This is a genomic window from Streptomyces sp. NPDC127595, from assembly GCF_042671685.1.
Taxonomy (GTDB): Bacteria; Actinomycetota; Actinomycetes; order Streptomycetales; family Streptomycetaceae; genus Streptomyces.
In genome coordinates this window covers 56,671-108,690 of sequence record NZ_JBHXWK010000010.1, presented here as the reverse complement: position 1 = coordinate 108,690, position 52,020 = coordinate 56,671, and the positions used below count along the sequence as shown (strand labels likewise).

Here is a 52,020-nt window from a genome sequence, read left to right as displayed (position 1 = left end):
CGCGACCTTCGCGACCTTCGCGACCTTCGCGACCTTCGCGACCTTCGCGACCTTCGCGACCTTCGCGACCTTCGCGACCTTCGCGACCTTCGCGACCTTCGCGAGCGTCCCGGGGTCTTACAAGTCGATCAGCTCCTGTCGCGGTCCCGGCTCCCGCTCCGCCCGCCGTCGGGCCGGTGACAGTCGGTGCCGCACCTCCGGGACAAGCGGTCGCAGTACCAGCGCGAGCGCTGCTCCGGCCGCGGCTCCCGGTATCGCCCACCACCAGTCGGTACCGTCGCCCTGCGTCGCGGTGGCCGTCGCAACGGACTGCCCGGTGGACCCGGAGGCGGGGGCTGCGGCGTCCTCTTCCTGCCAGGGCGCCGGGTAGATCGCCCCGGAGCCCGCACCTGACGACTCGCCCAGCACGCCGAGCGACTTGAACAGCGCCCGCACCTCGTCCGGTTGCGCGGCCTTGTGCCAGTAGCCGTTCGTGGATTGCGGCACCTCGTTGGCCGTGTGTATCCAGACCTCTCCGCCCCCTGCTGTGTCCGGATACACGCGGTCGACCCGCCACGGCGACACGTCGTGGGCCAGCCACGTGACGTTGATCTGACGGCCGTCGCCCACGCCCAGCCCGGGCGGCTCCTCGCGTGAACCGCTGGCGGGGTCGCCGAGCAGGCGCTGCAACTCGCCGTATTCCTCGTCCGAGTAGTACAGCGCGGCCGTCTCCTCGCTCTCCGGCGAGACCACCAGCACACTCGTCGGGCCGCCTGCCGCCGCAAGCGGTGCGCTCAGCAACACCACGGCGACCGCCATAGCCAACGCCCCCAACGCCCGCAGCGCTCCCAACGTCCCCAGCGCCCCGACCAGTTCACGAATCCTGCGCATCCGAACCCCCAAGCAGCCAGTCGATCCCGGTGCGGCGCCCGCCCGCACTCTGCGTGTCACTTCTGGTACACCGCTCGACGCGTCGGGGTTCCCATTCCGCTCGGACCGGTTTTGGCCCGGCTCCGGGACCGGGTTTCTGACTGGGAGGCGGACTGGCCGGTGGGCTGGGGAGGACGCGGGGGAGGGGCGGCCGGTGGGCTGGGGAAGGCTCGGGGAGGGGCGGCCGGTGGGCTGGGGAAGGCTCGTCGGAGGGCGGCCCGTGGGCTGGGAAGCTAATCGGCCGGCCTATTGACGGACTTGGCGATCTCCACCGCTCGTGACTTCGACGCCACGCCCTCCAGCCGGAGGGTCATGTCACCTCCGTGCGTCCAGAGCAGAGTCGGTCCCGCGGTCCGCTGGGAGCGGGTGAACCGGTCGCCGTGCTCGTCCACCAGCCAGAGCTCCAGGAGATGGGGCTCGGGGAACCACAGCGCCTGGTTCGCGTAGTCCGTGCTCGCGCCCAGCGGCACCCACTCCGGTTGCTCCGGCACCATCTTGGTGAACGTCGGGTCGAGTTGTGCCGCGAACTCGTCCAGCCGGATCGTGCGCCCCTGCTCGCGCCAGCACAGGGTGACCAGGAACCGGCCCTTCGGCTCGCGCGTCACCATCACCACTCCCGGCGTCCCCAGAGCAGGGGGCACGAGTGGTGTGAAGCCCGCCTGCCGTCCGGCCTCGGCGAGTGTCAGCGAGGTGCCCTCGCAGCCGGGCACCTTCGCTCCGGGAGAGGGCGCCGGCGACGGGTCGTACCGCACCTCCACACCGCCGAAACCGAAGCCGAACCAGTCCACCACCGCTGCGCGCACCGGCGGCGTGAGCACGAGGACCGTGAGCAGGCCGCACAGGCCCGCCGTCAGCGCACGCCAGCGCGTCCGGGCCCAGCGGCGCACCCAGCGGAGCCGCACCCCCCGGAGCCGTTCGTCGCGCAGCCGTTCGTCGCGCCCGGGGGGCTCGGCGTCCGGGACGGGCATGTGGACCGGGACCGTCAGCCGCTCGGCGAGTATCTGCTCCAGCACCCTCTCGACCATCGATTCGCTACCGGCCTCCCCCGGCCGGTCCAGCGAGCGCCCGAGTGCCCGCAGCTCCTCGGGCAACCGCGAGACGCCTGCGCGCCCACGGTCACGGTCGGGGTCGGGGCCGCGCCTGCGCCCACTTCCATGCCCGCGCTCAGCCGCGTGACCACGCTCGCGCCGATCCCGGTCGCCGGAGGACGATTCCGCGCCTCCGGGCTCGTACGGCTCACTCATGTTCATCACCTCCCTCCTCGGACTCCGGGTGTTTACCGGGCTCGAAATCCGGCAGCAGTCGCTCCAGCTTCCGCAGGGCGCGGTTGAGCCGTGACTTCACCGTGCCGCGGGGCCAGCCCAGGGCCTGGGCCGTCTCCGATTCGTCCATCTCCAGGAGGTAGCGGTAGGTCACGACGAGCCGGTGGTCCTCGCTCAACCGGTCCAGGGCGGCCGACAGTGCCGCGCGGCGCTCTATCTCCAGCGCCGCGACCGCCGGGTCCGCCGATTCCGGTATCAGCGGCTCCGCCTCCACGAGCGCGGCCTCGCGGCCGGCCAGCGTCCGCTGGCGCACCGCCGTCCGCACTGTGTTCCTCGTCTCATTGGCGACGATCGACAGCAGCCACGGCTTGAACGCCGCGCCGTCCCGGAACCGCCCCAGCGAGCAGTACGCCTTGATGAAGGCCTGTTGCACCACGTCCTCCGCGTCCGCACCCGCCCCCAGCGCCTTGGCCGCTCTGATCGCGATGCCCGTATGGGCGCGCACCAGCTCCGCGTACGCCTCCGGCTCCCCGGCGCGTACCCGTGCGATCACCACGGCCTCGTCGACGACGATGCGGCCCCCCTCCCGCGTCCTCACACTCTTGCTACACCGCTCGAGCCGAATCGGTTCCCACCTGTTCCCGAGCAATGAGAGTCACCTGAGAGAATGGGCCCCATGGCCTCTGATCGTCCCCGCGTGCTCTCCGGAATCCAGCCCACCGCAGGCTCGTTCCACCTCGGCAACTACCTCGGCGCCGTCCGCCAGTGGGTGGCTCTGCAGGAGTCCCATGACGCGTTCTACATGGTCGTCGACCTGCACGCGATCACTCTTCCGCAGGACCCCGCGGACCTGCGCGCCAACACCAGGCTGGCCGCCGCGCAGCTCCTCGCCGCGGGGCTCGACGCGGACCGCTGCACGCTCTTCGTCCAGAGCCATGTTCCCGAGCACACCCAGCTCGCCTGGATCATGAACTGCCTCACCGGTTTCGGCGAGGCGAGCCGCATGACCCAGTTCAAGGACAAGTCCGCGAAGCAGGGCGCCGACCGTGCTTCCGTCGGGCTCTTCACGTACCCGATCCTCCAGGTCGCGGACATCCTGCTGTACCAGGCCAACGAGGTCCCGGTCGGTGAGGACCAGCGTCAGCACATCGAGCTCACCCGGGACCTCGCCGAGCGCTTCAACGGCCGCTTCGGGGAGACGTTCACGGTGCCGAAGCCGTACATCCTCAAGGAGACTGCGAAGATCTTCGATCTCCAGGACCCGTCGATCAAGATGAGCAAGTCGGCGTCCACTCCGAAGGGCCTCATCAACCTTCTCGACGACCCGAAGACGACGGCCAAGAAGGTTAAGAGCGCGGTCACCGACACGGACACCGTCGTCAGGTATGACACGGCGCAGAAGCCGGGTATCAGCAACCTGTTGACCATCTACTCGACCCTCACAGGAACCGGTATCGCCGAACTGGAGGAGAAGTACGACGGCAAGGGCTACGGTGCGCTGAAGACTGACCTCGCCGAGGTCATGGTCGACTTCGTGACGCCCTTCCGGGAGCGGACCCAGCAGTATCTGGACGACCCGGAGACGCTCGACTCGATCCTGGCCAAGGGCGCCGAGAAGGCGCGTGCCGTCGCCGCGGAGACGCTCTCCCAGGCGTACGACAGGGTCGGCTTCCTGCCTGCCAAGCACTGACAGCCGGTACGGGGGCCAGGTACCCCGGCTGGGCGGTCACCGTCGGCCGGTCCGTCAGGGGCGTCTGGGCGGCGGGGCGACAGGGCGACAGGGCGACAGCAAGTCCGTAAGCCAGTACGAGACGAGTACAACACCCGCGCGACAGCCGGGATCGGGCCGCACCGCCGTACAGTCGATAGCCGTACCAGCCAAGCGGTCACGCCTGCCCGCGAGGCACCGAGAAGAACCGATACGACGACAGGAGACGACGTGGGGACCGTAACGATCGGTGTGTCGATCGCGGTCCCGGAGCCTCACGGCAGCCTGCTCCAGGAGCAGCGCGCGGGCTTCGGCGACCTCGCGGCTTCCGGCATCCCCACGCACGTCACCCTGCTGCCGCCGACCGAGGTCGACGACTCGGCGCTGCCCGCGATCGAGGCGCACCTCGTCGAGGTCGCCGCCGCCGGGCGCCCCTTCCCGATGCGGCTCTCCGGGACGGGCACCTTCCGCCCGCTGTCGCCCGTCGTGTTCGTGCGCGTCGTCGACGGCGCCGAGTCCTGCACCTGGCTGCAGAAGCAGGTCAGGGACGCCTCCGGGCCCGTGGCGCGCGAACTGCAGTTCCCCTACCACCCGCACGTCACCGTGGCACACGGAATCGACGACGAGGCGATGGACCGCGCGTACGAGGAGCTCGCCGGGTACTCGGCCGCGTGGCCGTGCACCGGATTCGCGCTCTACGAGCAGGGCGCGGACGGGGTCTGGCGCCAGCTGCGGGAGTTCGTCTTCGGCGGCGCGGTGGTGCCTCCGCAGGCCTGTGCGCCCGCGGAGCGCGACACCACACTGCCCGCTCACTGACGGAGTCCGTCGCGGGGTCGGCCGCCACTGCCTTGTCCTGCCTGCGTGTCGTGTCCCGTACCGCCGACACGGGATCCTGCTCGGGCCCTTTTGGGGTACCCGCACATTGGTTTTCCGAGGTGAGGGCAGAGTCAGATCATGGACTGGCTGAAGAAGCTTCCCGGCGTGGGGCCATTGGTCGTTCGCTTGATGGCCACGCACGCGTGGCGGTCGTACGAGCGGCTCGACCGGGTGAAATGGTCGCGGCTCGCCGCGGCGATGACCTTCATCAGCTTCGTCGCGCTCTTCCCGCTGCTCACCGTCGCCGCCGCGATCGCCGCCGCCACATTGAGCAGCGAGCAGCAACAAGAACTCCAGGACAACATCGCCGAGCAGGTGCCCGGCATCTCCGACCAGCTCGACATCAGCTCGCTGGTCCAGAACGCCGGCACGGTCGGTGTCATCGCCGGCGCCCTTCTGCTGTTCACCGGCATCGGCTGGGTCGGTCAGATGCGGGACTGCCTGCGGGCGGTGTGGGAGCTGCCGGATTCGGAGGAGAACCCCTTCAAGGCCAAGCTCAAGGACGCGGGCGTACTCATCGGGCTCGGCGGCGCCATGCTCGTCACCGTCGCAGCCTCCACCGTCGCGTCCACGGCGGTCGGCTGGACGGCCCGCCATATCGGGATCGACGAGGACGGCTGGGGAGGCGTCCTGCTCCACGTCGCCGCGTTCGCCGTCGCCGTACTCGCCGACTTTCTGCTCCTGCTGTATCTCCTGACACTGCTGCCCGGCGTCCAGCCGCCGCGCCGTCGGCTCATCGTCGGCGCGCTGATCGGCGCCGGCGGGTTCGAGCTGCTCAAGCTGCTGCTCAGCGGCTACATCAGCGAAGTGGCGTCGAAGAGCATGTACGGCGCGTTCGGGGTGCCGATCGCGTTGCTGCTGTGGATCAACTTCACCGCGAAGCTGCTGCTGTTCTGCGCCGCCTGGACGGCGACGCAGAGCGAGGAGGACGCGGACGAAGAGGCAGAGGACGAGGCGGAGGACGGGGCGGAGGGTGAGGTCAGCGGCGGCGGCGCATCAGGTCCGGCAGGGGCCAGCGGCGGTTGACCAGGAAGCCGCCTGCCGCGATCAGTACCAGGAGGCCGCCCGCGACGGCCAGGGCGATCCCCACGCCGCTCGAACCGTCGCTTGCCTGCGCTGACGCGGCCACCGGCTTCGAGGACGCGGGGCCGGCGGCCGGCGTGGTCGCGTTCGCGCCCGGCTGCGCGCTTGTGTCGACGCCCTGGGGCGGTACGAGTTCGCCCACCGGCTCGACCTTGCCCGTCGCCTGGAAACCCCAGTCGAGGAGGGCGGCCGCCTCCTTGTAGACCTCGTTGTGCTCGGACTTCTCCGGGTTCATGACCGTGACGAGCAGCACCTTGCCGTCGCGCTCGGCTACGCCGGTGAAGGTGGCTCCCGCGTTCGTGGTGTTGCCGTTCTTCACACCTGCGATGCCCTGGTACTGCGAGATGTCACTGTCACCCGTGAGCAGGCGGTTGGTGTTCTGGATCTCGAAGGACCCGCGCGTTGTCTTGCCCTTCTTGTCCTTCGTCGTCTCGCCCGGGAACTTCGCCGACACCGTCGAGGCGTACTCGCGGAAGTCCGCCTTCTGCAGCCCGGAGCGGGCGAACAGCGTCAGGTCGTACGCCGACGACACCTGGCCCTTCGCGTCGTAGCCGTCCGGACTGACCACCTCGGTGTCGAGGGCCTGGAGTTCCTCCGCGTGCGCCTGCATGTCCTCGACCGTCTTGTCGACGCCGCCGTTCATGGCGGACAGGACGTGTACGGCGTCGTTGCCGGAGCGAAGGAAGACGCCGAGCCACAGATCGTGGACCGTGTATGTCTCGTCCTCCTTTATCCCCACCATGCTCGAGCCCGCGCCGATGCCCGCCAGGTCGGAGGGCACGACCTTGTGCTCCGTGGTCTTCGGGAACAGCGGCAGCAGCGTGTCGGCGAACAGCATCTTCAGGGTGCTCGCCGGGGGCAGCCGCCAGTGCGCGTTGTGGGCGGCCAGGACCTCGCCGGACTCGGCGTCGGAGACGATCCAGGAGCGGGCGCTGATGTCCTTCGGCAGCACGGGGGCGCCGGTGCCGAGGTTCACCTGGGTACCGGCCCTGCCGAGCTGTTCGCCGCCGACTGTCGACATTTTCGCCGGGGGTGTGGCCGAGGGGGTTGGAGATGGGCTCGCGTCGGCGAGCGCGAACGCGGGCGCGGTGAGGGAGAGGGACAGCAGGGTGGCGGAAGCGACCAGCAAGGGCCGCAGGGCGGTCCTATTGCTGGCGGACGGGGTCGAGTTGATGGCGGGCACGGTCGAGAAATTACATGGCTCCGGGCGGGAAGTCCTACTCCCCTCCCCACCCCGCCACCGGAGCCCGGCCGGCGACGGCGATACTGAACCCATGAAGCTCACCCGCCCCGTCTCCTGGTTCCTGGTCGCCTTCGGGGTGTGGAGCTGGGTCATCTGGATCACTTTCATCAAGAATCTGTTCAAGGACGGCAGCGGGCTCGCGTTCGACGACGCGGGCGATCCGACGGCGTACTTCTGGGTGCACCTGACGCTCGCCGTCGTCTCCTTTGTCCTGGGGACGGTTGTGGGGGGCATCGGGTTGCGCGGGGTTCGCGCCTTGCGCCGGATGTCGTCGGACCCGGCGTCCTCACAGCAGACGTCATAGCGGGGGTACGCGACCGTGGTCGTTGTCTTTGTGCTCATTCTGGTGGCCGTGGTGGCCGCGCTCGGAGCACTGCACTGGTACGAGTGGCGTCGCCTGGTGCGCGACACGACCCGCGCGGCGGGGCTCGCCCGGCGCCTGGGCACCGTCTTGTTCGTCGCCGGGCCCGTGTCGATGGTCACGGCCCGCGTCGCCGAGCGCAGCGGGGCGCCCTTCTGGCTCCAGCAGACGCTGGCTTGGCCTGGGTTCCTGTGGCTGGCGCTGTTCATGTATCTCGCCCTGGCTCTGCTGGTGGGGGAGGTCGTACGGCCTTTGCTGCGGCGGTTCCTGGAGCGGCGTGGGGCCGGTGAGCCTGGTGTGGCCGCTGAGGTTTCCCCGCCCGCGGTTGTCGTGGGGTCGGGGCCGCACCGGAGCATCCGTCCTCGGTCAGGCGCGGAATCGGCTGCTCCGGAAGCTGACGGTGTTGACGCGCCAGCCGCTGCGGGCGGACGTTCCGGTACGTCCCCTTCGGCCGGTTCTGCGGGTGCGGGTGGTGGGGCTGGGCCGTCTCGGCGGCTTTTCGTCTCCCGCGTGGTCGGGGGAGCCGCGGCTGCTGCCGCCGTCGGAACTGTCGGGTACGGGACGTACGGCGTCCTGCGTGGGCCCTCCGTCAAGCGGGTGACCGTGCCGCTGGCCAAGCTGCCGCGCTCCGCGCACGGGTTCCGGATCGCGGTGGTGAGCGATATCCACCTGGGGCCCGTTCTGGGCCGGGGCTTCGCGCAGAAGGTCGTCGACACCATCAACGCGACCCAGCCCGACCTCATCGCCGTCGTCGGCGACCTGGTCGACGGCAGTGTGAAGGACCTCGGGCCGGCGGCGGCACCTCTCGCTCAGCTCAAGGCCCGGCACGGGGCGTTCTTCGTCACGGGCAATCACGAGTACTCCTCCGGTGCCGAGCAGTGGGTCGAGGAGGTACGGCGGCTCGGGCTGCACCCGTTGGAGAACGCGCGCGTGGAGCTGGCCGCCTTCGATCTCGCCGGGGTCAATGATGTGGCGGGCGAGAGTGAGGGACAGGGTCCCGACTTCGCCAAGGCGCTCGGCGACCGCGACACCTCGCGGGCCAGCGTCCTGCTGGCCCACCAGCCGGTCCAGATCCACGACGCTGTCGAACATGGCGTCGACCTCCAGCTCTCCGGCCATACCCACGGCGGGCAGTTGTGGCCCGGCAACTTCGTGGCGGACCTGGCCAATCCGACCCTGGCGGGGCTGGAGCGGTACGGAGACACGCAGTTGTACGTCAGCCGGGGTGCGGGCGCGTGGGGGCCGCCTACTCGGGTGGGGGCCCCGTCGGACATCACCGTGGTGGAGCTGGCCTCACGGCAGGCCTGATGGTTCAGGGCAGATTCCTCTGGTTGCTCCGGTAGGGCGCGCGGGACGTTCGCCGGTGGCGTGGTACCCCTTGTCCGCCCTGCGTGCCGTTCTCCGGAGTGCCGGTGGCCTGTTCACCGTGAGTGACGGGGTTCCTGGACCGAAATAAGCAAGGGGTGTGCCCCGGCTTTGAATGGTCTGGCGTCGGCGGACGTATTGGTCAGGGTGCGGCGCCGAGACCGGGCCGTCCTGACGGGTGGGTTTTAGGAGGAACGGTGACGGATCTCGCACAGCGGGAAGTGGCTCTGCGGATCTACCCGCCGACTCTGGGCGTCGTGGCCCAGGCGGCTGTTCTTGTTCTGCTGGGGGTGACAGTGAGCCTCGGCGTTGCCGGTTGGTTTGTGGGGCTGGGGTATTCCGTTGTTACGTGGGTCCTGCTCTCTCGCGCTCTGCAACAGCCCGATGTTCACCAATGGGGACCTGCTGACACGGTCACCTTCGGCAGGCTGATTCTGACCGGTGGTGTGGCGGCGCTCGTCGCCGACTCCGTTGGCGGAGGCGTGTATCGGCCGGCGTTGATCGGATTGGCCGCACTTTCCCTGATTCTCGATGCCGTAGACGGCCAGGTCGCCCGCCGCACAGGAACCGCTTCGAGGTTCGGTGCACGGTTCGACATGGAAGCGGACTCCGTCCTGGCGATTGTCCTGAGCGTCTTTATCGCGACGTCTCTCGGGTGGTGGGCCGCTGCGATCGGGCTTTTCCGCTACACCTTCGTGTTGGCATCATGGGCGATGCCGTGGCTGTGTGCCCCGCTGCTGCCTCGAGTGTCACGAAAGGTTGTGGCCGCTTCGCAAGGTGTTGTGCTGGTTGTGGTGAGTGCGGGTCTGCTGCCCGTGCAAATGGCGCAGGTTTGCGTTGCGCTCTCCATCGGCTCGCTGGTCTGGTCGTTCGGCATCGATGTGGCTTATTTGTGGAGGCAGTCGGCTGCTCGGAAGCGGCTGACGCGATTCAGTACCGCTGAGCTTGAGTTCGTGCTGCGGTAGTTGAGCGGCTTGGGAGAGCTTGATCGTTTCCCTCGCGGAGAGATCGCGAGGAGGCGTGGTCCGAACGGACAAGTCGTGGGAAAGCAGCGGTGTCCTGGCTGGTGGTGACGGGGCCTCAGCCGGCTACGACAGGCAGTAGATGTCGCCCGAGTTGGCCTCATGCGGAAGCGCCAGGATGTGAGCGGCCATCGTCTTTGACGAGACCCACTCATCGAACTCCAGGCTCATGCTCTCGCCCATGGACACGTTGAAGAGCCCGAACCCCAGTTCCGTCACGCGGTCGAGGCAGCGCTGCGCGACTGCCCGTTCGATCGTCGTGAACTCGAACGACAGCGCAGGCAATGGATGACTGAGTCCGGCCAGTACTGAGGCTTCGAAGCCCTCGACGTCTATCTTGGCGAATGCGGGCGTACCGTACGTTTTGATGAGGCTGTCGAATGTGACGACCGGCACGTCCATCTCTGCGTCCCATACCTGGTCTTGCCAGCCGCCTGCTCCGTCAGCCGCCTTGATGAATTCCGCCGATGCCGTGGATACGGTGGGATTCAGTGAGTTGACATAGAACTTCGCTGCGCCCTCGTGTGCGCCGCACACGGCTTCGATGGATATGACGTCTTCGTCGCCCGCGTAGATTTCTCGAATGGCGCGGATGCAGAGGGGTTGCGGTTCGACTGCAGTTACGCGTGCCCCCAGTCGGCGAAAACTGCCAATGCGATCGCCGACGTGGGAGCCAATGTCGAAAACCAGGTCTCCGGGCCGTACGAACTGTGCGTAGAAAGCGTCCATCGCCGCGTCCTGGCCGGCATTCCCGTAGTAGAAATTGAGCGACCGGTGGATCGGAGAAGTCGTCGGATCGGCCTTGAGGGATTCGAGCGCTGCGGTGTTGAAGTCCATGTGGGATTGTACCCCGGGGTGGGCCGTGAGGAATAAGGTCGGTGTGGGCTTCATGTAATGCCGAATGGGGGGGGAGGGGGGAGGGGGAAGGGGGGAGGGGGGTGGGGAGTGGGGGTGCCGGACGTAGTTCGGAATTGTTGTCGGGCGGCGTCGTTTAATTACTCGTTGGGGTGGGGGTGGGGAGCTCTGCTCGCCGGCACTGAGAGCTGGGGGAGGGCGGTCCGCTCCGCTGATTCCCCTGCGGCAGCGCAAGGAGTATGTACTCAGCAGGGAGGACGTCGGCCGCGGCCGGTATTCGGTGGGCGGACCGGGGCCCTCCGCCTCTGGCGGCTGAGCTGGATATGACAGCCGACGCGATCACTGGAGTATGACAAGTGTCGTGATCCCATGGGTCGGCACTCACCCCAGTGACATCGCGCCCCTGCCCAACGCAGCACCATGTGTCGGAGGCGTGTGCGGGGTGAGGAGCAGATGTGCTGAGACGCAACTCATTTCGGCTGCCCCGGCATCCGGCGTCCGTCGGTCTCGCCCGGCGCCGTGTACGCGACCATCTGGCCGACTGGGGACACGGCACCGACGACCCCGCCCTCGCGGACGCCGTCCTGCTCGTCTCGGAGCTGGTGACCAACGCCGTACGCCACGGCCCCCTCCTTGAGCGGGAGTTCGAGGTCGCGGTGACCGCCCTCGCCGACGGCTCCTGCTTCATCGAGGTCTCCGACGAGGGCTTCGCCGAGCCCCGGCTGCGGACGGTCGCGGAGTGGGAGGAGACCGGACGCGGCCTTCACCTCGTGGAGAGCCTGGCCGAGGCGTGGGGCGTATGGAACCGGGGGCGCTACGGGAAGACGGTGTGGGTGCTGGTGCCGGCCTCCCGCTGACGGCCTGTCATCAAGGCGTCGGCGTGGAGCCGTACGCCGTCAGGAAACGGTCGCGGAAGTCGCTCATCTTCCAGACCGGCGTGGTCTTGTTGGGCTGGAGCCCGTCCGTCCAGCCCCAGTCGGCGATCTTTTCGAGGACCTTGGGATCCTTGGCGACGATCGAGACCGGCACGTCATGGCTGGGGTGGGGGCCGGTGACCCGGGTCCTGGGCTGATGGTCGCCGAGGAAGATGAGCACGGTGTTGTCGTTGCCGTACTGCACCAGGTAGTCGATGAGGCTGGTCACCGAGTACTGGATGGACTTGCCGTACTCCTCCTTCGACCTGGTGGAGTTGGTGAGCAGCTCCGCCGGGTCCGTGCCCTCCTTCTCGATGGCGTCGAAGATCGAGCCGTCGCCGAGCTGGTCCTGCGGGACCATCTTGGGGATGGGGCCCCAGGGCTGGTGGCTGGAGGTCAGGATGATCTCCGACATCAGGGGCTTGTCCTGCTTCTTGCCGTGCTCCAGGCGTTCGAACGCGGCCAGCGCGAACTGGTCGGGCATGGGCGACCAGCTGAACTTGGGCCCCTCGTAACCGAGGTGGTGCGAGTCGTAGACGTTGTCGAGGCCGAAGAACTCCGCTTCCGGCCAGGTCTTCTGGACGCCCGGCATGATGCCGACCGTGCGCCAGGCGCCCGTCTTCTGGAACGCGCTGGTGAGGGTCATGTGGTCGCCCGTGGTGACGGTCCGGTAGCGCTGCTGGTTGTTGATCCACAGGCCCGACAGGAAGGTGGAGTGGCCCAGCCAGCTGCTTCCGCCGAACGTCGCCGAGGTGAGCCAGCCGCTCTCCGCCGCGAACCCGGCCTCCTGCAGCTTCTCGTTCTCGGCCGTGAGGGTCGCGTTCACCCCCGGCGCGATGAGCGGGTCCTCGATCGCGCTGCGGCCGTAGCTCTCGATGAAGGTGATCATCATGTCCTTGCCGCGCAGGTCCGTCAGCAACTGGTCCGGCGGGGTGTCGGCGAAGACGTCCTTCTTGGCCACCTTGGCGAACTCCGCCTCGTCCCGCAGGGTGTCCTGCACCGACTCCGCGCGGAGACGGACGAGAGCGGCCGCACGGTCGGCGGCGAGCGGCAGGTCGGGCGTGAACTGCAGGCCGAGCGCCGCGCAGGTGATCCAGACGGTGCCGAAGGCCAGGGTCGTGCGCGTCGCGGCGGCGGTGTGCCGGCCCATGACGTTGCCCAGCCGGACGACCGCGAGTGTCATGACGACGAGCACGACGACGACGAGGGCCAGAGCCGCGACGACGGTGGCGAGCGTGCCGGCCTTGCCGATCGTGTCCTGGAGGTACGTGTGCGCGTCGGCGAACAACGTCCAGTCGAGGACCATGTTGAAGTCCCGCCCCAGGTACTCCCGGAAGCCCATGTCGAGGAGGTTCAGGACCATTTGCACGCCGAGGGCGAGCCCCGCGAGCACCGCCACGATCACCCGCGGCTTGCGCGGAAGGGCGATCAGGACCGCAGCCCCGAAGATCGCCTCGACCGGGATGCGCACAAAGGCGAGCGGGACCAGGCCGATGGAGTTGTTCGACATGAGCAGCGTGAACAGTACGAGCACGGTGGCGAGGACGGTGGTGGTCAACGACACCACCGACGCGGCGCCGGGGTGCCTGTCACGCCAGCCACGCCAGACGCGCCGGCCCCACCAACCGCGCCGGTCTCGCCGATCGTGACCCGAGGCCGCTTCGGGGGCAGCTTCGGCTGTGGGTTCTGCCTCGGGGGCGGGGGCGGGGGCGGCTTCGGCTGTGGGTTCTGCTGCGGGTTCGGCGGTGGTGGCTTCCGCAGGCGGTTCGGGGGCCGCTTCCGCTGTGGGTTCCGGTGTCGGTTCGGTGGCCGCTTCCGCTACGGGTTCCGGCGTGGCCTCGGAAGTCGCCTCCGGCGTGCCCTCCGGCGTGCCCTCCGGCGTCGACTCGGGCACGGGCACGGGTGCGGGGTCGGCGTCTGGCGCGGGGTCGGGCGCGGAAGTGGCCTCCGGCGTCAGGCCCTCCTCCTGCTCCTGAGGTGCCTGCGTCTCATCCGTCGTCTCGCTCGTTTTCGGCAGCTGGCGAGAGCTCGTGTTGAACGACAACCCGGCGGTCCTTCCGTGCGGTGCGGTGCGGTGCGCTGTGCTGGTGCGGCGGATGGCAGATGGCGGATCAGCGTGAACAGGTCAGGCCGGTACCACCTGCATTTGTGTACGGCACGGTGGTGGCCCCCGTTCAATCATCCAGGTCCGCTTCCGGTCAAGCGGGTCACCGTATCTGGTCAAGCAGACTCACGAGCACCAAGCAGACTCACGCGGGGCATCACACCCACGCAGGACGAGCAAAGGCCCGGTACAGCCTCAAGCCCGTCCCCGCGCCGGCAGCACCACCGTCACCGCCAGCCCCTCGCCCGGCGAGGTCCGCACCGCGACCTCGCCCCCGTGCGCCGTCACCACCCCCTGCACGATCGCCATGCCGAGCCCGCTGCCCGCCCCGCCGCCCGCCCGGAAGAACCGGTCGAAGATACGCGCCGCGTCGTCCTCCGCGAGCCCGGGACCCTCGTCCGCTACACACAGTCGTACGACACCGTCCGCGCGCTCCAGACCGAGCCGCACCGGCACCTCCGCGGGCGTATGCGTGCGTACGTTGCCCACGAGATTGCCCAGTACCTGTCGTAGCCCTGATTCGTCGGCGTGCACGAGGAGGGTTCCCTCGGCGCCGACGGTCACCGGGCGGCTCGGCTGCTGGGCCCGTAGGTCCTCGGCGGCGTCCCGTACAAGACGGCTCAGGTCGACGTTCTTGAAGCGGAGTTCGGGGCGTTGGTCGAGGCGGGCGAGGGTGAGCAGTTCGTCCACGAGGCGGCCCATGCGGTCGGCCTCCGCGTGCATCCGGTCCCAGGCCCGTCTGCGCTCGACCGGATCGGGCAGCATCCCCTTCTCTATGAGCTGGAGGTAGCCGCGGATCGCCGACAGCGGTGTGCGCAGCTCGTGAGAGGCGTCCGCGACGAACCGGCGGAGCTGGGCCGCGCTCTGTTCACGCGTCCGGTGTGCCGACTCGACCTGGTGGAGCATGGAGTTGAGGGCGATCCGCAGCTGCTCGACCTCCTGGGTCGGATGGCGGTTGGAGGGCACCCGCCGGGTGAGGTCCCCCTCGGCGATCGCCGACGAGGTCTCCACCATGTCCTCCAGCGGCCGCATCCGGCGCCGCACACTGAACATGGTCATGCACCCGAGCAGTGCCAACAGCAGTGCCCCCATGGCCACATCGAGTTTGAGGGCCTTCGCGATGCCGTTGTGCAGGCCGTCGGTGGAGGTGGCGAGCAGGACGTAGGTGCCGTCGGCGAGCCGCGCCCCGGTGGCACGGTAGTCGGCGCCGTTCACGGTGACGTCGTGCGGTTCGGGGTCGTCGGTGAGTACGCGCGGGTCGTCCACGGCGGCGGCCAGAGCGAGTTGGGAACCGGTCAGTTTGAGGCCGCCGATATTGACGGCGGTGCCGTCCCCGTCGACCGCCGTGTAGATCGAGTCCGGCGTCGGCGACCTGTCCGATTCCGGTACGAGCCGGTCGCGTATGAAGGCCAGTGCGCTCAGTGAGTCGATCTGCCGCATGGTGAGCTGTGAATTGCTCAGTGAGTCGCGCGTCTTGGCCAGATCCGTGTCCATCTGGTCGAGCAGATAGTGCCGCATGCCCATCAGGCTCACCGCGGTCGCCACGATGATGCCGAGGGCCAGCAGCGCCACGTTCGCGAGGGTCAGCCCGCCGCGCAGCGAGTGGATCCCATGGTGATGGCAGCGGGATCCACCGGTCTTCACGGACGGGATCACCGCGCGCCAGACGCTCATGCGAGCCCGTATCCGACGCCTCGGCGGGTCTGGATCATCTGCGGACCCAGTGGTTCGAGCTTGCGCCGCAGATAGCTGATGTACGTCTCCACGACGGTCGACTCGGCCGAGTGCTCGTACTGCCATACGTGGCGCAGGAGTTGCTCCTTGGGGACGATCCGCCCGCCGTTGCGGACGAGGAAGCGCAGCAGGGCGTACTCGGTGGGGGTGAGCTCCACCGTGTGGTCACCGCGGTGCACGCGGTAGGTCGTCTCGTCCAGCTCCAGGTCGCCGTACCGCAGGGGCGGGCGCTCTGGCAGGACGTCCGCCGGGCGTGTGCGGCGCAGTACGGCGGTGATCCGGGCGACGACCTCGTCGATGTTGAACGGCTTGGTGATGTAGTCGTCGCCGAAGCCGAGGGCGCCCACGATCTCGGCGGGCGCGTCCCGTGCGGTGAGGAACACGATCGCCAGGTCCGGCTGGCGTACGCGGAGTTCGCGGCCCAGCGCCCGGCCGTCGCCGTCCGGCAGCATCACGTCGAGCAGCGCCGCGTCGGGTCGGGTGCGCTCGGCGAGCGTGAGTGCCTGGCGGACGGTGCCCGCCACCATCACCTCGAAGCGGTGGTAGCGCAGGGCGATGGTGAGGACGTCCGCGATGCTCGGCTCGTCCTCTACGACGAGGACGGTGGCTCCCTCGTGAGCGTTCATGCCCCCAGTATCCGCGGAGCCACTGACAGCGGGCCCGTTCCGCCCCTTGGAGTTCCTTGAGAGTCATTGGAGTTCCTTGTGAGTCATGGGCGGGCGCTGCCGTGCGCCGGGAGGTCTCGACATCCTGAGGGCTCAGGACCCGGGGGACCCGACGAAGGAGCGTTGAGCGTGGCGACATTGGCGCGGTGGTGCTATCGGCACCGGCTGGTGGTCCTGTTGCTGTGGGTGGGGGCGCTGTTCGGACTGGGCTTCGCGGGTTCGGCCGCGGGCACGAACTACGCGGACACTTTCTCTCTTCCCAACACGGACTCCAAGCGTGCGTACGACCTGATGGAGAAGGCCTTCCCGGAGCGGGCGGGCGACACCGACACGGTGGTGTGGAGGGTCGACAGCGGATCGGTGCGGGACGATTCCATACGATCCCGGATCGAGCCCGCGCTTGCCGAGATCGGCAAGATGAAGGGCGTCGGTGACGTCACCGACCCGTACGCGGCCGGGGGCGCCGCGCAGATCAGCAAGGACGGGCGGATCGCGTACGCCCAGGTCACCTTCGCCGAGCAGGCGAACGCGGTGCCCAAGGAACTGGTCCAGGACGTCGTCGACACCGCGCAGGGCGCCGAACAGGCGGGCCTCGACGTGGAGTTGGGCGGCCAGGCGATCCAGCGCGTGCAGGAACCGCCGACCGGTCTCGCCGAGCTGGTGGGTGTCGGGGCGGCCGCGATCGTGCTGTATCTGGCCTTCGGCTCGTTCCTCGCGATGCTGCTGCCGATCGGCATCGCCATCTTCGGCGTGGGCACCGGCATGTTCTCGACCCAGCTCCTCAGCCATGTCACGAACGTGCCCGAACTGGCCTCGTTGCTCGCCACGTTGATCGGCCTCGGCGTCGGCATCGACTACGCGCTGTTCATCGTCACCCGGCACCGGCGCGGTCTGATGCGCGGCGAGAAGCCGGAGGACGCGGCGGTCACGGCCCTCAACACCTCGGGCCGGGCGGTGCTGTTCGCGGGTGGCACGGTCGTCATCGCGCTCGCCGGAATGCTGGTGATGAACCTGCGCTTCCTGGACGGTGTGGTCATCGGCACGGCGATCACCGTCGTGCTGAGCGTCCTCGCGGCCGTCACCCTGCTGCCCGCGCTGCTCGGCCTGCTCGGCACCCGGGTGCTCAGCCGCCGCCAGCGGCGCAAGCTCGCCGCCGAGGGACCGCAGCCCGAACGCACCAGCGGCCTGGCGGTGCGCTGGTCCGCGACGGTCGAGCGGAACCCGCGCAAGATCGCCGCGCTGGCCGTCGTCGTCATGGCGGTCCTCGCCCTGCCCTTGCTGTCGCTCCGGCTCGGTACGACCGACCAGGGCAACGACGACGCTTCAACGACGACCCGGCAGGCGTACGACCTGCTCGCCGAGGGCTTCGGCCCCGGCTTCAACGGCCCCCTCCAGGTGGTCACGGAGAGCACCGACACCGCCGCCCTGGTCACAGGCATCCGCGCGACCGAGGGCGTCGCCCAGGTGGTCGCCCTGCCGCCCGGCCAGGGCGTCACGGTGATCCAGGTGGTGCCCACCACGTCACCGCAGTCCGTCGAGACGGACGAGCTCATCGACACCCTGCGCGACCAGGTGATCCCGGACGCGGGCGTCAGCGCCCATGTCGGCGGCGTGACAGCCGTGTCCAAGGACTTCTCGTCCGTGACCGCGGACCGGCTGCCGTACTTCATCCTGGCCATCATCGGCCTGGGCTTCCTGCTCCTGATGATCGCCTTCCGCTCGATCGTCGTACCGCTGACGGCCGCGGTGATGAACCTGATCGCGGCCGCCGCGTCCTTCGGCGTACTCGTCGCGGTCTTCCAGTACGGCTGGGGCCTTGACCTGCTGGGTCTCGGCAAGGAAGGCCCGATCAACTCCTTCCTGCCCGTCATCATGCTCTCGCTCCTCTTCGGCCTCTCGATGGACTACCAGGTGTTCCTGGTGAGCCGGATGCACGAGGAATGGGTGCACACGAGGGACAACGCACGGGCGGTCCGCGTCGGCCTGGCGGAGACCAGCCGCGTCATCAACTCCGCCGCCCTGATCATGGTCTGCGTCTTCCTGGCCTTCGTCCTGAGCGGCGACACCGGCGCCGCGATGGCGGGCGTCGGCCTGGCGGCAGCCGTCGCGTTGGACGCCTTCATTCTCCGTACGGCCCTGGTGCCGGCCGCGATGCATCTGCTCGGCAACTCCAACTGGTGGCTGCCCGCCGGACTGGAGAAGCGGCTGCCGCACCTCGCGGTGGAGCCGAAGGAGGACGCGGAGCACGCAGTTCCTACGGCCGCCGGTACGACGGTGGTCCACGGCTTCGTCCGTGACGGGGAGGGCGCGCCGGTCGACGGCGCGGTCATCCTGCTGCTCTCGAAGGGCGGCCGCCAACTGGACCGCGTGAGCTCACTGGCCGACGGCTCCTACATCGTCTCGGCCCCGGCACCGGGCACGTATCTGCTGGCGACGACGGCACCCTCGTACGCGCCCCATGCCCGGCACGTCGTCGTGACCGATGAACCGCTGGTGCACGACGTGGAGTTGGCGGACGGGGAGGTCGACGCGGTCACCTGAGGTGCAGGAGGGGCGTGCTCCGGGAGCACGCCCCTCAGTGCTTCTTCGCGGGGTCGGGCAGTGCCTTCGTCATCCCCGGCAGGAAGTCCGTGAAGAGTTCGTGCACCTCGTGGACGAGGGGCCGCAGGATACGGAAGCGGGCCAGCGAGACACCACGCGCGGTCAGGCGGGCGCCGCGCTCGGCGAGCCGGTAGCTGCGTTCACGCCCCTCGGTCCGGTCGAAGACCCAGTACAGGACGAGCCCCATCTGGGAGAGCCACATCAACTCCGGGAGCGCGTCGCGGAGTTCCGCCGGCACCTTGGTCTTCGCCCCGGACAGCACCTCACGGTGGACGCTGATGGCCTCCTCGCGCGCGTGCTCCGACTCGGGGGAGAAGGGGCTGAGCGGGCTGTCCGGGTCGGCGGCGTTCTTGAAGAACTGCACCGCGAACTCGTGGTAGGGCGTGGCGATTTCCAGCCACGCCCGCAGCACCCCGCCGAGCCGGGCCTCCAGATCGGTCTCCCGGTCCAGTACCTCCCGGGCCGCCGCCTGGTGTTCGGCGGCGATCCGGTCGTAGAAGCCCTGGATCAGGTGCTCCTTGCCGGCGAAGTAGTAGTACGCGTTGCCGACGGAGACCCCGGCCTCCTGGGCGATGGCCCGCATGGTCGTCTTGTCGTAACCCCGCTCCTGGAACAGCCGCATCGCCGTCTCCAGGATCAGGGCGCGGGTCTGCTCGCTCTTGGCAGGGCCCTTTGCGGACCCTGGTGTCTTGTCGGAGCCGGGGCTGTCTGTCGGTGCTGGCACGGTAGGAGCCTAACGAGTGGAGCAGGTGCCGCCGGCACAGCCGGGAGGGTTGTAGGTCCAGCCCGTCCGGGGGTGGTACGCCCATCCGTCTCCTCCGTAGTAAAGGCTCCCCTCGTAGGGGAGGCTTCCTCCGTGGGAAAGGCTCCCGCCCGTCTTGTGGCCGGCACGCCACTTGGCGGCGGCGAGCATCGCACCCTTCGCGAGACGCGCACCCGCAGGGGTGCTCAGCCGGTGTGCGAGCGGCCGCTGCTCACGCAGTGCCCAGAGGCAGACGACCCAGGCGGCGGATCCCCGGTAGACCTGCCCGCCGTCCCCCACGACGGTGATCTCCTCCATGGTTGCCCGGTCGTCGAGCGCCGGGAATGCGCCACGCGCCTCCTCGGACCCGGCCGGCACGAACCGGAGCGGCACCAGTTGCGACTGCTTCGTCAGCCAGTCGCGCACGAAGGAGCAGAGCGAGCACTGGGCGTCGTACAGGACGGTGAGCCCGAGGACCGGGACGCGCGCGGCGTCCCGGTCCCGGGTGGCTGGGATGCCGGCCATGGGGGTCACGCCCCGGCCGACGGAGCGATCCAGTCCGTCGGCGTGACGGGCGGGAGCTGCTCCCGCTCCATGACTCCCCGGCGCCGGATCTTGTTGAGCACGTACACGTTGCCGAGGTGCATGACGCCGAGCACGAGCAGCACCACGCCGAGCTTGGTCGACAGGGCCTCGAAGATCCCGCGGGCGTCCGCGATCTCGTCGTCGCCGTTCAGATAGAGCGCGACGAATCCGAGGTTGACGAGGTAGAAGCCCACCACCAGCAGGTGGTTGACGGCGTCGGCGAGCTTCTCGTTCCCGTGCAGTACGTCGGCCAGGAAGATCCGCCCGTTCTTGCTCAGCGTGCGCGCCACCCAGATGGTCAGCGCGATGCTGACCAGCAGATAGATGACGTACGAGATGACCGTGAGGTCCATGTCCCCACCCCTCCATGCTTTCTTGAACGCGTTCAAAACGCTGTCGAGAAAGAATGTAGACCTGCTTTTGAACATGTTCAAGTCGGGGTGGGGTGGGTCGAGGGGAGTCAGGCCTGCCGGCTGAGCTCGGGTCGCTTGCTGTAGTCCGTGAGGCCGACGACGTTGCCCCAGGGGTCGGCGATCTCGACGGTCCATCCGGTGGCGCCGGGGAAAGGTGCATCGAGGACCGGGACACCCGCCGCGGCCAGCATCCCGGCCGCGGCCCGCGCGTCCCGCACCTCCAGCCACACCCGCACAGAGGCCCAGACGGGCGCCCGCCGGCTCAGCTCCTCGTCCAGCCGAAGGAGTACTCCAGGGGTCTCCTTGCCCACCTTCAGCATGGCGATCCCGGCCTCGTCGAGCCGGAACGCGACCGGAAACCCGGCCCGCTCGTAGAAACTCACGGCCTCGTCGAGATTCCCGACGGGCAGCAGCACATTGTCGAACCCGAGCAGCTCGTACGACTCATCATCTGACATGTCGTCAGATTAGGTGGATGCGCTTCGGGGGCCCGGGGGGCTGACCGTGGGGGTCACCCGATGGGGGGAGGCGGGTGACATTCCCCCTGGGTACGCTGAACCGACAGGCGAGACTCCGTCGCATGGGAGCATTCATGGCCGCCGCATCCGAGAACGGGCTCGACGACGAGCCGGCGTACCGCTGGCCGATCCCGCCCGTCGAGGGCTGGACGGCGGACGACCTCGACCGGATTCCTGGCCTCCCGCCGCACACGGAGTTGATCGACGGGAGCCTCGTTTTTGTGAGTCCGCAGACCGCCTTCCACTCGCGCTGCAAGCTGCTGCTGTGGGACGCCCTTCGGAAGCAGGCGCCGGAGCATCTGGACGTCCTGCTGGAGATGACGATCAAGCTGGACGTCAAGAACCGGCCTGAACCTGACGTCGTGGTCTTCCCGGTGGAAGCAAACACCGGCCCTCGCCAGACCTCGTTCCGGCCTGAGGACATTGTCCTTGCTGTCGAAGTCGTCTCCACCGAGTCCCGGGTGCGCGACCGCGAAGTCAAGCCGCGCAAGTACGCCGCCGCAGGGTTTCCCCACTTCTGGCGAGTGGAGGAAGACGACGACAAGGGTCTCCCCGTCGTCTACGTCTACGAACTCGACCCGGCCACCAAGTCCTACGCCCTCACCGGAATCTTCCACGACCGCCTCAAGCTCACCGTCCCGTTCGAGGTCGAGATCGACCTGACGGCGATCAACCGGCGCCGTAGCGGTTCGGCGGAGCCTCGGGACTGACCGGGCGGCGGGGGAGTCCGCGGGTGCCGCGAACTCCCCCGCGCGCTTTCACCCGATGGCGATACGGGCCAGCCACAGGGCGGACGGAGCGATGACCTGCGTTCCGGACGCCGGGACCACGCTGGTCCTGCTCCCCGGATAGGACGCCACGGATCCGTCGGCTCGTATGGCCCACATATCGGGGATCAGGTCGCCGTTGGTGTCGGGCGTGCCCATCAGAAACGGCATGTCGCTCCTGGACCAGCCCGTCGCGCTGTACTCGGCATCCAGCCCGCCCGAAGAGTTGGCCGCGGATGCCAGCGAGTTCACATCGACACCGCCACCGCTCGCGGCGATGCCCTTGCGGAGCAGCAGCCGGCCCGAGCTGTCGATGCGGTAGACGAGATCGGTGACGCCGTCGCCGCTGATGTCCTGGACGGTGACGAGGTCACGGTCCAGCCAGGCGGTGGAGGTGATCAGGCGGGTCGCCTGGTCGATGGTCGCGCCGTGATAGCCGGTGAGGGCCCACAGCTCCTCGGTGGTGCCGGAGGAGACGGTGGCGAAGAAGTCGGTTCGCCCGTCGCCGGTGGCGTCCCCGGCACTGACGATCTGCGTCATGGCCGCCGGGCTGGGCGCTCCCTCCGGCAGAAGGATTTCCAGACGCTTGTCGATGTTGACGGCGCCGTAGCCGTCCCCGGGATACACCCACAGCTTGCCTCCGACCCGGACGACGAGGTCCTGAAGGCCGTCGCCGCCGGTGATGTCGCCGTTGTGGGTGATCAGCGAACCCCTGAAGTGGCCGATGGAAGCGGCTACGTACGGAGGCAGGTCATCGCCGTTGGGGTCCTTTGCCGGGTTGGCCCGGTACGCGCCCGGCATCCCGTAGTCCAGGTCGCCGGTGCCCTTGGTGAGGTCGACGGTGGCCTGCGAAGGGTAGAGGGCCAGGTTGCCGTCCTTGGTGACGACCATCATGTCGGGCATCTTGTCGCCGGTGAAGTCGCCTGGCGCGTCAGCCTGGTCGCGGGGGGTGACGTAGAAAAAGTACTTGGTCGGCTCCGAGACGTTGCCCGCGCTGTCCACGGTCCTGACGTACAGCACGTTCGGGCCGGCCGTCGGAGGCTTGGCGTTGGAAATGGTGGCGCTGATGGTGGTGGCCGATCCATTCACACGGTTCACACTGCCGGTGTACGAAGGGGCGTTGAAGCCGTACTCGTAGCGCACGACGTCGGTGTTGAGCGCGCGGAACGTGAACGACCCGGCTGTGCCGAACTTCTTGACGCTCCACTTGGCGTCCTCGGCCCCACTGCCGAAGCCGTTCTCGCGGGCGTCGGCGTTCGGGAAGTCGGTGGAGCTGACCTTGGGCGGCCGGGGGGCGGCGGTGTCCAGGACGAACTGGCACGCTGATTTGACCGGGTAGTAGGCCGAACTGGAATTGGCGTCGTCGAAGGCACGTACGCGCCAGGAGTAGGTGGTCCCGTTGGTGAGGCTGTCGGTGGAGAAGCCGCTCGTGGTGCGCAGCGCGGTGTCCTTGTCAGCACCGGCAGAAACCTTGCCCTTGCTGCCCAGCAGATCGCCCGTCGTGGTCCACTTCTTGGTGGGCCAGAGGTCGAAGTCGAAATAGTCGAGGTTCTTGTCCTTGTCGGACGCCCGGGCGGTGAACGTCAGGTTGGACGATGCCATGCGGACGTACGGCTTGCTGGTGGTGCACTTGCCTTCGGGACCGAGGTCGAGCGACGTGGAGTCGATGACCGGCTTCCGGTTGTAAACGAGCTCCAGGACGGGCGCGTTGTCCCCGTTGGCCTGGAACTTCTTCCACGCGTACTGGGAGTGCTCGTCACGGGCGCGCATGCCGAACGTGATCGTGTCCTCGCCCGCGTCGGCCCGCTTCTGTGCGGCCTTCTTCACGTCGAAGGTCTCGTACGCGTCCCGGCACCCGGACTTGTAGCCGTGGGCGAAGCTCTTGGTCGCGAACTTGTTGCCGTCGTGCAGCTCTGGTGCGTTCTTCCAGTTGGTGTGGGAGTTGATCTCCCGCGTGAGGTGCACGCTCATCGAGCGGGCGCTGCACGACCAGGCGTACGTCTCCAGCACGCGCAGCTTCGCACTGGTGATCTTCGTGCCCTTGAGATCCTTGTCGAAGGCGATGTTGAAGTACGAGCGGGAGGTGCCCCAGGTGTCGGACTCGAAGCCGACGCGGGCCTCGTGGGTGCCGCCCTTGTTGAAGCCCTTGCCGTTGTAGAAGGTGGCGTTGGGGTGGCGGCTGTAGGCGGTGGTCCAGTTCTGGGTGTGCTTCTTGACCGAGGGGTCGATGAAGACGGGGTACGTGGTGGCGGGATCGGCGAGGAAGTCCTGGTCGGGCGTGAGCAGCCAGTTCCCACCGGACAGGTCGGCCTCGACGACGTTGCCGAGGGAGTCGGGGGAGGGCCCGTCGAGGGAGGGCAGGCTGAGCGTGGACCCCGAACCGGTCTGTGAGGGGGAGGGAGTCGGCTCGGGCGGCGCGGACGGCAGCGGGGACTCCGACACCGTGGGCTCGGGTCCGTCGGAAGCCGAGGGCAGCTCTTCGGGGCTCGGATCGGCCTGCTCGTCCGACTCGACTTCCTCTTCCTCGGCGGCGCTCGGACTTTCGCTCTCACTCGGCGTGGAACTGGGTGAATCCGTCGGGTCGGGGGCCTCGGAAGCGGTCGGCTGGGCGGTGGCACCCACACCGCCGTCGGTGACCGCCGGGGAGCCGCTGCTGTCCCACATCAGCGGGGTCGGCGACATCGCGACCTCGTCCGTGTAGGCGTCCTCGGCGGTGACGATGCCGGAGACCGGGTTGAGGCGGAAGGTGAGGTCAGCGGAGCTGATCCCGTAAGCGAGTTGCTGGACATGCGGGTCGGCCGCTGCCTGACGGTTCTTCAGGACGACCAACTGGGCAAACCCGTCGTCGTCCGCGGTGAGGACCAGGTCGCCGCCCGGAAAGATCTCCGGATACAGGGCCCGCGAGCCGTCGATGATCGGCGTGGGTACCGGGCCGGGCCAGGTGAGCTGGATGGCGTGATCCGCAACGTACAGGGTCACCAGGGGAGTTGCGGTGGCGTCTGCGGCAGCTGCGGGACCCTTGACCAGGGAGGCGCGCTGGACCGTGGAGCGCGAAGCCCGCTGGTCACCGTGTCCCTCGGAGTCGTTTCCCTCGGCACCTGCCGAGAACACCATTCGGGTATTGGTCGCCGCGGGTTCCCAACCGTCTTTGGTCCGCTGCAGGTTGTAGTCGATGGGCTTCCACTCGCCGCCCACCTTGGCGCGGATCGAGGAGGAGTACAGCTGCTTCGCCATTTGACCGTCGGGCCGTGCCCAGGTGGTGGAGCGTGCCGTGCGCAGCGCGGTGACCTCAACGGACTTCCCCGTCTTGGCGGCTTGGCTGATGGCCACGCTCTCGGTGACCGAATTGGTGTTGCGCTCTCGGTTCACTTCGTTGCGCGGGGCGGAGCCGCCCAATTGCAGGCCGGCGTATGTGATGCCGGTCGCGGCGACCGTTGCGGCGAGTATCGCCGTGCTGGTACGGCGGCCAGGCATCCGGCGCCAGTTGCGCGTGTTGCGCGTCATCGGGCGAGTCCCCTTCTCCCCTTGGAACCGGCGCGTGGCAGGGCGCGACCGGGCTCGCCGATGATGACCTATGAGCAAGCTGTCGTCACCCTTTGCGAGCGGGGAGGGCGCTGAGTGGATCAGCCGGCCCGACTGTAATGATGGTGGGACGTGTGGGGCGTCAAGGCCCTTGCCGGGCAACGGCCTTGGGTGCGAAACGCCATAAAGGCTCCCTCAAGACCTGCATTTCGAGGGTGATTCGTATAGGGAATTGACGAATCACTCAATAGGTCGGGGAGGCGTGGAAGCGCACCTTGATCCCTGTGGGTGCAGGCCCGACCGCTACCGACCGCTACGAGATGTTACGTACCGTGTCGATCATCACATCCGCACAGGTGATCTAGCGGAACATCACAAGTCCCACACAGAATCGGCATCATCTGAAACGCCATCACGCGTGGCCCGAACCTGGTCCCGCTTCCAGTGGTCCGGGGGGACTTCGCCGTGTTCGGACGCTTCTCGCATGCCCGCCCTCGCCGTGTGCGTCGCCTGCGCACGGTGGTCGTGCCCACCATCGGGGCGGCTCTCCTGGTGGCGCTCCTGCCGGCCCAGTCGCTGGCGCTGCCGCCCGACCCCGCGGCAGCCGAGACGGGTCGCGAGACGCTCGACCTGGAAACGCTCGACCAGGAAGCGCCGGTCTCGGGCGAGGTCTTCGAGCCGGCTTTGGAGACCCTGAAGGCCGACGTCCCCAAGGACCTGCAACAGGCCCCGGCAGGCACAGCGACGGCATTGCCCGCCGACATCGGGACGGTCAGTTTCGACGCGACCTCGGGTGTGACAGCGACCGTGGCACGCACGGGGACGAGCGCTCAGCAGGTCGCCCTGACGCCCGTTGATGACCTGCCTGTCAGTCTCGGGCAGGCCCCCGACCAGTCCGCGCCGACGGGGACCTGGCAGGTCAGGGTCTTCGACCGGGCCGCGCCCGTCTCCCAGGGCGTCGACGGCGCCGTTTTGACCGTCCTGGCCCCGGCCACCGGATCCGTTCCGATCTCGGTCAAGCTCGACTACGCCAAGTTCAAGAACCTGTACGGCGCAGACTGGGCCTCCCGTCTGCGCTTCGTGCAGTTTCCGGAGTGTTACCTCGATACCCCGAACGTCGAGGCGTGCCAGGAGTACGAGGAACTGGACACGACCAACGACACGAAGACCCATTCCATCACCGCCACGGTCGACACGGCAGCCGACGGAACCGTTACCCCGGCAGCGGCGAGGACGACCGGCTCCGACGGACCCTCGATCGCCCAGGCGTCCTACGGGAGTTCGGTGACCCCGGTCGCGGCCGGCGGCGACACCGCGGTCCTCGGCGCTGTCGACTCCGGTGGTGGCGGCGGAGGTTCGTTCAAGGCGACCCCGCTCGCCTCCAGCGGCAAGTGGGAGGCGGGTGGTTCGTCCGGCGCGTTCACCTGGTCCTATCCGCTGACGGTTCCGGCAGCGCCCGCGGGCCCGGCCCCCGGCATCTCCCTCAACTACAACTCCCAGACGGTGGACGGCCGTACGGCGGTCTCCTCGCCGCAGGCATCCTGGATCGGCGAGGGCTGGGACTACGACCCCGGCCACATCGAGCGCCGTTACCGCTCCTGCCAGGACGACCGCAAGACACTGAACTCCGGCACCCCCAACAACACGGCCAAGAAGGACAAGACGTCCGACCTGTGCTGGGTGTCGTACAACGCGGTGATGTCCCTGGGCGGCAAGACAACGGAGCTGGTGCGGGACGCGCCGGCCGGCAGCAACCCGGAAACCGACACCGAGGTCTACCGCCCCCAGCAGGACGACGGCACCCGCGTCGAGCGCCGGACCGGCGGCAGCAACGGCGACAACAACGGCGAGTACTGGATCGTCACCACCACGGACGGCACCAAGTACTACTACGGTCTCAACCAGGTCGGAGGCGGCCACGCGGACACCGACTCCGTCTCCACGGTCCCCGTCTTCGGCAACCACCCCAACGAGCCCTGCCACGCCACAGCCTTCGCCGACTCCCGGTGCGGCGCGGGCAAACAGCAGGCCTGGCGCTGGGGCCTGGACAAGGTCGTCGACGTCCACGGCAATGCGCTGGTCGTCACCTGGAAGCAGGAAACGAACTACTACGCCGTAAAGAAGAAGTTCACGACCCCCGAGCAGTACGAGCGTTTCGCCTACCCGGCGACGATCGAGTACGGCATGCGTGCGGACCTGACGAAGCCGTCCGCGACGGTCGAGTTCGGAGCCAAGCAGCGCTGCCTCAAGTCGGAGGCGGCCTGCGTGGCCGACAACTTCGCCAAGACCGACGACCCGGGCGCGTACCGCCCCTGGTGGGACACCCCCGGCAACCTCAACTGCAAGTCCACGTCAAAGCTCTGCCCGCCGTTCCCGTCGTTCTGGACGCAGATGCGTCTGGACACGGTGACGACGAAGGCGGCCCGTGCCGGCCAGACGGGCCTGGGCAAGGTGGACACCTACACCCTCCATCAGTCCTTCCCGGAGGACTGGTACGACACGTCTCCCGGCCTCTGGCTGAACTCGATCACGCGCCGCGGGTTCGCCCCGGGCGATTCCACCGGCATCCTCCAGTCGGAGAGCGGCATCAGCTTCGGCGAGTACACCGTCGGTGGCAGCGCGGCATCGCCTCTGCATGGTCGTCTTAAGGACCGTCAGCTTCCGAACCTGGTCTCCAGTGGCTCGAACGACCAGCGACCTGGCTTCACCCGCCCCCGCATCGGCACCGTCTCCACCGAGTACGGCGGTGACATCGAGGTCGAGTACACCGGTGGCTGCGCGAGTGAGCCCTCCGAGGACAAGGGCAAGAACAACGGCACCTGCTACCCGGTCCGCTGGTCCCCGGACGGCGACGAGAAGACGCCCGCGAAGGCATGGTTCAACAAGTACGTGGTCCACTCCGTGACGGAGACGGACAAGGTCACGTCGCACGGAGAGCCGGTCCACACCAGGTACACCTACACGGGCCCGGCCTGGTCCAAGTCGGACGACGAGTTCACGCGCCCGGCCCTGCGAACGTTCAGCGACTGGCGCGGGTACCGGCAGGTGGCGGTCAGCAAGGGGAGCACATCGACCTCCACGATGGGCGATGAGAAGTCCCAGTCGTACGGGGTGACCAGGTACTTCCAGGGCATCGGAGGTGAGGTCAAGGACTCCAAGAGCATGTACACGCTCCTCGCGGACGACGCGCCACAGTACGCGGGCACGCCGGCCGAGAGCATCACATACCTCGACTCCGACAAGCGGGTGCAGAGGCGGACGCTGAACTTCCCCTGGTCGAAGCAGACCGCGTCCCGCACGCGGGAGGCCGAGACCGGCGTGGACCTGGACCCGCTGCTCGCCCACCGCAGCGGCATCAGACGTACGGACGAGATACAGACTGTCGGGAGTAAGGAGCAGCCGGCCGCCACGGACTGGCAGACCGTCCGGACGGTCACCTCGGTCGAGGACACGTACGGCCTGCCGATCCAGGTCGAGACGGCCGTGGTCAAGCCGAACGGCACCGCCGAGACCCTCTCCGATCAGACCTGCACCAAGACGCTCTACGTTCATAACACGTCGGCGTGGCTGATCGGGCGGGTCAAGGAGCAGCGGAGCACGGGCACTTCGTGCGCGGGGTACGACACGGCGGACCCGGCGACCAAACTCATCAGCGCGACGCAGTACAGCTACGACGGCCAGGGCTACGGAGCGACCCCGACGAGGGGCCTGGTCACCTCCGAAGCCGGGGTGGACGGAGCCGGAACCTCGTACTCGGCCGTCACGACGACCACGTACGACCCGCTGGGCCGCGTCCGCGTCGTCACGAAGCCGGGCGCTCAGAAGACCGAGACGAGGTACACCCCCGCGGACGAGGGCGGACCGGTCACTCAGGTAGTGACCCTCAACGCCAAGGAACACGCGGTCACCACGACCTTCGAACCGGGCCGGGGCCTGCCGCTGACGGTCACCGACGCCAACAACCGCGTCACGCGCAACGAGTACGACGCTCTCGGGCGCCTGGTGAAGGGCTGGTCGCCGTCACACTCCTCGGGCAGCCAGTCGCCGGACATGAAGATCGAGTACCAGCCGGCGATCGCCACGTCCGATAAGACCCGTCCCGCCGCGGTCACGACGAGCACCCTGAAGGACGACGGTTCCTACAGCCGCCAAGTGACGATCTACGACGGGCTGATGCGTCAGGTCCAGGCCCAGTCCGAGGCCCACGGCCCCGGCCGGATCATCACCGACATCACCTACAACGACCATGGGCTGCCCTTCGAGCAGACGAGTGGCTACCTCGCGAAGGGCGAGCCCGCCACCGAACTCTTCGCCCCCAAGTCCAAGACTCTGATCCCCAGTTCGGTCAAGCTGCGGTATGACGGACTGGAGCGCTCGGTACGCCAATCGACCTATCACGATGGCGACTACGTCCACGCGACCTACACGTACTACAACGACACCAGCACGTACGTGGACCCGGCAGGTTCGACAGTCCCGCGGACCCGGACCTTCACCGACGCCCTGGGCCGCGTCACCTCGGTCCGTCACTACAAGGACGCGGGAAGTACTGCCGACGGGCGGGTGACCGCCTACGAGTACGACGCCCGGGGCAACCGTTCCAAGGTCACGGACCCGGCGGGCAATGCCTGGACATACGCGTACGACGCCCGCGGCCGGGTGACGTCCACGACCGACCCGGACGTCGGCAGGACAGACACCTGGTACGACGCCGCCGACCGGCCGAACAAAACTACGGACGCGAAGTCGCGGACGACGTACACGGAGTACGACGTACTCAGCCGAGTCACGTACGTCCGCGAGGGCTCCGCCACCGCGGCCCCCGTCAAGTCGTTCACGTACGACAGCCTGCCCGGCGCGCTCGGGCAGCCGGTCGCCTCGACCCGCCACACCTCGGCGGGCGACTACATCAACCGAGTCACCGGCTACAACACCGACTACCAGCCCACCGGAACCGAGACGGTGATCCCGGCCAACGCATCGACGGCTGGGGTCTCCGGCACGTACAGCTACGCGTACACCTACACCCCGACCGGAAACCCACTGTCGGTCACGCTGCCCGCGGTCGGCGGGCTGGCGAAGGAGAAGGTCGTCACCCGCTACAACAGCGACGGCCTCCCCGAGTCGACCTCGGGCCAGTCCTGGTACACGTCCGACGTGACCTACTCGCCGTACGGCGAGGCCTTGCGTACGGTCTCCGGTGCGCAGCCCAACCGGGTGTGGACGACGAACTTCGTCGACCCGCACACCGGCCGCCTCCAGCGCACGGTCACCGACCGTGAAACCGCCGACCCGCACCGCATCACGGACAGCTACTACTCGTATGACGCGTCCGGCATGATCACCTCCAACGCGCGTCAGCTGGGGGAGCCTTCGAGCGGGACGTGGGACAACCAGTGCTTCACGTACGACGTGATGGGCGAGCTGGTGAACGCCTGGACGTCGCAGGTCACGCCTGCCGGGAACGGCACCGGCTGTAAGTCTTCAGACGGAGCCACCTGGGGTCGCCGTACCGACTACGCGGCCTCGTCCGGCCCGGTGGCGGACGCACCGGACGCGTCGACCGATGTGTCGAGCCCGGACGCGTCACTGACGTCGACCCTGGCCGCGACTGCCCCGGAGCCGGCTACGGTCGCCACCGGCGCCACGGCCTACCGCCAGTCGTTCACCTTCGACTGGCTCGGCAACCGCGCCGCGATGACGGAGCACGACCCGGCGGACGCGACGAAGAAAGTCAGCTTCAACTACAACTACGGCACCACACAGCCGCACACCGTGGACTGGATCAGCTCCACCCCGTCCGGTAAGGGCAGCAGTTACACGTACGACGCGGTGGGCAACACCGAGGTCCGCGACCTGTCCACGACGACGCAGAACCTGACGTGGACGTCCGAGAACAAGCTCGACACGATCACCGACGACGGCAAGAAGACGACATACGTCTACGACGCCGCCGGCAACCGCATCGTGGAGAACTCACCGTCGGGCTCGACGCTCTACCTGGGCGAGACCGAGGTGACAACGGACGCCACCGGCGCGATCACCCAGGCCTCCCGCGCCTACAGCCAGGCCGGCGCCCCGACGGTCGTCCGCACGACGAGCAACGCCGCGACGACGGGCCACAAGCTCAGCGCCCTGATCGCCGACCAACTGGGCACGGCGAACACGTCGGTGGAACTGTCGACCGGCCAGCCGGTCACACGCCGCGCCTTCAAGCCGTACGGCGAAGTGCGAGGCGCGAAGCCGACGGCGTGGCCCAACAAGCGGAGCTACCTGGGCGTCGGCGTCGATGACGCGGCAACGGGCCTGACCCATATCGGTGCTCGCGAGTACGACCAGAGCACGGGCCGATTTCTGTCGGCTGACCCGGTCATCGACATTGCTGATCCGCTGCAGATGAACGGGTACGCGTACTCCAACAACAGCCCGATCTCCCATTCCGACCCGACCGGTCTCACAATCGACGGTGGCGGCGACTGCGGTGCCTTGGGGACCTGCAACGTCGGCAGCAAGCCTGAGCACATCAAAAACAATCCTGACGGTGTGGTGCGTAACACGCTTCTTACGCCGAAAATAGGGGTGGTAGTTCCTCCTGGAGCTCCCGCAGTAAAAAAGGTGGCTGAGAGAGCTATCCCAGGGATCCTCTCCAGGCTGTTTCGAGATCAGAAGATCAAGATTCGTTGGGACAAGCTTTTCGCAAAGCCTGATAAGCTGTCGAACGGGCAGTGGGATGAGGTTGTCGGTAACTGCGTGAGTTCCACGGGGCTTCGAGAGGGGCAGTGTAGAGAGTTGCCCGTATTTGTGGTAGATGGTAAGCGGACCCCAGAGATAGCGATTAACGATAGGTCTGCAATCGATAAGGGGCATCCGGTTCTGTTGCATTACCTAAAGAGTAAGGCGGAGAACGAGGAGAACCGGGAGTTCGCTGGCTGCAAAAGCGCCTGGTCTGGCCCTGGTAGCTGTGACGAGTACCCCTTCGCGTCCACTCGTGAAGGTGGGCTCAATGCTCAGACCAGGGGCGTGCCGAACTCGGAGCAGCAGAAGCAGGGTACGGATTTGTCAGCCTTCTACAGGTCTAATAAGATGCAGAGGAATGATCCGTTCCTTGTTGCCGTAATCAATGTTCGACAGCGAGAGGACGGGGTATACGTTGCAGGTTGATCAGGGAGGCTAAATGGCCAGTCACATGCTGTACTCGGAGGATATTTCGAACCAATTTGGGCTCGTGTCGATTAGGGACTTCGAAACGGAAGATCAGCCCAACGCGGAGTCTGGGGAAGAGGAGGTGATGGCCCTTCCCGGTCACCTCTTTGTGGCTACTCGAAGCGACACGGAAGGAGATGTGCGCGTCGAGGTTCATGTTGGCGAGTGTGACATCCCCGATGTGCGCGTCGTATTTGATGGCTCGATGGTGTTCCGATCGTCCTTCTTGTGTATCACCGGCGCGGTTGACCCGGATGAAGAGACATTTCCTCTGCCACGAACGGGAGAGTGGGGAATCAGAGTTTATGTGTACGATTCTCCGCGCCCGAGCCGGGTTTTTGTATTCCTTGATTCAGGCGAATGGCTGGCCTCTGGAGGAACTCTTCCGGATTGATCAGTGTCGTTGTCGGCGACTGGTCGTACGGTGCGGGCAGGATATTGGAGGGAGTACGGTTGGGGTTTTCCGATACGTGATCTTTGGCCGCAGTGAGCGTCCGTTGCTGGAGGCGCCGGTTTTCGGCAGCATCTATCAGGCGGCCAAAGGGCTCATCGCAGAAGAGGGTGTAGTCGGGGCCTGGAGCCGCCGGTGTCGAGCAGGCTGCGGGTGATGTAGTTGGTCAGGTTGCGGAAGCCCAGGGCGGTGCCGCGGAGGTGTTCGAGTCGGCCGTTGATGGCCTCGGTCGGGCCGTTGGCCGGGTCGGTCGAAGTAGGCCAGCACGTCAGCGGCGCGTTGTTTGAGTGTTCTGCCGAGTCGACTTAGCTCGGTCAGTCCGGCCGGGACGCCGTGGCTGATTGTTTTGATGATGGCGGCGAGGCCGGTCTTGCCGGCGCGGCGGTCAGGGTGTCGGTAGGCGGACACGATGCGCTGGTAGGTGCCCCAGGTTGCCTCAACCGCAGCGTGCTCATCAGCAGTGAATACGGCGGTGAGTCGGGCGTGTTGGCGGTCGGTGAGCAGGCCGACGCCGGTGCGCAGCACTCTGCGGATGCCGTAGAGCGGATCACCGACCTGGCCGCGGTGCCCGCAGGTGTCTTGCTGGACGCGTTGGCGGCATCAGTCCAGCGCATCGCCGGCCAGGGCGACAATGTGAAACGGGTCCATCACCGCGACTGCGTCGGGGATTTCATCCGCGGAAGACCTCGACCTCTGCCCCCGACGTACCAGACCGGTCTACGCGGTTAAATGCGAAGAGCCAATGAAAGTCGCCCGGATTCTTGCGCCTCGGGCGCAATCGCGGTCTTCGGGACCGGTGATCGTCCGGTGGCGTTGTGCGTATCAGGCGCGGTCGTGGAGAGTGACTTGGTAGCCGTCGGGGTCGGCGAAGGTGAATGTCCGGCCGAAGGGGCCGTCAATCGGTGCGGAGACGGTGGTGTGACCGTCGGCGACGAGAGCATCGTGGATGGCCTGGGCGTCGGTGGCGTGGAGCCAGATCCCGGCACCGACGCCGGGCCGGGCAACGGATGCGAGATCGGTGCCGGGAACGACGTCGCGGAGTGCGAACGCGATCGGCTTTGTCTCGATGACGACAGCGTGCGGAGGTCCGGCCTGCGAGCGGACGAGGCCGAGGTACTGCTCGTAGAACGCTTGCGAAGCGTCGAGGTCGCGCGCCTGGAGCGAGATGAAGTCGGGGCCGGTGGCGGGCATGGTGATGCTCCTTCTCGTCGTGTCAGATTTCTGACACATGCCAATGTGTGTCAGAATTCTGACATGAGTCAAAACGGTGTCGGCGTCGACCTCGACAAATCACTGGGCTACCTGCTGAAAGAGGCTTCGAGTGCCCTGCGCGCAGCCATGGAGGAGGTGCTGCGGCCACTCGGGATGAGCGTGACGCACTACTCCTGCCTCGAGCTGCTGGCTCAACGGCCGGGCTTGTCGAACTCCGAGCTCGCGCGTGGCGCGTTCGTGACACGGCAGACGATGAACGTGCTGCTCCAGGCCCTGGAACGAGAGGGCTACGTGACCAGGCCTACGGAGGCGCCCGTCGGGAAGGTTCTTCCCGCGCGGCTCACACCGCGCGGCCGACGGAGCCTGGAGAAGGCGACCGTAGCGGTCCGGTCCGTCGAGGTCAGAATGCTGGTCGGTATGACCGAGACCGAGCAGTCAGGCGCGTTCCGGATCCTGCAGAGCGTGATTCATTCCCTGCGCGATGGCAGCGACGGTGCATAGCCCGTTCCTCGGCGCACGTCTCGCCGAGCACTGACAGGAGTGCAGTCGAGCGTGGAAATCCGTGCAGGCGACCTCGAAAACCGACAGCCCCCGACTGCACCCTCTTCTGCGATGAGCCGCCAAAGGTGCGATACGTTCTTGGTGGCCCAGCCGGGCGGCTGGCAGGCGCTGCAATTCGACAACGGTCTGTTGGATGACCCGGATACAGTCCTTCTTGCGGTGGTTGAATGGAGCAGGGCTGCGTCCTGTTTCGTTTCTTTCTACGGCAGTGATGTCGCGCTGGTGACCGGGATGGGGCCGACGGGAAGAGTGTCTGAACCTCGAATTGGCGGCAGCGCTGTGGGTGGAGGAGCCTGAAGACGTTGACGACACGAGCTTGTGGGTGGGCACCTCCGAATTTGCCGAGGTGGTGAGTCCCAAGCGTGCGGAGGTGGAGGCCTCCGTGGAAGGTCCCCTGGCATTGGCTGCAAGTGCTGGGTTCAGGGAGGGAGCGTAGGCGACATTGATCGAGGAACTGCTGCGTTCTCATGTGGTCTTCGTGGAGGACTTGTTCACTGCGCTGCTCGACAGGTTGGGCTTCCCAGAGCCTCATAGCCCACAAACCCACCGTGATCAACGAGGTCAGGATGCCCGGCGATTACTCGGGATTCCTTTACGACGGACGGCTTTTCAATCAGTTGATCGAGACGGTCATGGAAGAACCGGAGAATGGGTCCTTCTTTTCTGAAGGTCCGGCGTTCGCATGGTCCGCTGCCGGATTGCACCTGGTCGCCTATGCCTTGGATGCTGGGAGCGGGTTCTCGCAAGCGATGCCTATGAGGTACTTCAGGCTGCGGGTTGGGAGGGTGAGTGTGACGGCGGGTTCGTCGGACTCGCGGAGGCGGATCGTTCCGTCAGAGGCGGTGGCCAGTTCGAGGCAGTTGTTTCCTTCGCTGCTGTAGGACGACTTCTGCCAGTGGAGGGTGGGCACTTCGGAGCCTTTCATAGGTCGTTGATGATCTCGCGGATCAGATCTCGGGAAGCGGACTCCTTAAGGGCCACCGCTTCGAAGTGGGTCATGAACGTGCGGTACTTCTCCAGCTGGAGGTCGGCGTGGAGGAATACGGACCCATGTTCGGCGTCGAGCTGCACGGTGTCCAGACGGGGGACGGGGCCCTCCGCGTACAGGACGGTCTGCCCAGCACCGGGGAAGATGCCCGCGTCGTAGGGGATGACGAGAACGGTCACATGGTCCCGCTCGCTCATCTCGACGATGTGCTTCAGCTGTTCGCGCGTGACGTCCCGGCCGCCGAAGCGCATGCGCAGGGCGGCCTCATGGATGACCGCCGTGTATGGGGTCGGGTTCTTCGCGAAGAGGACTCCCTGCCGCTTGATGCGGTGCGTGACGCGGTACTCGATCTCGGGCGGGGACAGCTTGGGGATGGACTGCCTGAAGACCAGACGTGCGTAGTCGACCGTGTGGAACAGCCCCGGAACGTGGGCGACTTGGGCTGTGCGAATCGCCCTGGCGTGGTGTTCCAGCTCCGCCAGGTCGACTAGTCCGGAGGGCAGGATCTCTCGGTACTCGTCCCACCAACTGCGTCCCCGTCCCGCGGTCATGGCCGCGAGCGCCTCGATGTACGGCTCGTCCGAGCAGCCGTAGCTGGTGGCGAACATACGGACTCGGTCCACGCTGACGCCGAAGCGTCCGGCTTCGATGGAGCTGATGCGCGCTGCGTTGACGCTGAGCAACTCGCCCGCCTCGCGAGAGTTGAGACCTGCCCGCTCCCTCAGTTTGCGCAGCTCGGCGCCGATGCGTTGCTGCCGTACGGTCGCTGCCGGCCTTGGCGGCAATCCGCCGTCCTCTCACTCTCAGGGTAATGGTTTGACGGAAATGGTAGTAACCCTACTCCGGCTCCCCTACCTTCAGTGTCACGCCAACTACCCACCGTGGCACCGGGATCCCCGGAAGCGCACCGCCCTGACCGCGCCAGTGCAACGCAACGGACTGCGACAGAGCCACCGCCCGCGTCACCCGACTCACCCATCCAACCTCCGTACCTCAACGAGGAGTTACGGCCATGACCGAACTGGCCCTGAAAGACTTCGCGTACTCCCCGCTCGACGCCGACTGGGAGTACGCCCTCCGGATCCCCCACTCGCCCCTCGGGCCAGGCATCGCCCGCGCCCACGTATGCGCCGTACTCACCCGGTACCGCGTACGCGACCTCGTCCTGGACAACGTCGAGCTCATCGCCTCCGAGCTGGTCACCAACTCCCTCGCCTGCACTACGGATCCCGTCGCCGTCAGGCTCGTGCGTGTCGGTGGGCGGTTACTGTTCAGCGTGTGGGACAGCAGCCCGTTTACGCCCTGCGAGGGCCCGGGGACGGACCTCGACGCAGAGAGCGGACGCGGGCTCCGGCTCCTGCGGGCGTGCGCCGACGAGTGGGGGCACTACCTTCTCGTCGACGGGCGTCGTGGGAGCGGCGGCAAGGAGGTGTGGGCGGAGTGGCGTGCCCCGTACGCCTAAGACCGCGCTTCCTATGGCACGTTCAGCGTCTCTGCTGCTTCCGGGAAGCCCAAGGCGTCAAGCAACGCGTCGAACAGTTCCTCCACGAAGAGCTCTTGGGACAGCAAAAGGTCTTCGATGGAGGCCAGCTCTGCGCTTCCCTCGAAGCCAACCGCTGAAGCCCAGGCCAACGCGCCCTGCGCTGACGTTGGCAACTCGAGTTCCAGCTCTGCATGCTTGCGTCGCACGGCCTCCCTGAAATCTGGCGTATCCACCCACAGGCTCACGTCATCGATGTCCTCGGGCTCCTCAGCCCAGAGTGCTGACGCCGACTCCAGGTTCAGACAGGCTTGCCACCGCGCTCCGTCGGTGCTCAGGCCGGTCACGAGTGCGACGTCACTGTCATAGACGGAAGCAACGCAAGCCCCCGTCCCTGTCCACTCGACCAGCGCAGGAAGGTCTGCCTCGCTCCACAGGCCGTAGTCGAGCTGTAGCGTCTGCCAGCCACCCGGCCGCGACCATATAGGTATGGTCGACTTGGCCTGTCGAGGGATGCTGCCGAAGATCGGTGCCTCCAGCAGCGGACGTTCGCTGCGGCCAAAGACCAAGTCTCCCGAAAACCCCATCCCATGCTCCTTCCACATTGTTGCTCGCACCATACGACCAGCCACCGACACCAGAAAGCCCTGACCGGCGGCCCAATCCTCTTCCTGGAATGCAGGGTTCGGTCAGCTCGTGAGTCGGGGGTTGGCGGACGAGGGGTGCGGTTACGCCGACGAAGGCGAGGAAGTGTTCCGGCTTCGGCTGCCAGGCCGCGCGGGGTTCCGGTTCCCGGGTCCTCGTAGTACGAAGGACGTGCCCATGTGCGTAACCGGGGAGCCGACTTCTCTCCCGGCCACCCCCTCCTGCAATATGACCGGCAGCCCTGTCCGGTCATTTGGCCTACAGGCCTGTCCAACGGCCCGCGCACGGAGATCAGGAGAGAACACCATGACCGAGCAGCCCCAGCAGCCGCAGCCGCCCTCGGACCAGCCGCCCGCCTACGGCTATCCGAACCCTGGCCCCGTCCCGCCCGGCGGTCCGGGCCCGTACGGGGCCGGTCCGGCGGGCGCGTATCAGCCGCCGCCGGGGGACTATCAGCAGCCGGGCGGATACCAGCAGCCCGGCCCGTACGGCTATCCGCAGCAGGGGTACCCGGGCCAGGGTTACCCGATGGGTGCCGTGCCGCCCGGCATGTACACGGGCGATCCCAACGCCCCGTACGGCTACGACCCTTACGGCCGCCCGTACTCCGACAAGTCGAAGATCATCGCGGGGGTTCTCCAGCTCACCCTCGGCACCCTCGGCATCGGGCGCTTCTACATCGGCAACGTCGGGATCGGGATCGCCCAGCTCCTCACCTGCGGTGGTCTGGGCATCTGGGCCCTGATCGACGGGATCCTCCTGCTCACGAGCAACACCAGCACGGACTCCCAAGGGCGGATCCTGCGTGGCTGAGTCCGGGGCCGGGCGAGCTGCCGGGCCGCCGGTGACCTTCCTGCGGCACCCGGCGACGGCACCCCTCGCGGTGTTCGTCGCCGGGGTCGCGGGCGCCGGTTATCTCTACGGCACGAATCCGCACGAGCCGGGGCATCTGCTGCCCCAGTGCCCGTTCCGCTACGTCACCGGGCTGCTCTGCCCGGCCTGCGGTGGCACCCGCATGGTGTACGACCTGATGCACGGCCAGTTCGCGGCGGCCTGGCACGACAACAGGGTGCTGCTGCTGGCCTCCCCCTTCGCGCTCGCGCTGTTGGGGCGCTGGTTCCTGGAAGGGGTGCGCGGGCGTCGGTGGCGGCCCACCCTGAGCCCCCGGGCTCAGGTGATGGTGCTGGTGGTGGCCGTGGCGTGGACCGCGGTCCGCAACATCGTCTGAGCCGGGCAAGGCGCCCCGGGGACAGCCGTGTCGGGGCCATAGCCTCCGCGACTGCCCGTCAGCCATGTCGAGGCCGTAACCCCCACGACTGCCCGTCAGCCACGGCCCCACACCCGAACTTGGCCTGATTTTGATCACGGATATGGAACGATCCCGGATCATCGACCGTTCTCCCTCCCACCTTCCCTCTTGATCTCTCTATGCTTCCCGGGTCACAGGGGGGATGGCGCAGAACGCTGTACGCCATCGCAGTACGCGTTTCTTGTCATGGGTTCCCTCCTGGATTCCCCCGGAGCACTCCGCTTCGGTTTCTCATCGGTCATCCCAGGAGCAACTTCCATGTCTGTCCCCACCCCTGAAGCACCGTTCGGCGTCGACCACCAGGGCCGCCCGCTGTCCGACAAGTCCAAGATCACCGCTGGCCTGCTCCAGCTGTTCCTCGGTGGCTTCGGCATCGGCCGCTTCTACGTCGGTTCCACGGGCGTGGCCATCGCCCAGCTCTTCACCTGCGGTGGCCTGGGCATATGGGCCCTGATCGACGCGATCCTCTTCTTCACGAGCAACGACCGCACCGACAAGCAGGGTCGCGTCCTGCGCGGCTGACCTCGGCCGGACGTACGACGAGAGCCCTGTCTCCAGCCTTGGGGGACGGGGCCCCGTACGTTCTGGGACCCAGGCCGCCCGCCCCGAACACTCAATCGCCCTTCGGCTGCCCGGCCTTGAGGATCTCCGCCACGTCGAGCGTGACCTTCGCGCCGATGGAGTCGGGGAGGGTGACGAGTTCGCCGGGGGCATGGATGCGGTGGGTCGCGTACTCGTCCTGGGCGGGGACGGCCCGTGCACGCCGCTTCACCCGATCGTGGCCCACAGCACGCGTGAGGGCCCCGCTTCCTCAGGAAACGGGGCCCTCAGCGACGTACGAAGGAAATCAGAAGAAATCAGAACCGCCGAGTGATCAGCGCCCTCTTGACCTCCTGGATCGCCTTCGTGACCTCGATACCCCGAGGGCAGGCGTCCGTGCAGTTGAACGTGGTGCGGCAGCGCCAGACGCCGTCCTTGTCGTTCAGGATTTCGAGGCGCTGCTCGCCCGCCTCGTCACGCGAGTCGAAGATGAAGCGGTGGGCGTTGACGATGGCGGCGGGGCCGAAGTACTGGCCGTCGTTCCAGAAGACCGGGCAGGACGACGTGCACGCCGCGCAGAGGATGCACTTCGTGGTGTCGTCGAAGCGCTCGCGGTCCTCCGCCGACTGAAGACGCTCGCGCGTCGGCTCGTTGGTGTCCTTCGTGATGAGGAAGGGCATCACGTCGCGGTACGCCTGGAAGAACGGGTCCATGTCGACGATCAGGTCCTTGAGGACCGTCAGGCCCTTGATGGGCTCGACCGTGATCGGCTTGGTGGGGTTCAGGTCCTTGATCAGCGTCTTGCAGGCAAGGCGGTTCTTGCCGTTGATCCGCATGGCGTCCGAGCCGCAGATGCCGTGCGCGCAGGAGCGACGGAAGGTGAGCGTTCCGTCCTGGTCCCACTTGATCTTGTGGAGGGCGTCCAGGACGCGCTCCTTCGGGTCGATCTCCAGCTGGAAGTCTTCCCAGACCGCCTCGGCCGAGACCTCGGAGTTGAAGCGGCGGATACGGAACGTGGCGGTGATGTACGGGGAGTCGGCGAAGCCTGCCTCAGGCTTGTCGGCCGCGTCCGCCTTGTCCAGGGTCGGGGTTGCCATCAGTACTTACGCTCCATCGGCTGGTAGCGGGTCTGGACGACCGGCTTGTAGTCGAGACGGATGGACTCGGTGCCGTCGTCGCCGACCTCGCGGTACGCCATGGTGTGGCGCATGAAGTTGACGTCGTCGCGGTTCGGGTAGTCCTCGCGGTAGTGACCGCCGCGGGACTCCTTTCGCGCCAGTGCGGACGTCGCCATGACCTCGGCCAGGTCGAGCAGGTTGCCCAGCTCGATGGCCTCCAGGAGGTCCGTGTTGAAGCGGCGGCCCTTGTCCTGGATCGAGACGTTCAGGTAGCGCTCGCGCAGCTCCGCGATCTTCTCGACCGCCGTCTTGATCGTCTGCTCGGTGCGGAACACCATCACGTTGGCGTCCATGCATTCCTGCAGCTCGTTGCGCAGGACCGCGACGCGCTCCGTGCCCGTGGAGTTGCGCAGGTGCTCGACCTGCGACACGACCTGGGCGGCCGGGTCCTCGGGCAGCTCGACGTAGTCGGCCTTCGCCGAGTACTCGGCGGCGGCGATACCCGCGCGCTTCCCGAACACGTTGATGTCGAGGAGCGAGTTCGTACCCAGGCGGTTCGCGCCGTGGACCGACACACACGCGACCTCGCCGGCCGCGTACAGGCCCGGGACGACCGTGGTGTTGTCGCTGAGCACCTCACCCTGGACGTTCGTCGGGATGCCGCCCATCGCGTAGTGCGCGGTGGGCTGGATCGGGATCGGGTCCGTGTACGGCTCGATTCCGAGGTATGTACGGGCGAACTCGGTGATGTCCGGGAGCTTGGCGTCCAGCTGCTCCGGCGGAAGGTGCGTGAGGTCCAGGTAGACGTGGTCGCCCGCGGGACCGCAGCCGCGGCCCTCACGGATCTCCGTGTAGATGGACCGGGACACGACGTCTCGCGACGCCAGGTCCTTCATCACCGGCGCGTACTTCTCCATGAAGCGCTCGCCGTCCTTGTTGCGGAGGATGCCGCCCTCACCACGGGCGCCCTCCGTCAGCAGGATGCCCATGCGCCAGATGCCGGTCGGGTGGAACTGGAAGAACTCCATGTCCTCCAGCGGCAGTCCGCGACGGTAGACCGCGGCCTGGCCGTCACCGGTCAGCGTGTGCGCGTTGGACGTCACCTTGAAGAACTTGCCGGTGCCGCCGGACGCGTAGATCACGGCCTTCGCCTGGAAGACGTGGATCTCACCGGTCGCCAGTTCGTACGCGACGACGCCCGCGGAACGCTTCACCCCGTCGATCTCGACGATCAGCTGGTCCAGGACGTAGAACTCGTTGTAGAACTCCACTCCCTCCTTGACGCAGTTCTGGTATAGCGTCTGGAGGATCATGTGACCGGTGCGGTCGGCGGCGTAGCAGGAGCGGCGCACCGGCGCCTCACCGTGGTTACGGCTGTGACCGCCGAAGCGGCGCTGGTCGATCGTCCCGTCGGGCGTCCGGTTGAAGGGAAGGCCCATCTTCTCCAGGTCGAGGACCGAGTCGATGGCCTCCTTCGCCAGGATCTCGGCGGCGTCCTGGTCGACCAGGTAGTCACCGCCCTTGACGGTGTCGAAGGTGTGCCACTCCCAGTTGTCCTCTTCCACGTTGGCGAGCGCGGCGGCCATACCGCCCTGCGCGGCGCCCGTGTGGGAGCGGGTGGGGTAGAGCTTGGTCAGCACGGCGGTGCGGCTGCGCTTCGTCGCCTCGATGGCGGCGCGCATGCCGGCGCCGCCGGCGCCGACGATGACGGTGTCGTACTTGTGGATCTTCATGAGTGGTTGCCTCAGCCCCGTGCCTAGCGGATGTTCGGGTCGAAGGTGAAGATCACCAGCGTGCCCAGCAGAATCGTGAACACCGTGGCGGTGTACAGCAGGCCCTTCAGCCACAGACGCGTGTTCGCGCGCTCCGCGTAGTCGTTGATGACCGTACGCAGGCCGTTGGAGCCGTGCAGCATCGCGAGCCACAGCATCGCGAGGTCCCAGGCCTGCCACCACGGGGACGCCCAGCGGCCGGCCACGAAGGCGAAGCCGATCTTGGAGACGCCGCCGTCGAGGACGAGCTGGATGAGCAGGTGGCCGAGGACCAGGACGACCAGGACGATGCCGGACAGGCGCATGAAGAGCCAGCCGTACATCTCGAAGTTGCCGCGGGTCGACTTCGGGGTCTTCTTGGTCCGCTGGCGCGGGGCCTCGATGAGCGGGGCCGGGTTGTCGACGCTGTACGCCGAGAACTCGTCCGCGCCTTCGACGGGGCCGATGCCGGATGCGGCGGTTTCGGTGGTGGACATCTGTGTCAGCTCCCGAAGACTTCGCGGAATGCGTGTCCGAGGACGGGGTAAAGGGCCCCCACCATCAGCACGACCCAGATACCGACGACGGACCAGAGCATCTGCTTCTGGTAGCGCGGGCCCTTCGACCAGAAGTCGACGGCGATGACACGCAGACCGTTGAGCGCGTGGAAGAGGATGGCGGCGACGAGGCCGTACTCCAGCAGCGCGACGAGCGGCGTCTTGTACGTGGCTACGACCTTGTCGTAGTCCTCGGGGGATACACGGACGAGAGCGGTGTCCAGCACGTGTACGAACAGGAAGAAGAAGATGAGGACGCCGGTGACTCGATGAGCCACCCAGGACCACATTCCTTCCCGGCCGCGGTACAGCGTTCCAGCCGGCACGGAAAAACCCTCCGGGAGCGGGGATTGGGGCCGCGCCGGCTTGGGTGTCGGACGGGCCCGGCCGGGTACGGTCCACCGGCCCCGGCCATCGTAGCGACGACTTGTCGGAACGCTTACAGCGGCCCCACTGGTGTGATCAAACAGGCAATCAAACAGGCTCGTACGGGCTATAGGGATGCCCGGAATCCCTGTATTTCGACGATTCCGCCCTCACCGGCTCCTTCGCTCCCCTCCCCGTCCGCCTTGAACGTGTCCACCAGACGGGCGAGCCGGCCCCGGGCGAGGCGTCTGAGCTCCTCGGCCGCGAGGACGCGCTCCTCCTCGGGGTCGTTGGCGAGGCGGGAGCGGATTCCGGCGAGCACCTGGTCGAGAGCCTCCTCCGGGGCGAGGTCGTCGAGGCAGATGACGAACACATGCCCGAACCGGCTCTCGTACGCGGCGTGCGCGGCGCTCAGTGCGGTGTGGGCGGCGGAGTACGCGCCGTCCGGGAGCAGCGTGAGCGACTCGCCGGCCAGCGCCTCGGCGAGGTCGGCGTGCGTCAGGTCGTACGCCGCCTCGTCGGCCGCGGCGAGCAGTGCGTCCAGGTCCGGGTAGGGCCGGTGCTCGGTGAGGCGGTGGGCCCAGCGCAGGCTGCGGCAGCACATGAGAAGGGCGCGCTCGACGGTCTCGGCGGGCGCGGAGTTGAACCCCTCCAGGCGGGCCGGGGACGGCGCCGCGCTCTTCTGCTCGGGGAGGCGTGGGAGACGGTGCGGCGGCAGCGTGGGTCCTCGGCGGTGGTGTTCGCGTGACGTCCGATGGAGATCGCGCGTGATTCGGCAGGGGAAGGAGTGAGAGTTGTGATGCTCACGCTATCGAGGAGTGTCAGGAGCTGTCCGACGGATGCCCGAATTTCACCCGGACGGGAGTGTTTCGGAACGTGTGGTGGACGGTGGGGGTGGGGAACGGGGCCCTAGGTTCACTGAGGGACGGATGTACGACCTGGATGTGCGACGTGGATGTACGACCTGACTGTGCGACCTCGGCGGCGAAGTGAGTGGCGTGATGCGGATCGTGATGTGGGACGTGGCGGGGGATGGGTGTGCGGGCGCGGGTGGAAGGGTTTCTCGCCCCCTCCGCCCCTGCCTGTCCCGTATCTGCCCGGAGAGGCTGGATTTTCAGCCCGTCCGGCGTTTGAGGACGAGCGCGTCCAGCGCGACAGGGGGGTCTGGGGGCAGCGCCCCCAGGTACGGGACGGGCAGGGGCGGAGGGGGCGAAAAACTCCCGGCCGTCACCGCGTGGAGCGTGGCGCCATGAGCACCGGCCGGCGCCGCGCGCCGGGGCGGCGGATGCAGTGGGCCGTTGTCGCGGGCGGCGGCGCCATCGTCGCCGGGGCCGCCGCGCTCACCGTCGCGTTCTGGCCCGCCGGAGACAGCGGCGAACCGGCGGGAGCACGGGTGCCGTCGAGCGGTACGCCGGTGACCGCGTCCAGCACCGCACCGACGCCCACCGGCGCCACGCTCTCACCGACCCGGACGTACCCCCTGTCCCAGACCCCCCGCACCATCCCCGCCGTACGCGAACACACCCCCGCCAGGGGCCCCGGCTGGCGCCCCGCCACCGGCGCCCGCGTGGTCGTCGCCGACAGTGAACTCGCCGACGAGGGGCGGCTGCTCGCCGGCGAGCTCAAGCTGTCGTACGCGGGGGAGACGGAACCCCGGTCCGGGGACGTCGAGTTGGGCCTCGACGACGGAACCGGGGGGCAGGAGTCGTACACCCTCACCATCAAGAGCAACAGCGTCACGATCACCGCTCCCGGCGACGCGGGCGTCTTCTACGGCACGCGCACGCTCAAACAGGCGGTGTACGGCGGCGGCACGGCGCCCGAGGGCGTCGTACGGGACCGGCCCGCGAAGCCGCAGCGCGGGCTCATGCTGGACATCGCGCGCAAGCACTTCACGGCGGACTGGATCGAGGACCGGGTCCGGGAGCTGGGCGACCTGAAGTTCAACCAGCTCGGCCTGCACTTCTCCGACGACCAGGGCTTCCGTATCGAGTCCGACACGCACCCCGAGATCGTGTCGAAGCAGCACCTCAGCAAGGCGCAGGTCCGCGAGATCCTCGACCTGGCCGCCAGCCGGCACATCACCGTCGTCCCCGAGATCGACTCACCCGGCCACCTGGGCGCGGTGCTCGCCGCGCACCCCGAACTCCAGTTGCGCAACGCGGAGGGCGTCGTCTCGCAGGGCTCGATCGACATCTCGCAGCAGGCGTCCGCGGACCTGGTCGACGAGCTGCTGAACGAGTACGCCGATCTCTTCCCCGGCGCCTACTGGCACCTCGGCGGCGACGAGTACCGCGCCCTGACGGTCGCCAACCCGGCAACCTCCTACCCGCAGTTGGCCACCGCCGCAGTGAACACCTACGGCGCGGGCGCGGGCATCGCCGACCTCGCGACCGGCTGGCTCAACGGCCGTGCCGAGGTGATGCGCGGCCACGACCGGACGCTGCGCGCCTGGAACGACGGGTTCTTCCCCGGGGGCCAGGTGCAGGCCGACAGTGATCTGCAGGTGGCGTACTGGACGGGCAAGGAGATCGGTGCGCGCAAACCCGCCGAATACCTCGACGCGGGGCGCCAGTTGATCAACTACAACGACGAGTACCTCTATTACGTCCTCGGCCAGCCGCAGACCTTCGTCTACCCGACCGGGCAGCGCATCTACGAGCAGTGGACCCCGCTCGTCGTACGTGGCACGACCGCGGTCCCCACGAAGTACGACGGGCAGATCCTCGGCGGGAGCCTCGCGGTGTGGTGCGATCTCGCGGACTCGCAGACGCAGGACCAGGTGGCGGCGGGGATCAGGATGCCGCTGCGCGCGACGGTCCAGAAGCTGTGGGATTCCGGTGACCCCGCGCTGTCCTGGACGGACTTCAGGAAGCTGGCGGACCGGCTGGGCTGAATCCGGCTGGACGTGCGGGCAGGTCGGACCGTATGTTCCGCATGCTTATTCGATGGCCGGGTGTGCCCTGGGGAGGGGCTCGCCCGGTTACTTGTGTCAGGAGCCGGCAGGGGTTGCCGTGCCGGTGATTCGGGGGACATCCATGTTCTGCAAGCAGTGTCAGCACTCCACCGCGTCGACGCCCGAGGGCCTCTGCGCCGACTGCGCCCAGCAGTCCTCACCCGCCAAGGTGTCCGCGTCCACGGGACCGTCCACGGATCCGTCCGCGGGCCTGCCCGTGGCACCGCCCCTGGCACCGCCCGTGTCCGCGGGGCCCACGCTGCTCCCGCACGGCCCCGCGTGGCTGCGTTCGCCGGTCGGCCTCGGCAAGGCCGTCGCGATACTGCTCGGCCTGGTCGTCGCCACGGACCTCTTCGCCGTCTATGCCGACATCGTCACGTACGACGTGACGGGCTCCCTTGCGGGCGGCGACTACAGCGACGCCGTACAGCGAGAGGCCGAACACGCCGACAGCCTCTACGCCTTCGGCGGCTACACGCAGATGGCCTCCCTCGTCGCGGCCGCCGTCGTCTACCTCGTCTGGTTCCTGCGCGTGCGGGTCAACGCCGAGGTGTTCAATCCCTTCGGGCACAGCAAGAAGCGTGCCTGGGCGGGCTGGAGCTGGTTCGTGCCGGTCGTGAACCTGTGGTTCCCGCGCCGGATCATGCTGGACATCTGGGACGCCAGCACCGCGGTGGGCTCACGCGGTTCGCACGGGCTCGTCAACGCCTGGTGGACGCTGTGGATCGTCTCGCTGTTCGCCGACCAGGCAGGGTCCCGCACCTACACCGCGGCCGGGACGCCCGAGGAGATCCAGAGCGCCGTCGGTCAGATCATGTTCGCCGACGTCACCGACATCGCGGCCGCCGTGCTCGCGATCCTCGTCGTGCTGCGGCTGACGCGGATGCAGGACGAGAAGGCGCGCCAGGGTCAGGGCCCCCTGCCGGTCGCCGTCTGAACCTGGGGCGGATTGCCCGATTAGGTAGCCAACTCCCTTACGCCTGTGGTGTATTCGGCGCGAGCCGAACCGAGAGACCGGGGGGACCGGAATGGGCTACTGGGGGTACTACGTCGTGGGCAGGAGCGAGCGGCCGCTCGCGGAGCTGGACGCGCTGGCGGCGGCGCCGGGCATGGTCCTGCAGGCCACGGCGCCCGACGGCTGGCAGGTGTGGGAGTACCCGAGCGGCGACGGGGACGTCGGGAGCATGAACACGCTCGCCCGGGAAACCGGGGCGCCCGCGCTGTTCGGGTACGTCATGGACAGCGACTGCGTGGTCGTCGAGGCGGCCGCGCCGGAGAGCGGCGCGTGGACGACCTGTCTCGCGCGGCCCGCGATGGCCAGATACCTGGGAGACAGTGAGGAGGGGCTCAGCGTCGACGACTATTTCCTGGAGCCGGCCGACGCCGCCGAACGCGCCGTCGCCTGGGCCGCCGAGGCCGGCCACACGGTGGTCGCGGAACCGCTGCTCCGCGTATTGACCGCAGAACCTGACCCGTTGGCCGAAAATCTGCTATTCCGGTTCCTGGACCGACTTGGCGTCGTCCCTTTGTGAGCTCCTGTGACACTCCCGGCCTGTCGCACGCAGTAAGGGGAAGTGCGGGCTCCGTGAGAAACAGGCGCCCTGTCGCGGTGTTCACGGAGTTCGAGTAGTTCGAGGGAGGCGCTATGAGCCTGGTGGAACTGATCGCTCAGGCCGATGAGCGTGGGCTGGCGGCGAGCGGGCTGGCTTGTTTGGATCGGTGCGTTCCCCTGCTGGGTGGCGACGACGATGTTCTGCGGCCCCTGTGGACGAGCCTGGTGGACGGGGACGGGTGGGGGGAGCGGGTCGCCAAGGCGCGGGCGGACTTGGGGGAGTTGGGCGAACCGGAGGGTTCGGAGGAACTCGACCTCGACCTCGGCCTCGGCTTCGGGGCGCGGGGCGGCTCCGGCTCCGGCACCGGCATCCGGGCAGGCACCGGCATCGGGGCAGGCACCGGCATCCGGGCAGGCACCGGCATCGGGGCAGGCATCGCGGCAGGCACCCGATCCGGCGCCTCGCCCGACGACCAAGCCGCCCTCCTCGCCCGCCACATGCTCGCCACCGTTCCGGTCGAGCACTCCGCCGATGCGCTCAGGACGTGGGCGGACGACTGTTCTGTGGCGGCCCTGCAGATCCACGACCTCCTCGACATCGCCGCCGGCGGCACGTCCTTGGCCGAGGCCCGGCGAGAGGGCCGTACGGAAGGCATGTCCCCGCTCGTCGCCGCTGAACTACGGCGCCAGATCGCCATCCTGGAACTGCTCGCGGACCGCGGCGCGGGCGGCCTCCGGCTGGTCCTGGGGCAGTCGACGGAGGGGCGGCGGGTGCTGCGGGCGGTGGTGTCGCGGCGGGCACGGGGGCGGGCGTAGGCAGTGCCGGTTCCTTGTCGGGTACGGTGCCGCCCGCCTCGCACGGCCGACAGCCCAACCGTCGACAGCCCGACCGCCAACACCCGACCGCCCAACCGCAGACAGTCCGCCGGTCGACAACCTCACCGCCAACGCGCCCAGCTCTCCGACCCCTTCGCGCCGTAAACCTCCGGCCTGCGAGAGTCTTGTGCTTGTCCTGCGGGCGCCGTGGGGCGATATCGGGCCGGTGTCGGGGAGCAGCCGGATCGGAGTGACGAATTCCGCGCGGAGGGCGCTCTTCCGAGTGTGGACGCAACTCGAGCAACCCGGCCCCAAGCTGCGACGAAGCCCATCCGGTGGGCGGCGGACGCAGTCGCGACGATGCGTGAGGGCGCCCGGCTGCGCCTGGACTACTCCGCGCAGAGTCTGTGGCGCGTCGACCGGCTGATCGAGGAGATACGGCAGGAGGGAGCGCCCTACGCCGCCGTCGAGACGGTGTTGCGCGGTTTCGGGGCGTACGCCGGTGAGGTCGTCGTCCGGAGCACGGGCGCGGAGTGGTGGGTGACGGGCGGCGACCACTGGATCCGTACGCCTGACGGGCGGTTGTGGGACCCGATGGACGAGGCCCGCCGCTGCTACGCGGGCGACGGTTCGCTGCGGTTGCTGTGCCGAGAAGCCACCCGGTGAGCTTCTGAACCGGCCCGGCCCGGCCCGGCCCGACTCCACCCGATCCGACCTGTCCCGACCCGGCTCCGCGATGTCCAGGGGGAGTGACAGGCCCCGCCCTCGCCGATGGCAACGGCCGGGGCCGCCACCCCCCACAGGAGAGGCCCCGGCCGTCGCGCGGCACGGGCCGCGCGGCGGCCCGTACTTTCTACTGCGCCGCCACTGCGTTTTGTGTCACACCTCGCACCGTTAGCGCGTAGTTGCGTGTTGTACGAACATGGACGGGGAGCGGTTTCACGCCGTAACGTGCCATTCGCGCCGAGGTGCGGAGAGCGGACGACCGTACCCGCGAGGGGCCTTGAGACCGCAGACATCAATTGGGCAACCACGACTGAGCAACCACGACGGCGAGTACCCGGCCCGCGAAAGCGGCGCCGGCTTAGGCGCAAAGAGGGGCGCGCGCGGTGCTGGGGGACGACGCGGAGCTGACTGCCGCGGTGCTTGCGGCACAGGACGGGGACGAGACCGCGTTCCGGACTGTGTACCGCGCGGTGCACCCGCGGCTGCTCGGATACATACGGACGCTGGTCGGCGACCCGGACGCGGAAGACGTCACGTCCGAGGCCTGGTTGCAGATCGCCCGTGACCTGGAGCGGTTCAGCGGGGACGCCGACCGCTTCCGCGGCTGGGCCGCCCGCATCGCTCGCAACCGCGCCCTCGACCACATACGGATGCGCGGGCGCCGCCCCGCGATAGGCGGCGACGAGACCGAACTGACCGGCAAGGCGGGCGAGTCCGACACCGCGGGCGAGGCCATCGAGTCCCTGGCCACCGACCGGACCCTCTCGCTCATCGCCCAGCTCCCCCAGGACCAGGCGGAGGCCGTCGTACTGCGCGTCGTCGTCGGCCTCGACGCCAAGACCGCGGCCGAGACCCTCGGCAAGCGCCCAGGCGCGGTGCGCACCGCGGCGCACCGCGGTCTGAAACGGCTCGCGGAGCTGCTCGGCGACGATCCGGAATCCGCCGGGGCACTCGGCGTCGTACCCCCACAAAGAGAACCGCACGTACGTGCGGTGACGTCCGCCGGTGTGACGCATACGCGTTCGCGGACGCAGAAGGACATGTGATGGCCGACGAGCGCTGTGTCTTCCCGGGGGAAAACCCGCGGCCCCCCGGCCGGTGGCTGGACCGCGAGGCCGCGGAGCGGCTGCTGCGCGGAGAACCCCTGGAAGCCGTCGACGCCCATGACCGGAACCAGGTGGCCGAACTCGCGCAGGCACTCGCCGCGCTGGTCCCGGGCCCTGCGCTCGGCGATGACGAACTTCCCGGCGAGGCATCCGCGTTGGCCGCCTTCCGCAAGGTGCGCGCGGACGCGGACGGTGCGGTGGAGCAGCAGGCCCCGCGCGGTCATATGCGCTCCGCCTCCCACATCACCGGCGGCTACTCCTCCGACGCCGGTCTCATACGTCTGGGACGTGCGGACCTCGGCGGTCGCCGGGTCCGCTGGGGCCGTCCCACGCGCCTCGGTCTTGCTGCGGCGCTGGCCGCCGGGATGATCGGCGGGGCCGCGGTCGCGGCCGGAACCGGAATGCTGCCGACTCCGTTCGGTGACGACCAACCCGGCCCCACCGCCTCGGTCACGGCCGCGGCGACACCGGAGCGGCCGCTCGTCCCGCCGTCGCCGGACGTCCCGGGCGACGGTGGTTCCCCGGCCGGGACACCTGACGGCGCCACAAGCGGTTCGTCCGTCGGCGGCTCCTCGAAGGAGGAGGCGGGCGGCCGTGCCCCGGACGGGCAGCAGGGCTCGGACGGCGCGGGGGAGCCGGGCCACACCAGCGACTGGTGGAGCCGGACCCGCTCGTCGTGCCGCGACGTCCTCGACGGCAAGGAACTGGACGCCGGCCGTGAGCGCGTTCTGGAGGACGCCGCGGGAGGCGCCGGCCAGGGCCGGCTGAAGAAGTACTGCACCGAAGTCCTGGACCGGGCGGGCACAGGCGCCGACGACAGCGGGAAGAACCCCGGGGACGGGGACACCAAGGCCTCGGACGGAAGTCCGGACGCGACCGGGGAAACCCGCTCGGACCAGGGCTTCGGTCAGGACTCGGACGAGGGCGCCGCCCCGGGGGACGGGGAGAGTGACGACGACGGCAACCACATACTCCCGCTGCTCCCGCTACCGCAGGGCGGCAATGGCGACGGCAGCAAGGACAAGGATGATGACGACGGCCGTGGCCACCATCACGGCAAGGACGAGGACGACCGCGGTAACGGCCACCGTGGCAACGATGTCCTCGGCACCGGCGTAATCGTCACCCCGACGCCCGCACCTTCCCCCTCGGCCCCGGTCCCGGATCTCGCCGAAACCTCCTGACCTGCGGGTTCGTTTTCCGCCGACTTTCCAGCGGCCCCAGGTGTGACATTTTCAGCCGCGGTGGCGCAGTAGTGAGTGAGCCGACTGGTCATCGGCCCTCGCACCGAGCCAGGGTTCCCCCCGTACCCATGGCTCGGTGCACCTCGGCGCGGGCGGGACACGTTCCCCCGGTCCCGCCCGCGCCGCCTCACTCTCCGTGCCCCACCCTCCGCACCGCGCGTCACCAGTAGACGACGACCTTGTCTCCGGT

At 68.1% G+C, this 52,020-nt stretch carries 46 protein-coding genes and 2 pseudogenes (1 of these 48 only partly in view); 23 read left to right on the top strand and 25 right to left on the bottom strand.

The window, feature by feature from the left end:
- Positions 1 to 117: 117 nt before the first annotated feature.
- From ACFVKT_RS28985 to ACFVKT_RS28975, 3 genes are all read right to left on the bottom strand, one after another.
- A complete protein-coding gene (locus tag ACFVKT_RS28985) occupies positions 118 to 870 on the bottom strand; it encodes a hypothetical protein (RefSeq protein WP_385736875.1) in 753 nt (250 codons plus the stop codon).
- Positions 871 to 1,142: 272 nt separating this feature from the next.
- The gene (locus ACFVKT_RS28980; protein WP_385736872.1) at positions 1,143 to 2,153 is read right to left on the bottom strand and encodes a hypothetical protein; all 1,011 of its coding nucleotides are present in this window, start codon (positions 2,151 to 2,153) and stop codon (positions 1,143 to 1,145) included.
- Positions 2,146 to 2,769 carry an RNA polymerase sigma factor gene (locus tag ACFVKT_RS28975; protein ID WP_385736869.1) on the bottom strand — a complete coding sequence of 208 codons (624 nt, stop codon included), beginning with the start codon at positions 2,767 to 2,769 and terminating at the stop codon, positions 2,146 to 2,148. Before ACFVKT_RS28975 ends, ACFVKT_RS28980 begins: the two co-directional genes overlap by 8 nt.
- 78 nt (positions 2,770 to 2,847) lie before the next feature.
- On the opposite strand from ACFVKT_RS28975, the gene trpS reads away from it, so the two are divergent.
- The 3 genes from trpS (at position 2,848) to ACFVKT_RS28960 (ending at position 5,781) form a co-directional block, all read left to right on the top strand.
- Positions 2,848 to 3,861, top strand: coding sequence for a tryptophan--tRNA ligase (gene trpS, locus ACFVKT_RS28970; RefSeq protein WP_385736866.1), 1,014 nt, complete (start codon positions 2,848 to 2,850; stop codon positions 3,859 to 3,861).
- A gap of 249 nt (positions 3,862 to 4,110) precedes the next feature.
- Positions 4,111 to 4,695, top strand: a complete 585-nt coding sequence (locus ACFVKT_RS28965) for a 2'-5' RNA ligase family protein (protein WP_385736863.1) — start codon at positions 4,111 to 4,113, stop codon at positions 4,693 to 4,695.
- A 138-nt stretch (positions 4,696 to 4,833) separates the two neighbouring features.
- Positions 4,834 to 5,781, top strand: coding sequence for a YihY/virulence factor BrkB family protein (locus ACFVKT_RS28960; protein WP_385736860.1), 948 nt, complete (start codon positions 4,834 to 4,836; stop codon positions 5,779 to 5,781).
- Here the strand turns inward: ACFVKT_RS28960 and ACFVKT_RS28955 are convergent.
- On the bottom strand, positions 5,735 to 7,174 hold the full coding sequence (locus ACFVKT_RS28955) for a D-alanyl-D-alanine carboxypeptidase (RefSeq protein ID WP_385736857.1): 1,440 nt from the start codon (positions 7,172 to 7,174) through the stop codon (positions 5,735 to 5,737). The genes ACFVKT_RS28960 and ACFVKT_RS28955 overlap by 47 nt on opposite strands.
- On the opposite strand from ACFVKT_RS28955, the gene ACFVKT_RS28950 reads away from it, so the two are divergent.
- The 3 genes from ACFVKT_RS28950 (at position 7,113) to ACFVKT_RS28940 (ending at position 9,772) form a co-directional block, all read left to right on the top strand.
- Complete coding sequence (locus ACFVKT_RS28950) at positions 7,113 to 7,385, top strand: SCO4848 family membrane protein (protein WP_385736854.1); 273 nt, start codon at positions 7,113 to 7,115, stop codon at positions 7,383 to 7,385. The two genes, ACFVKT_RS28955 and ACFVKT_RS28950, sit on opposite strands and share 62 nt — an antisense overlap.
- Positions 7,386 to 7,400: 15 nt before the next feature.
- The gene (locus ACFVKT_RS28945) at positions 7,401 to 8,750 is read left to right on the top strand and encodes a metallophosphoesterase (protein WP_385736851.1); all 1,350 of its coding nucleotides are present in this window, start codon (positions 7,401 to 7,403) and stop codon (positions 8,748 to 8,750) included.
- Positions 8,751 to 9,004: 254 nt separating this feature from the next.
- Entirely contained in the window at positions 9,005 to 9,772 is a 768-nt protein-coding gene (locus ACFVKT_RS28940; protein WP_385736848.1) for a CDP-alcohol phosphatidyltransferase family protein, read from the top strand.
- Positions 9,773 to 9,895: 123 nt separating this feature from the next.
- Here ACFVKT_RS28940 and ACFVKT_RS28935 read toward each other — a convergent pair whose 3' ends face one another.
- On the bottom strand, positions 9,896 to 10,666 hold the full coding sequence (locus ACFVKT_RS28935; RefSeq protein WP_385736845.1) for an FkbM family methyltransferase: 771 nt from the start codon (positions 10,664 to 10,666) through the stop codon (positions 9,896 to 9,898).
- A 473-nt stretch (positions 10,667 to 11,139) separates the two neighbouring features.
- On the opposite strand from ACFVKT_RS28935, the gene ACFVKT_RS28930 reads away from it, so the two are divergent.
- Positions 11,140 to 11,541 carry an ATP-binding protein gene (locus tag ACFVKT_RS28930; RefSeq protein ID WP_385736843.1) on the top strand — a complete coding sequence of 134 codons (402 nt, stop codon included), beginning with the start codon at positions 11,140 to 11,142 and terminating at the stop codon, positions 11,539 to 11,541.
- A 10-nt stretch (positions 11,542 to 11,551) separates the two neighbouring features.
- On the opposite strand, the gene ACFVKT_RS28925 is transcribed toward ACFVKT_RS28930, so the two are convergent.
- The 3 genes from ACFVKT_RS28925 to ACFVKT_RS28915 all read right to left on the bottom strand — a co-directional run bounded on the left by ACFVKT_RS28925 (position 11,552) and on the right by ACFVKT_RS28915 (position 16,062).
- Positions 11,552 to 13,162 (bottom strand): sulfatase, encoded by a 1,611-nt coding sequence (locus ACFVKT_RS28925; RefSeq protein WP_385737329.1) that lies wholly within the window; start codon positions 13,160 to 13,162, stop codon positions 11,552 to 11,554.
- Positions 13,163 to 13,897: 735 nt separating this feature from the next.
- The gene (locus tag ACFVKT_RS28920) at positions 13,898 to 15,376 is read right to left on the bottom strand and encodes an ATP-binding protein (RefSeq protein ID WP_385736840.1); all 1,479 of its coding nucleotides are present in this window, start codon (positions 15,374 to 15,376) and stop codon (positions 13,898 to 13,900) included.
- Positions 15,373 to 16,062, bottom strand: coding sequence for a response regulator transcription factor (locus tag ACFVKT_RS28915; RefSeq protein WP_385736837.1), 690 nt, complete (start codon positions 16,060 to 16,062; stop codon positions 15,373 to 15,375). Before ACFVKT_RS28915 ends, ACFVKT_RS28920 begins: the two co-directional genes overlap by 4 nt.
- Before the next feature lie 177 nt (positions 16,063 to 16,239).
- On the opposite strand from ACFVKT_RS28915, the gene ACFVKT_RS28910 reads away from it, so the two are divergent.
- Complete coding sequence (locus tag ACFVKT_RS28910; protein ID WP_385737327.1) at positions 16,240 to 18,642, top strand: MMPL family transporter; 2,403 nt, start codon at positions 16,240 to 16,242, stop codon at positions 18,640 to 18,642.
- Positions 18,643 to 18,676: 34 nt separating this feature from the next.
- On the opposite strand, the gene ACFVKT_RS28905 is transcribed toward ACFVKT_RS28910, so the two are convergent.
- From ACFVKT_RS28905 to ACFVKT_RS28890, 4 genes are all read right to left on the bottom strand, one after another.
- The gene (locus tag ACFVKT_RS28905) at positions 18,677 to 19,324 is read right to left on the bottom strand and encodes a TetR/AcrR family transcriptional regulator (RefSeq protein ID WP_385737325.1); all 648 of its coding nucleotides are present in this window, start codon (positions 19,322 to 19,324) and stop codon (positions 18,677 to 18,679) included.
- Positions 19,325 to 19,435: 111 nt separating this feature from the next.
- The gene (locus tag ACFVKT_RS28900) at positions 19,436 to 19,969 is read right to left on the bottom strand and encodes a thiol-disulfide oxidoreductase DCC family protein (RefSeq protein ID WP_385736835.1); all 534 of its coding nucleotides are present in this window, start codon (positions 19,967 to 19,969) and stop codon (positions 19,436 to 19,438) included.
- Between the two features lie 5 nt (positions 19,970 to 19,974).
- On the bottom strand, positions 19,975 to 20,382 hold the full coding sequence (locus tag ACFVKT_RS28895; RefSeq protein ID WP_385736832.1) for a hypothetical protein: 408 nt from the start codon (positions 20,380 to 20,382) through the stop codon (positions 19,975 to 19,977).
- A gap of 107 nt (positions 20,383 to 20,489) precedes the next feature.
- Positions 20,490 to 20,900 (bottom strand): VOC family protein, encoded by a 411-nt coding sequence (locus ACFVKT_RS28890; protein ID WP_385736829.1) that lies wholly within the window; start codon positions 20,898 to 20,900, stop codon positions 20,490 to 20,492.
- 134 nt (positions 20,901 to 21,034) lie between these two features.
- Here ACFVKT_RS28890 and ACFVKT_RS28885 point away from each other — a divergent pair, with 134 nt between their 5' ends.
- Complete coding sequence (locus ACFVKT_RS28885; protein ID WP_385736826.1) at positions 21,035 to 21,670, top strand: Uma2 family endonuclease; 636 nt, start codon at positions 21,035 to 21,037, stop codon at positions 21,668 to 21,670.
- 48 nt (positions 21,671 to 21,718) lie between these two features.
- On the opposite strand, the gene ACFVKT_RS28880 is transcribed toward ACFVKT_RS28885, so the two are convergent.
- Complete coding sequence (locus tag ACFVKT_RS28880; RefSeq protein WP_385736823.1) at positions 21,719 to 25,231, bottom strand: DNRLRE domain-containing protein; 3,513 nt, start codon at positions 25,229 to 25,231, stop codon at positions 21,719 to 21,721.
- Between the two features lie 519 nt (positions 25,232 to 25,750).
- On the opposite strand from ACFVKT_RS28880, the gene ACFVKT_RS28875 reads away from it, so the two are divergent.
- Both ACFVKT_RS28875 and ACFVKT_RS28870 read left to right on the top strand, forming a co-directional pair.
- A complete protein-coding gene (locus ACFVKT_RS28875) occupies positions 25,751 to 32,410 on the top strand; it encodes an RHS repeat-associated core domain-containing protein (RefSeq protein WP_385736821.1) in 6,660 nt (2,219 codons plus the stop codon).
- A gap of 13 nt (positions 32,411 to 32,423) precedes the next feature.
- A complete protein-coding gene (locus ACFVKT_RS28870; RefSeq protein ID WP_385736818.1) occupies positions 32,424 to 32,846 on the top strand; it encodes a hypothetical protein in 423 nt (140 codons plus the stop codon).
- A 152-nt stretch (positions 32,847 to 32,998) separates the two neighbouring features.
- Here the strand turns inward: ACFVKT_RS28870 and ACFVKT_RS28865 are convergent.
- Together ACFVKT_RS28865 and ACFVKT_RS28860 are read right to left on the bottom strand one after the other, a co-directional pair.
- Positions 32,999 to 33,587: pseudogene (locus tag ACFVKT_RS28865) on the bottom strand (transposase); the annotation flags it as partial.
- Positions 33,588 to 33,725: 138 nt separating this feature from the next.
- Positions 33,726 to 34,094: a VOC family protein gene (locus ACFVKT_RS28860; protein ID WP_385736815.1), complete on the bottom strand. Its 369-nt coding sequence runs from the start codon at positions 34,092 to 34,094 to the stop codon at positions 33,726 to 33,728.
- A gap of 63 nt (positions 34,095 to 34,157) precedes the next feature.
- On the opposite strand from ACFVKT_RS28860, the gene ACFVKT_RS28855 reads away from it, so the two are divergent.
- Complete coding sequence (locus ACFVKT_RS28855; protein ID WP_385736812.1) at positions 34,158 to 34,616, top strand: MarR family winged helix-turn-helix transcriptional regulator; 459 nt, start codon at positions 34,158 to 34,160, stop codon at positions 34,614 to 34,616.
- A 772-nt stretch (positions 34,617 to 35,388) separates the two neighbouring features.
- On the opposite strand, the gene ACFVKT_RS28850 is transcribed toward ACFVKT_RS28855, so the two are convergent.
- Complete coding sequence (locus ACFVKT_RS28850) at positions 35,389 to 35,601, bottom strand: DUF397 domain-containing protein (protein WP_385736809.1); 213 nt, start codon at positions 35,599 to 35,601, stop codon at positions 35,389 to 35,391.
- Positions 35,598 to 36,449 carry a helix-turn-helix domain-containing protein gene (locus ACFVKT_RS28845; RefSeq protein ID WP_385736806.1) on the bottom strand — a complete coding sequence of 284 codons (852 nt, stop codon included), beginning with the start codon at positions 36,447 to 36,449 and terminating at the stop codon, positions 35,598 to 35,600. Before ACFVKT_RS28845 ends, ACFVKT_RS28850 begins: the two co-directional genes overlap by 4 nt.
- A 227-nt stretch (positions 36,450 to 36,676) precedes the next feature.
- Here ACFVKT_RS28845 and ACFVKT_RS28840 point away from each other — a divergent pair, with 227 nt between their 5' ends.
- A complete protein-coding gene (locus tag ACFVKT_RS28840) occupies positions 36,677 to 37,126 on the top strand; it encodes an ATP-binding protein (protein ID WP_385736804.1) in 450 nt (149 codons plus the stop codon).
- Positions 37,127 to 37,137: 11 nt separating this feature from the next.
- Here ACFVKT_RS28840 and ACFVKT_RS28835 read toward each other — a convergent pair whose 3' ends face one another.
- Positions 37,138 to 37,731, bottom strand: a complete 594-nt coding sequence (locus ACFVKT_RS28835) for a hypothetical protein (protein WP_385736801.1) — start codon at positions 37,729 to 37,731, stop codon at positions 37,138 to 37,140.
- Positions 37,732 to 38,095: 364 nt separating this feature from the next.
- Between ACFVKT_RS28835 and ACFVKT_RS28830 the strand changes: the two genes are divergently transcribed.
- From ACFVKT_RS28830 to ACFVKT_RS28820, 3 genes are all read left to right on the top strand, one after another.
- A complete protein-coding gene (locus ACFVKT_RS28830) occupies positions 38,096 to 38,602 on the top strand; it encodes a TM2 domain-containing protein (RefSeq protein WP_385736798.1) in 507 nt (168 codons plus the stop codon).
- Complete coding sequence (locus ACFVKT_RS28825) at positions 38,595 to 39,017, top strand: DUF2752 domain-containing protein (RefSeq protein ID WP_385736795.1); 423 nt, start codon at positions 38,595 to 38,597, stop codon at positions 39,015 to 39,017. The genes ACFVKT_RS28830 and ACFVKT_RS28825 overlap by 8 nt, the downstream gene beginning before the upstream one ends.
- A gap of 339 nt (positions 39,018 to 39,356) precedes the next feature.
- Positions 39,357 to 39,620: a TM2 domain-containing protein gene (locus ACFVKT_RS28820; RefSeq protein WP_385736792.1), complete on the top strand. Its 264-nt coding sequence runs from the start codon at positions 39,357 to 39,359 to the stop codon at positions 39,618 to 39,620.
- A gap of 91 nt (positions 39,621 to 39,711) precedes the next feature.
- Here ACFVKT_RS28820 and ACFVKT_RS28815 read toward each other — a convergent pair.
- The 6 genes and pseudogenes from ACFVKT_RS28815 to ACFVKT_RS28790 form a co-directional block, all read right to left on the bottom strand.
- Positions 39,712 to 39,846: pseudogene (locus ACFVKT_RS28815) on the bottom strand (Uma2 family endonuclease); the annotation flags it as partial.
- Positions 39,847 to 39,955: 109 nt separating this feature from the next.
- Positions 39,956 to 40,735 (bottom strand): succinate dehydrogenase iron-sulfur subunit, encoded by a 780-nt coding sequence (locus ACFVKT_RS28810; protein WP_385736789.1) that lies wholly within the window; start codon positions 40,733 to 40,735, stop codon positions 39,956 to 39,958.
- The gene (gene sdhA / locus ACFVKT_RS28805) at positions 40,735 to 42,489 is read right to left on the bottom strand and encodes a succinate dehydrogenase flavoprotein subunit (RefSeq protein WP_385736786.1); all 1,755 of its coding nucleotides are present in this window, start codon (positions 42,487 to 42,489) and stop codon (positions 40,735 to 40,737) included. Before sdhA ends, ACFVKT_RS28810 begins: the two co-directional genes overlap by 1 nt.
- 23 nt (positions 42,490 to 42,512) lie before the next feature.
- Positions 42,513 to 43,004 carry a succinate dehydrogenase hydrophobic membrane anchor subunit gene (locus ACFVKT_RS28800; RefSeq protein WP_385736783.1) on the bottom strand — a complete coding sequence of 164 codons (492 nt, stop codon included), beginning with the start codon at positions 43,002 to 43,004 and terminating at the stop codon, positions 42,513 to 42,515.
- A gap of 5 nt (positions 43,005 to 43,009) precedes the next feature.
- The gene (gene sdhC / locus ACFVKT_RS28795) at positions 43,010 to 43,390 is read right to left on the bottom strand and encodes a succinate dehydrogenase, cytochrome b556 subunit (RefSeq protein WP_266455538.1); all 381 of its coding nucleotides are present in this window, start codon (positions 43,388 to 43,390) and stop codon (positions 43,010 to 43,012) included.
- 167 nt (positions 43,391 to 43,557) lie between these two features.
- Entirely contained in the window at positions 43,558 to 44,148 is a 591-nt protein-coding gene (locus tag ACFVKT_RS28790) for a 2-oxo-4-hydroxy-4-carboxy-5-ureidoimidazoline decarboxylase (protein WP_385737323.1), read from the bottom strand.
- A 531-nt stretch (positions 44,149 to 44,679) separates the two neighbouring features.
- Between ACFVKT_RS28790 and ACFVKT_RS28785 the strand changes: the two genes are divergently transcribed.
- The 7 genes from ACFVKT_RS28785 (at position 44,680) to ACFVKT_RS28755 (ending at position 51,770) form a co-directional block, all read left to right on the top strand.
- Entirely contained in the window at positions 44,680 to 46,326 is a 1,647-nt protein-coding gene (locus tag ACFVKT_RS28785) for a glycoside hydrolase family 20 protein (protein ID WP_385736780.1), read from the top strand.
- 142 nt (positions 46,327 to 46,468) lie between these two features.
- Positions 46,469 to 47,323 (top strand): DUF4328 domain-containing protein, encoded by an 855-nt coding sequence (locus ACFVKT_RS28780; protein WP_385736777.1) that lies wholly within the window; start codon positions 46,469 to 46,471, stop codon positions 47,321 to 47,323.
- A gap of 91 nt (positions 47,324 to 47,414) precedes the next feature.
- Entirely contained in the window at positions 47,415 to 47,918 is a 504-nt protein-coding gene (locus tag ACFVKT_RS28775; protein ID WP_385736774.1) for a hypothetical protein, read from the top strand.
- Positions 47,919 to 48,031: 113 nt separating this feature from the next.
- The gene (locus tag ACFVKT_RS28770) at positions 48,032 to 48,754 is read left to right on the top strand and encodes a hypothetical protein (protein WP_385736772.1); all 723 of its coding nucleotides are present in this window, start codon (positions 48,032 to 48,034) and stop codon (positions 48,752 to 48,754) included.
- Between the two features lie 285 nt (positions 48,755 to 49,039).
- A complete protein-coding gene (locus ACFVKT_RS28765; RefSeq protein ID WP_385736769.1) occupies positions 49,040 to 49,420 on the top strand; it encodes a hypothetical protein in 381 nt (126 codons plus the stop codon).
- 443 nt (positions 49,421 to 49,863) lie between these two features.
- A complete protein-coding gene (locus ACFVKT_RS28760; protein WP_385736766.1) occupies positions 49,864 to 50,526 on the top strand; it encodes an RNA polymerase sigma factor in 663 nt (220 codons plus the stop codon).
- Positions 50,526 to 51,770 carry a hypothetical protein gene (locus tag ACFVKT_RS28755; RefSeq protein ID WP_385736763.1) on the top strand — a complete coding sequence of 415 codons (1,245 nt, stop codon included), beginning with the start codon at positions 50,526 to 50,528 and terminating at the stop codon, positions 51,768 to 51,770. Before ACFVKT_RS28760 ends, ACFVKT_RS28755 begins: the two co-directional genes overlap by 1 nt.
- 220 nt (positions 51,771 to 51,990) lie before the next feature.
- Here ACFVKT_RS28755 and ACFVKT_RS28750 read toward each other — a convergent pair whose 3' ends face one another.
- Positions 51,991 to 52,020 carry the end of a L,D-transpeptidase family protein gene (locus ACFVKT_RS28750; RefSeq protein ID WP_385736760.1) on the bottom strand. It continues 825 nt past the right edge of the window, so 30 of the gene's 855 nt are visible here — the last part of the coding sequence; its start codon lies off the right edge, out of view; it ends in the stop codon at positions 51,991 to 51,993.

Excerpts from the sequence above, each read along its gene's own strand:
- ACFVKT_RS28985 (WP_385736875.1), bottom strand. The coding sequence starts at position 870 with ATGCGCAGGATTCGTGAACTGGTCGGGGCGCTGGGGACGTTGGGAGCG.
- ACFVKT_RS28980 (WP_385736872.1), bottom strand. The coding sequence starts at position 2,153 with ATGAGTGAGCCGTACGAGCCCGGAGGCGCGGAATCGTCCTCCGGCGAC.
- trpS (WP_385736866.1), top strand. The coding sequence starts at position 2,848 with ATGGCCTCTGATCGTCCCCGCGTGCTCTCCGGAATCCAGCCCACCGCA.
- ACFVKT_RS28960 (WP_385736860.1), top strand. The coding sequence starts at position 4,834 with ATGGACTGGCTGAAGAAGCTTCCCGGCGTGGGGCCATTGGTCGTTCGC.
- ACFVKT_RS28950 (WP_385736854.1), top strand. The coding sequence starts at position 7,113 with ATGAAGCTCACCCGCCCCGTCTCCTGGTTCCTGGTCGCCTTCGGGGTG.
- ACFVKT_RS28955 (WP_385736857.1), bottom strand. The coding sequence starts at position 7,174 with ATGACCCAGCTCCACACCCCGAAGGCGACCAGGAACCAGGAGACGGGG.
- ACFVKT_RS28935 (WP_385736845.1), bottom strand. The coding sequence starts at position 10,666 with ATGGACTTCAACACCGCAGCGCTCGAATCCCTCAAGGCCGATCCGACG.
- ACFVKT_RS28920 (WP_385736840.1), bottom strand. The coding sequence starts at position 15,376 with ATGAGCGTCTGGCGCGCGGTGATCCCGTCCGTGAAGACCGGTGGATCC.
- ACFVKT_RS28915 (WP_385736837.1), bottom strand. The coding sequence starts at position 16,062 with ATGAACGCTCACGAGGGAGCCACCGTCCTCGTCGTAGAGGACGAGCCG.
- ACFVKT_RS28905 (WP_385737325.1), bottom strand. The coding sequence starts at position 19,324 with ATGCGGCTGTTCCAGGAGCGGGGTTACGACAAGACGACCATGCGGGCC.
- ACFVKT_RS28900 (WP_385736835.1), bottom strand. The coding sequence starts at position 19,969 with ATGGCCGGCATCCCAGCCACCCGGGACCGGGACGCCGCGCGCGTCCCG.
- ACFVKT_RS28895 (WP_385736832.1), bottom strand. The coding sequence starts at position 20,382 with ATGGACCTCACGGTCATCTCGTACGTCATCTATCTGCTGGTCAGCATC.
- ACFVKT_RS28890 (WP_385736829.1), bottom strand. The coding sequence starts at position 20,900 with ATGTCAGATGATGAGTCGTACGAGCTGCTCGGGTTCGACAATGTGCTG.
- ACFVKT_RS28885 (WP_385736826.1), top strand. The coding sequence starts at position 21,035 with ATGGCCGCCGCATCCGAGAACGGGCTCGACGACGAGCCGGCGTACCGC.
- ACFVKT_RS28880 (WP_385736823.1), bottom strand. The coding sequence starts at position 25,231 with ATGACGCGCAACACGCGCAACTGGCGCCGGATGCCTGGCCGCCGTACC.
- ACFVKT_RS28870 (WP_385736818.1), top strand. The coding sequence starts at position 32,424 with ATGGCCAGTCACATGCTGTACTCGGAGGATATTTCGAACCAATTTGGG.
- ACFVKT_RS28860 (WP_385736815.1), bottom strand. The coding sequence starts at position 34,094 with ATGCCCGCCACCGGCCCCGACTTCATCTCGCTCCAGGCGCGCGACCTC.
- ACFVKT_RS28855 (WP_385736812.1), top strand. The coding sequence starts at position 34,158 with ATGAGTCAAAACGGTGTCGGCGTCGACCTCGACAAATCACTGGGCTAC.
- ACFVKT_RS28850 (WP_385736809.1), bottom strand. The coding sequence starts at position 35,601 with ATGAAAGGCTCCGAAGTGCCCACCCTCCACTGGCAGAAGTCGTCCTAC.
- ACFVKT_RS28840 (WP_385736804.1), top strand. The coding sequence starts at position 36,677 with ATGACCGAACTGGCCCTGAAAGACTTCGCGTACTCCCCGCTCGACGCC.
- ACFVKT_RS28835 (WP_385736801.1), bottom strand. The coding sequence starts at position 37,731 with ATGGGGTTTTCGGGAGACTTGGTCTTTGGCCGCAGCGAACGTCCGCTG.
- ACFVKT_RS28830 (WP_385736798.1), top strand. The coding sequence starts at position 38,096 with ATGACCGAGCAGCCCCAGCAGCCGCAGCCGCCCTCGGACCAGCCGCCC.
- ACFVKT_RS28820 (WP_385736792.1), top strand. The coding sequence starts at position 39,357 with ATGTCTGTCCCCACCCCTGAAGCACCGTTCGGCGTCGACCACCAGGGC.
- ACFVKT_RS28810 (WP_385736789.1), bottom strand. The coding sequence starts at position 40,735 with ATGGCAACCCCGACCCTGGACAAGGCGGACGCGGCCGACAAGCCTGAG.
- sdhA (WP_385736786.1), bottom strand. The coding sequence starts at position 42,489 with ATGAAGATCCACAAGTACGACACCGTCATCGTCGGCGCCGGCGGCGCC.
- ACFVKT_RS28800 (WP_385736783.1), bottom strand. The coding sequence starts at position 43,004 with ATGTCCACCACCGAAACCGCCGCATCCGGCATCGGCCCCGTCGAAGGC.
- ACFVKT_RS28785 (WP_385736780.1), top strand. The coding sequence starts at position 44,680 with ATGAGCACCGGCCGGCGCCGCGCGCCGGGGCGGCGGATGCAGTGGGCC.
- ACFVKT_RS28780 (WP_385736777.1), top strand. The coding sequence starts at position 46,469 with ATGTTCTGCAAGCAGTGTCAGCACTCCACCGCGTCGACGCCCGAGGGC.
- ACFVKT_RS28775 (WP_385736774.1), top strand. The coding sequence starts at position 47,415 with ATGGGCTACTGGGGGTACTACGTCGTGGGCAGGAGCGAGCGGCCGCTC.
- ACFVKT_RS28770 (WP_385736772.1), top strand. The coding sequence starts at position 48,032 with ATGAGCCTGGTGGAACTGATCGCTCAGGCCGATGAGCGTGGGCTGGCG.
- ACFVKT_RS28755 (WP_385736763.1), top strand. The coding sequence starts at position 50,526 with ATGGCCGACGAGCGCTGTGTCTTCCCGGGGGAAAACCCGCGGCCCCCC.